This window comes from Salipiger abyssi, assembly GCF_017311415.1.
Taxonomy (GTDB): Bacteria; Pseudomonadota; Alphaproteobacteria; order Rhodobacterales; family Rhodobacteraceae; genus Salipiger; species Salipiger abyssi_A.
On sequence record NZ_JAEKIS010000003.1, the window covers coordinates 1 to 54,113 of the forward strand.

Consider the following 54,113-nt stretch of genomic DNA (forward strand, 5'->3'; position numbering starts at 1 on the left):
ACAGCGCCGGCTGCGCCTCCTGCCGCGGTCCCATCATTGCCGATCCTCCCACCCAGTGAGGGAATTGAATCAGCCAGAGGCACCGCGATCAAGCACGAGTTTTTCAACGGAATACGCCCAATCTGTTTGTGTCTGGTCGCATCTGCCCGGGAGGCGAATGCCGATGTAGGGCGACCTGCAGATAGGCGCTGCGCGCGGTGCGATTGCGGACCGATGACCAAGGGTCCCAGGCCACGGGGGCGTCATCGTACCCTCGGCTCAACATCGGCCCAATGCTTGTGAGCTGACATCTTGCGTGCTCTGTGTACTGCCTCTTGCGCCGTGACGGGAAAGAAATCCCAAACGTCGACGCCGACATTTACGCTGTTCGAGCTTCCGGGCCAGCCATGGTGAACGTGGCCGAACAGGTGCAGAGCTCCTTTGCGCGCATGGTGCCACGTCATCATGGGATAGTGGCAGAGCGTGATCGGCAAAGACGCAGCGGGATCTTCGACCTCGCACATCAAGTCGACGCTATCCCACGGCAGGCTCTGGGTTAGCGGCCCATCATGGTTGCCGACGACCAGGTGGCGGCGTGCACCGGGGAGCTGGCCGAAGATCATCGTAAGCCAATCTTCGTCCTTGGCCTTGGGGCCGAAGGCGAAGTCACCGATGATCCAAAGGTCATCATCGTGCCCGACCTTCTCCCACAGATTGGCGATCAGGACGGCATCCATGTGACCAGCGTGACGGAACGGTCGCCCGGAGAAGGGGATGATGTTCTCATGCCCGAGGTGAAGGTCGGCGGTGTACCAATGGGTCACTTTATCGCTTCCTCGATTGTCGCCTCGATCTGCGCGCGCAGGGTCGCGGTCCGCTCGTTGGCATAGGTCCGTGCCTTTTCGGGACCCCAGCAACCCACAGCAACGGCGATCAAGTAGCAAGAGGTACGGCCGATGTCTTCCCAGACGCTGTCTCGCACAGACGGCTCGCCTAACAAGATCATCGTGATGAACCAGGTCATGCAAGCCAGTGAAAAGCAGGTGAAGATGATCGTGAACACATGAGCTCCGTTCACCGGCAGAGTGCTGACGCTGGGTGAGAACCAAGTTTCGGTGGTCGAGAGATTGCGCATTGCAAGAACGCGGTCCGCTGCGCGATCGCCGATGATCACGATCTCATGCCCCGCCCTGCAGTGGTCGAGGGTTTCATCGCGGAAAGGCAGCTCGCGACCGCTGGCATCGGCGATCCATACTTCGGGTAGCGAGCTGATGGTGGAGTGAGAATGCCGCCCCGTGCTCCGGTGATGAGTGATGCGATCCGCGACCGAGATGACTCGCCCGCGAAAGCTGACCAGGGGGCGACCTTTGGCGGTCAAGGAGTGTTGCTTACTACCGGTCATGAAAGGCCACCTCGGGCAATCAGCAGCACAGCTGCAAAACCCAGGAATGATAGTAACGTGGTGCTGATGAGGATCGCGACTCCCCAGACCCTCAAGGCGCGCACGCGTCTGTCGGCTTCTCGAAGCAGATCATGAATGTCATCCTGATGCTGGAGGAGCTCGTCATGAGCGCGCTCCACTGCTTCCAAGCGACCGAGAAGTGGCAGATTTTGCGTGTAAAGCTGGGCTCGCAAAGCTTCCGCGTGCCCATTCAGTTCATCCTTGATTGCGACTACGTCGACTGCGGACGACGCCTCCTTTGAACCGCCTCGGCGGCTTATCTCATTGATCCTGGCTTCAAGTTCATTCATGGCCGATAGCCTCTCGATTTGCGGCGATTTATCTCGTCTTCGCCGCTGCTAAGGGCGGCGCGGACAGCCTCGGCTTCTTGGGCACGCTCACGATTTGTCAGTCGGTTTGACAGCCGTTCCCAGACATTGGCGAAGGCGAGAGCCAACGGGGTGATCGCCTCACGGATGCCAAGCCGAGCTACGTCCTGTTCCAAGGCTGCATCGGTGATCTTTAGGCCCGATTTCTCGCGGTTGGGGCGCACCGAACCGTCAAGCACACCGGCGAGCACGCGCATCGCAGTCCTGACGGTCGTTCGAGCGGCGCCGGTTGCCTGGCGGGTCGTCTCGGCCTGGAATTCCCTCCGCTCGCGGGTCAGGGCCTCCTTGTCCGCTTGCATGGCGGCCTCGGCCGTCTTCACTCGGGCGAGGCGGTGGTCGGCCTCGCGCTCCTTTTCAGCCGCTTGGGACAGTTGCGTTTCCGCTGCCCTCAGCTCCGACTCCACCTGGTCGACAAGGCCGACGAGGCGCGTTTCCATCTCGTCATGCGACCGGGCTTGGTCGGCTTCGGCGTCGATCAAACCGGCGATGCGGTCATCCAACTGTCTTTGAAGACGCGCGTTGCGCCGAGCCTCGGCCTTACGAGCTTGCCATTGCGCTCGGGAGAGGCGCTCGCGCGCCGGACCGATCCTGGTCAAACCGCAGGGTACACCGACTCTCTGGTGGTAATCGTCCTGAACCTCACGAGCTTTGGACCGGTAGGCAGCGTTGCCCTGCTTGACCGCTTCGCGGTCGCTATGACCGCCTTCCCGGGCAGCAGCTTCGGCCTTTGTCTTCGCCTGCCATGCCGGGTTCAGGTCTCTCGCAGAGCAGGCAGGATCGTGAAGGGGCAAGATGAAGGCGTGGACATGCGGATGCGCTTCGTCGGTGTGTTCGACAGCGCTGACCAATCGGTCGCCGTACATCGCGGACAGCCAGTCAATCGTACGCCTGACCCAATCGTCGTAGCGTTCCTTCGCCTCGCTGTCTGAGGCAACCTGCTCGCACAATAGCGGATAGGATGCGACGCAGGTCAGCATCGTATGCCGGTCCTTTCGGACGGCCCTCTGCGCGGTCCGACCGTCCTTCAGGCGAACCTCGACGCCGCCCGAATTCAGCATTTCATCGTGCTGCTGCCGGACTGCCGCCGGTGCTACTCCGAAGATGATCCTTGGATCCTTCGGAGCTTGAACGTGAAGGGAAAACTCCGGTGCGCGCGCGGCTTCGGCCAGCACCTGTCCGACTGACTGGCCTGCCGGATTCGGCTTGCGGGCGAACGATTGGAACCGAACAAATTGAGGCCCGCTCATCACTGGCCCCTCGCGGTTGGGGAATGCAATATCGACCGACTACTATGTTGCGAGCAACATGTCGGCGAAGGCGCTGCGCCCCTCGACCCCGCGTGCGGCTTCGCCGCCGATCCGTTCCGGATCGCAGCCACTTTCAGTGGCTGCCAAACCCACCCTCCGCCAGCCGTCTGATGGGCGCTACGGGTGTGTTTGGCGAAGGGGCGACACGGCAGCGCTTGTGTCGTTTCGGCGCCGTTGGTTCGCTTCCGGGAGCGTTGGTCGCGTGTCCAGGTCATTTCAGAACCCCGGCAGCCCTGGCTTCGTCACGCGTGATCAGGCCCCGCTGCAAGGCGGCTGTGACCTGGCCGCTTGTCACGTGCCGGCACATCCCGTGGCGGGTCTTCACCCAGCCAGCGACCTGTCTCAGGATCTTCTCGGCACTCTCCGATGATGTGGCCTTCTGCTGCCGCAGCGCATCCACGTGCCGCCGCCATTTTCCGAGCCGCAGCCAGTTGTCGAGGAAGCACACCTTCGAGCGCGTGTAGCCATCGGATTCGGCGGCGTACGCAGCGGCAGCGGCAGCCAGCTCTTCGAACGACGCGTCGCCTAGCGCCTCTGCGAGGTGGCGGCGACAGCCCGGGCGGTCCCGGCGACGGTCGGAGGGGTAAGCCGCCCAGATCTTCTCCAGATCCACCTCCTCCGCCTCGCGCGCCTCTGCGCGCGTAGGAGGTTTCATAGGATTGTTCCCAGGGTTGTTAGGGGGTCGTGGTGAACCCCGACGAGGGGTCACCGTGACCCCCCTTGGGGTATCATCGTGAACCGGGTTCACCGTGACCCCGGTCTCCTTGGGCCCCCTTGTGGGCAGCAGGGAGTCCAGTTCGGAAACCGCTTCGAGGACGAGGCGATAGACGACGGTATGGCCGTGATCGCAGGCCCGCCGTTCGCCGGTTTTGACCAGCAAGCCCTCGTCGAGGAAATCACGGATCGTCCGTTTGACGGTGGCGAGGCTCAGCTCCGTGTGCCGCGCGATTGTGTGTTTCGAACACCAGATCCCGGCCCCGTCGTCGCTCGCCTTGTTCGCGAGGTACATGGCGATCTGCTTGCGGGCGGCGCTGCCGAATCTGCGGCGGTCGCAGAGCGCTTCGACGTGATAGCTCATCGCGCTGCCCTCTTCTCAGAGGCGCCACTGGGATGAAATCCATCCCGGGCAGTGGTCCTGTGGGCCCGAAAATCGGCAAGGCGCAGGGAGGTGTCGCAGCGCGTGCCAATAGGCGGGAAACCTGCCGTCAGACCTTGCCAAACGGCTTGATTTCCTGCCCCGGTCCGAAAGATCGCTGTGTCAGATTTGTGCCAATCCGGGGATGATGTTCCCTCAACGTTCCGGAGTTTCCCGCAGCCAGCTTCAAGGCAAACCACTTTGGATCTTGCTTGTTTTAAAGGGCAGGCGTATGTCCGGCGGTGGGACACCCCTCCCCAACGAGGGGCATCTATCTGGAAGGTTAGGCAGATATGACTACCAAGCACCCGGCTACGCGGCCGGAAAACCCGCGTTTTTCTTCTGGGCCCTGTGCCAAGATTCCCCATTTTTCCGTGGACATGCTCGCCGATGCGGCGCTCGGTCGGTCGCACCGCGCCAAGATCGGCAAGGAAAAGCTCGCCGCCGCCATCGAGGGCACGCGCGAGATCCTGGGCATTCCCGCCGACTACAAGATCGGCATCGTTCCCGCCTCCGATACCGGCGCCGTCGAAATGGCGCTCTGGTCGCTGCTCGGCGCCCGCAAGGCCGAGATGCTGGCCTGGGAAAGCTTTGGCGCAGGCTGGGTGACCGATGTCGTCAAGCAGCTCAAGATCGACGCCGAGGTGAAGACCGCCGGGTATGGCGAGATCGTCGATTTCGCCACGGTCGATTTCAACAATGACGTCGTTTTCACCTGGAACGGCACCACCTCCGGCGTGCGCGTGCCCAATGGCGATGCGATCCCCGCCGACCGCGAGGGCCTGACGATCTGCGACGCGACCAGCGCTGCCTTTGCGCAGGATCTGCCCTGGGACAAGCTCGATGTAACCACCTTCTCCTGGCAGAAGGTGATGGGCGGTGAAGCCGCCCACGGCATGCTGATCCTGAGCCCGCGCGCCGTCGAGCGTCTGGAAAGCTACACCCCCGCCTGGCCGCTGCCGAAGATCTTCCGCCTGACCAAGGGCGGCAAGCTGATCGACGGCGTGTTCAAGGGCGAGACGATCAACACGCCCTCCATGCTGGCGGTCGAGGATTACCTCGTGGCGCTGGACTGGGCGCGCAAGATCGGCGGCCTGCCCGCGCTGATGAAGCGCGCGGATACCAACGCCAAGGTGCTGTGGGATTTCTGCGACCGCAACGACTGGCTGGCCAACCTCGCGGTGGATCCGGCGACGCGTTCGAACACCTCCGTTTGCCTGAAGTTCACCGACGACCGGATCAAGGACGGCGCGGCCTTTGCCAAGGCAGTGGCCAAGAAGCTCGACGATTACAACGCCGCCTACGACATCGGCGCCTATCGCGATGCCCCGGCGGGCCTGCGCGTCTGGTGCGGTGCCACAATCGAGGCCGCGGATGTCGAGAAGCTGACGCTCTGGATCAGATGGGCCTTCGAGGAAGTGCTCGAAGAGCAGACCGCGACCGCGTGATACCTCCCGTCCCGGCCTCCGTGCCGGGATCTCTTGCCCGGACCGGTGGGTCGCAGACCCACCCTACCTCCGTTCCAAATGCTCCGTAGGGTGGGTTTTCAACCCACCGACGCTCCCCTTATATTCAAAGGACCAGACCCATGGCTCCCAAAGTTCTCGTCTCCGACAAGCTCTCGGAAACCGCCGTCCAGATCTTCCGCGATCGCGGCATTGACGTGGATTTCCTGCCCGATGTGGGCAAGGACAAGGAAAAGCTCGCCGAGATCATCGGCGAGTATGACGGCCTTGCCATCCGCTCGGCCACCAAGGTGACGCCGACCATCCTTGAGCACGCCACCAAGCTCAAGGTCGTGGGTCGCGCCGGCATCGGAACCGACAATGTCGACAAGGAAGCGGCCTCCAAGAAAGGCGTGATCGTCATGAACACGCCCTTCGGCAACATGATCACCACCGCCGAACATGCCATCGCGCTGATGTTCGCCGTGGCGCGCCAGATCCCCGCCGCCGATGCCTCGACCCAGGCCGGCAAGTGGGAGAAATCCAAGTTCATGGGCACCGAGCTGACCGCCAAGACCCTCGGCGTGATCGGTGCCGGCAATATCGGCGGCATCGTCTGCGACCGCGCCCGTGGCCTGAAGATGAAGGTCGTGGCCTACGATCCCTTCCTGTCGGAAGAGAAGGCGCAGCAGATGCAGGTGGAAAAGGTCGAGCTCGACGAGCTGCTCAAGCGCGCCGATTTCATCACCCTGCATGTGCCGCTGACCGACGGCACCCGCAATATCCTCTCGGCGGAGAACCTCGCCAAGACCAAGAAGGGCGTGCGCATCATCAACTGTGCCCGCGGTGGCCTGGTCGACGAGGCGGCGCTGGCCGAGCTGATCAAGTCGGGCCATGTGGCCGGCGCGGCTTTTGACGTGTTCAAGGAGGAGCCCGCCACGGAGAACCCGCTCTTCGGCCTGCCCAACGTGGTCTGCACCCCGCATCTTGGTGCCTCGACCACCGAGGCGCAGGAGAACGTGGCGCTTCAGGTGGCCGAGCAGATGTCGGATTACCTGCTGACCGGCGCCGTGCAGAACGCGCTCAACATGCCCTCGGTGACCGCCGAGGAAGCCAAGGTCATGGGGCCGTGGATTAAGGTCGCCGGCCATCTCGGCGGTTTCATCGGCCAGATGACCGACGAGCCGATCAAGGCGATCAACATCCTTTATGACGGCGAGGCCGCAACGATGAACCTGGAGGCGCTGAACTGCGCCACCATCGCCGGCATCATGAAGTCGATCTCGCCCGAGGTGAACATGGTCTCCGCCCCGGTGATCGCGAAGGAGCGCGGCATCCAGATCTCGACCACCCGTCAGGAACAGTCGGGCGTGTTCGAGGGCTATATCAAGGTGACCATGGTGACCGCGAAGCGCGAGCGCTCGATTGCCGGCACGGTGTTCTCGGACGGCAAGCCGCGCTTCATCCAGATCAAGGGCATCAATATCGACGCCGAGGTGGGCGAGCACATGCTCTACACCACCAACGAGGACATGCCGGGGATCATCGGTACGCTGGGTACGATGCTGGGCGAGCACAAGGTGAACCTCGCAAACTTCACCCTTGGCCGGTCCAAGCAGGGTGGCCAGGCCATCGCCATCTCCTATCTCGACGAGGCGCTGGATCCGAGCGTCGTCGATGCGCTGAAGGCGACCGGTCTCTTCAAGCAGGTCAAGCCGCTGCAATTCGACGTGGCCTGAGGCCGCACCGGTCGGACATGCAAAGGGGCGCCGGTTTCGGCGCCCCTTTTTCGTGTCGTGGCTGGGGTCAGCGCGGCATGCGCCAGTAGATACCCCTCTGCCCGGCGATCTCCTCCAGCGTCGGCATGCGCAGCCGGGGCGGGCGCTGCCCGGTCAGGAACAGCGCGCCGAGATCGTCGAGCACGCCGCGATCCTGCGCATAGACATTGTGGTTGAGCGAAAACAGATCGGTGCCCACCGCGCTGACGTCGATGGAATCGACGCCCGGCACCACCATCGGCCCCTCCGGCCCCACATCGCCGAGCCTTATGTAATCGCCACGGATCTTCTGCGCCGCCAGCAGCGCACGGTCCGAGGCGCAGGCATAGAGTGTGACGCCCCTGGCGGCGGCGGTGAAGTGGCTGTGGATATTGCCGAACTCGCCGGCATCCAGATCCGGCGCGGCGAGCACAAGCTGCTCGATGGCGCGGCCCCGCTGGCTGAGCTTCGTGCCTGCATGCGTGAGTAGCTGTGCCAGCGCGGCGTTGCCCATGGAATGCGCGACGAGGTGGACTTTTTCGACGCCGGGCACGTTGAAGACGATCTCCAGGAACTGGTCGATAAAGGTGACCGCGTTGTCGGCGCTGTCCATGTCAGTCACATAATCCAGCGTCTCGCCCACCGAAGGCCAGCTATAGGCAAAGGCCGGCCCGTCGAAGCCGAGATCATGGGCAAGCTGCGCGGCGCGGAACATCGCCTCGGCAAAGGTGGTGTTGAAACCGTGGATGAAGACAAAGGCGGTATTGGCATAGGTCTCGGCGCTGTGAGCGGCCTCTGCGGCCATGCCGGTAAAGGCGGTCTCGCTCAGGATCTCGGTCTTGTGCACGGTGAAGTGCTTGGCGGGATCCTCGGTCTGCTTCCACAGGGTGACCTTGAAGAGCGTGATCTCCTTGGGGCGTTCCACATTGCCCAGCCGGTGCGCCTCGCGCGGAATGGTGATGTCGGTATGGCCGAGCGTCAGCGCATTGGCGCGCCTGTGCCCAAAGACGGGGCCGGTCTCCTCCTGGGTCTCGACATTGCGGTCGGTGCCGAAGAACAGCCGCTGTACCCAGTAACGGTTGTCCACCGGAGCTGCCATTTCTGGCATCGGCGCCGGCATGGGAGGCGCGAATTCGGGCTCGGGCGCGGCGGTTTCCCGCTCCCAGCTGGGGGCGTCTTCGGGCGGCGTTTCCTCGCGTTCCCACTCTGGTTCGAAGGGGGGCGGGGCCATCTCCTCCGCGTCATCCCCTGTCTCGGACGGTTTCGGCGCCTGGGCCTCCGGGGGCTTGGGCGGCTTGTCGGTTTTCGGGCGGGGCGGCTTACGCCGGATCAGCGCCACGGCGACCACCGCCGCCAGCAGCACGAGGATCAGAATGGAAATGCCATCGGTCATGTCGGAAATCCTGTCGGGACAATATCGCGGCCACCGCAAAATCATGCGGCAGTCCGGCGCGAGCCTATCACGGATTTCTGCAACCTATAGGGGCTTTGCGGGGTCTTTCCCCTGAAATGGGATCCCCAGGAAATGACAAACCCCCGAAAGGCGGCAGCCCCGGGGGTCGTCTTCTGTGTCGGAAGGTCAGCTGCGTGACCTCAGGCGGCGAGATCTCAGAGGAGACCTTCGCGCTGGGCTTTCTTGCGTGCCAGCTTGCGGGCACGGCGGATCGCCTCGGCCTTTTCGCGTGCTTTTTTCTCGGACGGTTTCTCGAAATGCTGCCGAAGCTTCATTTCACGGAACACGCCTTCGCGCTGCAGCTTCTTCTTCAGGGCGCGGAGCGCCTGATCGACGTTGTTGTCGCGAACACTAACCTGCATGTGGTTTTCACCACCTTTCTAAGTTTGAGTTGCAAGGAATTGCAGGAAGCGCCCGTATAGCGCGCCTTGGCAGAATTGTCTAGACTCCTATGTATTGAGTCGAAGGAGAGGCCCCATGACAGATGACATAGCTGGGCGCCTGCTGGATGCGGCGCTGAACCATGTCGCCTTCGATGGCTGGTCGGAAACGACCTTCCGCGCGGCGGTGACGGATGCGGAGATTGACCCGGTGGTAGCCCGGGGGCTCTATCCGCGGGGCGCGGTGGACATGGCGGTTGCGTTTCACAAGCGCGGCGACGACGCCATGATCACGCGGCTTCGGGAACTTGACGATGACGGGCTCCGATATCGTGACAAGGTCACGCGCGCGGTGCGCACGCGGATCGAGGTGGTCAAGGACCGCGAGGCGGTTCGGCGCGGCACGACGCTCTTTGCGTTGCCGATCTATGCGCCCGACGGCGCCAAGCTGATCTGGTGCACGGCAGACCGGATCTGGGGCGCGCTCGGCGACACCGCCCGCGATTTCAACTGGTACACCAAGCGCGCGACGTTGAGCGGGGTCTATTCCTCGACGGTGCTCTATTGGCTGGGCGACGATTCGCCCGATCACCACGCGACCTGGGAGTTTCTCGACCGCCGTATCGAGGATGTGATGCGAATCGAGCAGACAAAGGCCCGGATGCGCGACAACCGGCTGCTGAAACGGGTTTTCGCAGGCCCCGAACGGGTGCTAAGCAGCATCCGCGCGCCGCGATCGACGCGCGAGAACGATTTGCCGGGCGGCTGGACCGCCCCGAGATAAGAGCATTTGGGAAAACTACATGACTGACAGCATGCGCGCCGTCGAGATTTCGGAACCCGGCGGCCCTGATGTGCTGCGCCTGACGGACCGGCCCGTGCCCGGCGCCGGGCATGGCGAGGTGGTGATCCGTGTCGCCTGGGCCGGGGTGAACCGGCCCGACGCGCTCCAGCGCGCGGGCAGCTATGCGCCGCCCAAGGGCGCCAGCGATCTGCCGGGGCTCGAAGCCTCGGGCGAGGTGGTGTCGGTGGGGCCGGGGGTGAGCTGGCCCGCCATTGGCGACAGCGTCTGCGCGCTGCTGCCGGGGGGCGGTTATGCGGACTACGTCGCGACGCCTGCCGCCCATTGCCTGCCGGTGCCCGAAGGTATGGCGCTGCGCGAGGCGGCCTGCCTGCCCGAGACCTTCTTTACCGTCTGGTCCAACGTCTTCCAGCGCGGCGGCTTGCAGGCCGGCGAGCGCTTTCTGGTGCATGGCGGCTCCTCCGGCATCGGCACCACGGCGATCCAGCTCGCCTCGGCCTTCGGGGCGCGGGTCTTTGCCACTGCCGGCTCGGCGGAGAAATGCGCCGCCTGCACCGCGCTTGGCGCCGAGCGGGCGATCAACTACCGCGATGAGGATTTCGTCGATATCCTGCGCGGCGAGGGCGGGGCGAACCTGATCCTCGACATGGTGGGCGGCGATTACCTGCCGCGCAACGTCAAGGCGCTGGCGGATGAGGGGCGGCTGGTGCAGATCGCCTTCCTTCAGGGGCCGAAGATCGAGCTGAACTTTGCCCATGTCATGATGCGGCGGCTGACGATCACCGGCTCGACACTGCGCCCGCAGAGCGATCTGGCCAAGGCGCGCATCGCGGCGGCGCTGCGCGAGGAGGTCTGGCCGCTGCTCGACGCGGGCAAGGTGGCGCCGGTGATGGATTCGGAGTTTGCGCTGGAGGATGCCGCGCAGGCACATGCGCGTATGGAAAGCTCCGCGCATGTGGGTAAGATCGTGTTGAAGGTCGCCTGAGGCGGCAGGCGAAAGGGGGGGTGAAACCCGCCCTACGCCACGGCGCGGCGGTAGAAATGCCAGCTCGCATGGCCGAGCACCGGCAGCACCACGATGAAGCCCAAAAGCAGCGGGATCGCGGCGAGCACCATCAGCACGGCGATCAGCGCGCCCCAGCTCAGCACCACGCGCGGGTTCTGCTTCAGCACGCGGATCGAGGTGGCCACCGCCACCGGCGCGCCGACCGGGCGGTCGAGCACCAGCGGGAAGGACACCACCGAAGTGGCCAGCGCCGCCAGTGCGAAGAGAAAGCCCACCGCGCAACCGATTACGATCAGCGCCCAGCCGCCCGGTGTGGAAGTGACCTGCGCCGCGAAGGCACTCAGGCTGTCGGGCGTGGCGGTGCCCATGGTGGCGCGATGGATCTCGGCGGCGGTAAGCATCCAGGCTGTGAAGAGCGCCGCGAGATAGATCCCCATCACGAGAACGGCACCGAAACCGGGCGCACGCAGCACGGCAAAGGCATGGCCCCAGCGGGGGTGTTCGCCCATCTCGCGCTGACGGCTCATCTCGTAGAGTCCCACCGCCGCGACCGGGCCGAGGATGGCAAAGCCCGAGATCAGCGGGAAGAGCAGCGGCAGCAGCTCCATCCGGAAGCCGAGGGCGATCAGCAACAGGCCGACCACCGGGTAGACGAGGACGAGGAACATCACGTCGCTGCGACAGGCCTGGAAATCCTCCCATCCGGCGCGCAGCGATGCGCCGATATCCGACATCTGCATCTGCCGGACCTGCGGTTCGGCGGCGTCCTGGCTGCCCAGCTCGCGCGAGGCGGCGGCGAGGTGGCCGCCGGCGCCGCTCAGGCGCTGCGCAGTCCAGGATAGCGGGTTTCCGATCGTTTGGGCCATGGGTCTCCTCCCTCTGGCGTTGCGGGAGACGCCAGGCCGGCCCGGCCGGCACGCGGGCGGGCCGGACCGACCGGCGCCGCGTGCCGATCAGGGTAGCACGGATCGGGCGCTGCCGCGTTCACGAGGTCTTGTGCCCCCTTGTACCCCTGCGCAGGGCAGCGCAGGGTTCGCGGTAACAGATGCCTGAGACAGAGGAGAGGATCATGGCCGGAACGGCGAGAACGGTGATCATTGAGGAACATGGCGGGCCGGAAAAGCTCAAGCTCGCAGATCTGCCGGTGGGCGAGCCGGGGCCGGGCGAGATCCGCATCCGCCACGCCGCCTGCGGGCTGAACTTCATCGACTGCTACCAGCGCTCGGGGCTCTATCCGATGACGCTGCCGCATGCGCTGGGCATGGAGGGGGCGGGCATTGTCGAGGCGGTGGGCGAGGGGGTGAGCCATCTCGCTGCGGGCGACCGCGCCGCCTATGCTGCCATGCCGCCCGGTGCCTATACCGAGGCGCGGGTGATGCCGGCGGCGCAGGTCTGCAAGCTGCCCGACGGGATCCCCTTCGAGGAGGGCGCGGCGATGATGCTGAAGGGCATGACCGTGCAGTATCTCTTTCACCGCACCACGCCCTTGAAAGCCGGGGATACGGTGCTGTTTCACGCCGCCGCCGGGGGCGTCGGGCTGATCGCCTGCCAATGGGCGAAATCCGAGGGCATCCGGCTGATCGGCACCGCTGGCTCGGACGAGAAATGCGCGCTGGCGCTGGAGCACGGGGCGGATGCCTGTATCAACTATGCCACCGAGGACTGGGTGGCGCAGGTGCGCGACCTGACCGGCGGCAAGGGCGTGGACGCGGTGATGGATTCGGTGGGCAAGGCGACCTTCGAGGGCTCGCTCGATTGTCTGAAGCCGCTGGGGATGATGATGTCCTTCGGCAATGCCTCGGGTGCGGTGGAGGCGTTCAATCTCGGTCTGCTGGCACAGAAGGGCTCGCTCAAGGTGACGCGGCCGACGCTCTTTACCCATATCGCCGATCACGACGCCTGCCAGGAGATGGCGGCGATGCTGTTTTCCAAGGTGCTGGCGGAGGAGGTGAAGATCCGCATCGACCAGCGTTTCCCGCTGGAGGACGTGGCGGAGGCGCATCGGGTGCTGGAGGCGCGGCGCACCACCGGCCAGACGATCCTGACGCTGAGCTGAGCGCGATGTGCGCCCGTGCCGGGCGCGCTTGTCTGAGCCCGGCGCCGCCTGTGGCGGCCCCGGGCGGAGTGGGGGCGCTGCCCCCTCGCGCGCCGGGGCGCGCTTTCCCCCGGGATATTTCAGGCCAATGGAAACGCCATGGTCTGGCCCGGCGGGATCAGTCGCGCCAGGCGAAGAAGCCCGGGCCGGCTTGCGTCAGCAGATCGCGGGCGAGCTGGCGACCGAGATCGGCGCCGTCGGTCGCGGGGCCTGTGAGCTCGCCCGAATAGGCGGCGCTGCCGTCCGGTGAGAGGATCTCGCCGCGCAGCCGCAGGCTGGTGCCGTCGAGCTCGGCGAGCCCGGCGATCGGGGTTTCGCAGGAGCCGTCGAGCTCGGCCAGGAAGGCGCGTTCGGCGGCGAGGCGGGTGGCGGTCTCGCTGTCATGGATCCGGGCCAGCATGTCGCGGGCGCGGGGATCGTTTTCGCGGCGCTCGATGCCGATGGCGCCCTGCGCCACCGCCGGCAGCATCTCTTCGGGGGACATCGCCGTCATCGGCACCTCGCCTGACATGCCCATGCGGTTCAGACCGGCCATGGCGAGGAAGGTGGCGGCGGCGGTGCCGTTTTCGAGCTTTTTCAGCCGGGTTTGCAGATTGCCGCGGAACTCGACCACCGTGAGATCGGGGCGGCGGCTCAGCAGCTGGGCGCGGCGGCGCAGCGAGGAGGTGCCGACAACGGTGCCCGGGGGCAGTGCCGCAAGCCCGGCATGACCGGGAGAGATGAAGGCGTCGCGCACATCCTCGCGCGGCAGGTAGCAGTCGAGCACCAGCCCGGCGGGCTGTTCGACCGGCATGTCCTTCATCGAATGTACCGCGATGTCGATGCCGCCGGCCAGAAGCTGCTCTTCGATCTCCTTGGTGAAGAGCCCCTTGTTGCCGATCTCCTTCAGCGGCCGGTCGGCGGCGATCATGCTGCGGTCGTCGCCGGTGGTCCTGATCACCACGATCTCGAAGGCCTCCGCCGCCAGCCCGAAGGCGGCGGCGAGGCGGTCGCGGGTCTCATGGGCCTGGGCCAGCGCCAGCGGCGAACCGCGGGTGCCGATCTTCAGCGGCTGGGCGGGGGTGGGCAGGGTCATCGTCATGGGGCGAAGCTTTATGTCGCGGGAATGGCTGTGGCAATGGGGCGCGAATTGACATATTGCCGCCTGCGACGCGATTGGGAGGCTGCGAGATGACCAAGACGATCCTGCGGGCGCTGGCCGGAGAAACCCTGCCCACGCCGCCGATCTGGATGATGCGGCAGGCCGGGCGCTATCTGCCGGAATACCGCGCCACACGGGCGCAGGCCGGCGATTTCCTGTCGCTGTGCTACAATCCGGAACTGGCCGCCGAGGTGACGCTTCAGCCGATCCGGCGCTATGGGTTCGATGCGGCGATCCTCTTTGCCGATATCCTGCTGCTGCCGCAGGCGCTGGGCGCCGATCTGTGGTTCGTGACCGGCGAGGGGCCGCGGCTCTCGACCATCACCAGCGACGCGGAGTTCGACAGGCTCGGGCGCGGCGAGATGATCCACGACACGCTGAACCCGATCTACGAGACGGTGCGGATCCTGAGCCGGGAGCTGCCGGAGGAGACCACGCTTATCGGTTTCGCCGGGGCGCCCTGGACGGTGGCCACCTATATGATCGCCGGGCGCGGCACCCCCGATCAGGGGCCGGCGCATGCGCTGAAGGCGGAGAGCCGGGCGCTCTTCGAGAAGATCATCGAGCGGCTGACAGAGTCGACGATCGACTATCTGTCTGCGCAGGTCGAGGCCGGGGCCGAGGTGGTGAAGCTCTTCGACAGCTGGGCGGGCTCGCTGGAAGGCGAGGATTTTACCCGCTACGCGCTGGAGCCCGCGCGGATCATCACGCAGGAGCTGAAGGCGCGGCATCCCGGCCTGCCGGTCATCGTCTTTCCGCGTCAGGCGGGGCAGGGCTATGTCGGCTTCCATCAGGCCACCGGCGCCGATTGCGTAGCCGTGGATGACAGCGTGACGCCGGAATGGGCGGCGGAGCATGTGCAGGTGGATGGCTGCGTGCAGGGCAATCTCGCCTCCTCGCATATGGTGACCGGCGGGCAGGCGCTGGTCGACGAGACAAGGCGTGTGGTGAAGGCGTTCTCGAACGGGCCGCATATCTTCAATCTCGGCCACGGGATCACGCCGGATGCCGACCCCGAAAACGTGCAGCTGATGATCGACACGGTGCGCGCGGGCGCCTGACGCCCCTGGGCGGTGCGCGGCGTCTGGGGCGGCTGGTGTGCCCGGGATCACGCAATGCTGAGCCCGGTCTGCCGCCGTTCGCACCGGAGTGGGTTGCGCCGTAGCGTGGCGCGCGGCATCTAGTCGGCACCAGAAAGGATGCGTCCATGCCCCCCATCTTTGCCGTGGGCGATATTCACGGCCAGCTTTCGCAGCTTCAGCAGGCGCTCGATTATATCGTCGAGGATCCGGAGGCGGGCGCACCGGTGGTGTTTCTGGGCGATTTCGTGGATCGCGGCCCTGAAAGCAGCGCGGTGATCGAGACGCTGATGCGGGGCCAGTCGCTCGGGTTGAGCTGGATCTGCCTCATGGGCAATCACGACCGGTTTTTCCTGCGCTATCTGGAGAACCCGTTCTATCAGGATCCGCAGACGCGCAATCCGCATTTCTATACCGACCCGCCCATCGGGGGCGACAAGACGCTGGCCTCCTACGGGGTCGATGCTGATCCGCGCCGCGATCCCAAGGAGATCCATGCCGATGCCGTCGCCGCCGTGCCGCAGGCGCATCGCGACTGGCTGGCGGCGCTGCCCCGGGTCTACGAGACGGAGCAGCAGATCTTTGTGCATGCGGGGCTCCGCCCGGGGGTTCCGATTGCCGAGCAAAGCGAGGACGATCTGCTTTGGATCCGTCGCGCCTTTCTGAACGATACGCGCGACTATGGCAGGCTGGTGGTGCATGGGCACACTGCCATCGACGTGCCGCATCTCTATGCGAACCGGCTCAATATGGACGGCGGAGCGGGCTATGGAAACCCGCTCTACCCGGCGCTGCTATTGGGCGGCGAGGTTTTTCTGCTGGGATCCCATGGGCGCGTCCGGCTTTAGCGCGCACCACGCGTCATATTGCGACAGAAAGACCTGGCCCGAGAGATCGTGCAGGAAATGCGAGCGTTTCAGGCGGTCCATCACCGGGCCCTTGATCTCTGTCAGGTGCATCCTGATGCCCTGTTCCGAGAGCCGGCGGTTGAGCTCTTCGAGCGTCTCCAGTGCGCTCATGTCGACCTCGTTCACGGCGGGGAACATCAGCACCACATGGTTGAGGTTCTCGCATTCCGCGACCCGTTCCAGCACGTAATCCTCCAGGAAGCGCGCGTTGACGAAATAGAGGCTCTCGTCCACCCGCAGGGTCAGCACGCCGGGCAGGGTCTCGACCGTGTGGCGTTTTACATTGCGGAAGTGATGGGTGCCAGGCACCAGCCCGACCTCTGCCACATGCGGTTTCGAGGTCTTGTAGAGATGCAGGAAGATCGACAGCAGCACGCCTGCCGAAACGCCCATCTCGACGCCGACCAGCAGGGTCAGCACGATGGTGGCGGAGACGGCGGTGAAATCCACCTTGGAGTAGCGCCAGGTTTTTTTCAGGATCGAGAAATCCACAAGGCTCAGCACTGCCACGATGATCGTCGCGGCCAGCGTCGCCTTGGGCAGGAAATAGAGCAGCGGCGTCAGCACCAGCGTGGCGATGCCGATGCCGACGGCGGTATAGGCGCCGGCCGCAGGCGTTTCGGCGCCGGCGTCGAAATTCACCACCGAGCGGGAAAAGCCCCCCGTCACCGGAAAACCGCCGGTGACCGCCGAGGCGATATTGGAGGTGCCGAGGCCGATCAGCTCCTGGTCGGGGTCGATGCGCTGGCGGCGCTTGGCGGCGAGGGTCTGCGCCACCGAGACCGACTCGACGAAGCCGATGATCGAGATCAGCACGGCGGGCAGCAGCAGCGTCTGCCACATGCCCGGATCGAAGGAGGGGGCGGAGAGCGGCGGCAGCCCCATGGGCACCTCGCCCACCAGCCGGACGCCCTTGTCGCCCAGGCCAAAGATCCACGCGACCAGCGTCGTCACGACGACGGCGGCGACCGGGCCGGCCTTGGCAAAGATATCGGCCATGCGTTTCGACAGGCCGGCCTTGATCAGCAGCGGCTTGAGCCCCTTGCGGACCCAGAACAGGAAGGCGGTGGCCGCCACGCCGATGACCAGCGTGATGAGATTGGTCTCGCCCAGATGTTCGAAGATCGACCGGACCAGCTCGACCAGCGTGTGACCGCCCGCTTCGATGCCGAAAATATGCTTGAGCTGGGAGGCGGCGATCAGGATGCCCGAGGCGGTGATGAAGCCGGCGATGACCGGGTGGGAGAGGAAATTGGCCAGAAAACCCAGTTTCAGCACCCCGAGCAGCGTCAGGAACACGCCGGAGATGAAGGCCAGCGTGATCGCGGCCAGAGCGATCTCCGCCGGTGAGGTCAGCCCGAGCTGGCCGATGGCTGCCGCCGTCATCAGCGACACCACCGCCACCGGCCCGACCGCCAGCGCCCGCGAGGTGCCGAAGATCGCATAGGCCACCAGCGGCAGGATCGAGGCGTAAAGCCCCATCTCGGCGGGCAGGCCGGCGAGCAGGGCGTAGGCCAGAGATTGCGGGATCAGCATGATCGTCACGATCACCGCCGCCACGAGGTCCGAGGTCGCGGTGTCGCGGTTGTAGGTTTTGGCCCAGGTCAGGATCGGCAGGTAGCGTGTCAGCAGATCGCGGGAGGGGCGGGGCACATTCATGAGGGCTGTCCTGCAATTCGGTCAGAGACGGGCAACGGGGGAGTCGCCCTTTGCGGCGTAGATATATTCAAAACACAGAATTTTTGAAGGGGGGAATGTGCGATGCTCCAGAATGTCGCGGGATTGAGGTGGAGGCCCCGGGTCGAGCCCGGGGCGGGGAGCTCTGAACAACCCACCCCGTACCTGTTCCGGGGCCTCGTGGCCGGGCAACCGCGTCAGCGCGCCGAGACCTTCTCCGGCTTGGCCATCCATTCCTTGCCGCGCAGCATCGCCTTCCAGTAGATCGGCGGCAGGATTTGCTCCTTCAGCAGCCAGGCGGCGCGGGTGGGCTTGGTGCCGTCGATGACCCATTTCGGGAAGCTGGGCAGCAGCGTGCCGCCATAGCCGAACTCCGCCAGCACGATCTTGCCGCGCTCCACCGTCAGCGGGCAGGAGCCATAGCCGTTATACATCGCGCGCGGGCTGGCGCCCTCGATATCGGCGGCGACGTTCTCGGCGACGATGGGCGCCTGCATCCGCGCGGCGGCGGCGGTCTTGGCGTTGGGCGCGTTCATCACGTCGCCGAGGCTCCAGATATTGTCATAGCTCTTGTGGCGCAGGGTGTTCTGGTCGACATCGACCCAGCCGGCGGCATCGGCGAGCGGCGAGACGCGGATGAAATCCGGCGCGGTCTGCGGCGGGCAGACATGCATCATGTCGAACTCCAGCTCGACCGTTTCCGGCTCTGTCTCGGGCTTGTTCACCGCGAAGGTGGCTTTCTTTGCCGGCCCGTCCACCGCGATGAGGTTGTGGAAGAAATTCAGCGTGGCGCCGTATTTCTTCACGTATTGCTCCAGCGCCGGGACGTAATCCTTTACGCCGAAGAGCACGCCGCCCGCGTTCATGAACTGGATGTCGATATCGGGCAGCACGCCCTGGCGGAACCAGTGATCGCCCGAGAGATACAAAGCTTTCTGCGGCGCGCCCGCGCATTTGATCGGCATCGGCGGCTGGGTGAAGAGCGCGCGCCCGGTCTTCAGCCCCTTCACCAGCTCCCAGGTATAAGGCGCGAGGTCATAGCGGTAATTCGAGGTCACGCCGTTCTTGCCCAGCGTCTCCACCAGCCCGTCGACCTTGCCCCAGTCGAGCTTCAGCCCCGGACAGACGATGAGACGGTCGTATTTCACCACCCGGCAGCCGTCGAGGATGACGGCGTTGTTGTTGGGCTCAAAGGCGGCGACCGCGGATTTGATCCAGTGCACGCCCTTGGGGATCAGGCTGCCCATGGTCTTGGCGGTGGTTTCCGGCTCGAAGATGCCGCCGCCCACCATGGTCCAGCCGGGCTGGTAGTAATGCACATCCGCCGGGTCGAGCAGCGCGATCTCCAGACTGGGCAGGCGCGCCTTGAGGCTGGCCGCAACGGCGATCCCCGCCGCGCCGCCGCCCACCACGACCACGTCAAAGCTGGCATCGCCGGTATCGGTGGGGGTCTTGCCGCCATTGACGATGCGGCGCACCACGCCGGCCATGTCGTAACCGGCATTCTTGGCGGCCATCAGGATTTCGGCGGTGGACATGGTTTTGGCCTGCGCCAGCGACCACAGCGTGGTCGAGCGCGTGCCGGTGCGGCAATAGGCAAAGACCGGGCCGGGCAGCTCGCGCAGGGCGCGACCGAAATCCTCGGCATCGCCATCCTGCACCTTGCCCGAGACCACTGGAAGATAGCGCGCCTCCAGCCCGTGTTGCCTGGCGGCGGCTTCGATCTCTTCAAAGCTCTGCTGGTCCGAGCCCTCGCCATCGGGCCGGTTGCAGATGATCGAGCGGTAGCCGGCAGCGGCAATCTCGGCCATGTCGTTTGTGGCGATCTGCGGTGAGACCGTGAGGTCGTCGTTGATTTTTCTGAATTCCACGGCGCGTCTCCTCCAGGGCGGGAATCGGGGTTGGGGCTTTATACATTCATGATGCAGAATTTGTCACGCGCCAGAGGGTCACAGCGGAATCGCTCGGAGCGGAGAGGATGGCCGAGGGTGCGGTCTGGACCCATCGTTCGACGCGGGCTTATCAACGTCCGACGGGAGCCCGTCCTTGCGAGGCTGCGCGAGCAACGAATGTCGGCTCCGGCGGTTGCAGCGTTTTTTCCCGTGTTGTCCTACGCCTGTGCGGAGGAGCCCCCTGAGAACCAACACGCACTCTTCGAAAACGCCGAACGATTTCACATGATCGTTCGCTGCGGGGCTCTAAAGCGCGACCGCCCCGATCTTGTCCGCAACCGCCTGTGCCGCCCCTGTCGCCCCCACGGCGACGTCGAGCCAGAGGCTTCTTTGCAGTGGTGGGTCGAGCGGTCGAGAGACGAGGCCGTCCGCGCCGTCCAGAACGACTACGGAAGGCAGGATACTGATTCCGAGACTGGCGCGCACGGCTGCGAGCAAAGCGCGCGTGTCGCGGATTCTCAGCACGACGTCCAATGCCGCGCCGGCCGCAGACATATGACACGAGATCGCATCTTCGCAGCCCGATGCCGACATCACGAACGAAAAGCGGGATAGATCAGAGGGCCCCAGCGCTCGGAGATGCGCGAGAGGATGATGTTCGGGCATCACGCCAACCAGTTCGACCTTCGTTAGAAGGCGCGCATTGGCGGACAGGTCTGCCATAGAGACGGCCACGTCGATGATTCCCTCGGAGAACCAGTTGGCGATCTCCGTATCGGTCCCTTCGATCACCTCCACCGTCACGGCCGGATGTTGACGGCGCAGGACTTCCAGGGCCCTCGGCACGACGGCGATCGCGGCGCTCGCGACCGAGCCCAAGCGAACATGCCCCGTCATTGCGAGATCGGGCCGCATGTGTCCGATGGCATGGATATGCTCGAGAGCGCTTCGTGCCTCGCTCAGCACCGCCGCGCCGAGCGGCGTCATGACGACGCCACGTCCCCGGCGGATGGTGAGTGGACCGCCCATGAGGTCTTCCCAAGCCCGCATCGCATGGCTCACGCCCGACTGCGTCATCCCGAGCTTGTCTGCGGCGCGCGTGTGCCCCCCTTCATCGGCAAGGGCGTCCAATACACGCAGCATCGTCAGATTGAGATGAAATCGGCTCATGGAAAAAGATCATAACAATCATTTCTCGCATGTGATAGCGGTTGGTAGTATCGTGGTATGACCACACCGCCCATCCGCCCCGCCCCCATCGCCTCCTCCCTGCCGGCCACAACGTCGCTCCGCTACCTACGGGGGGCCGCTTACGGCGTCGCCGCCGTGTCGATCTGGGCAGGCTGGATGGCAATTACACGTATCGGTGTGACGACAACGCTCGATGCATGGGATATCGCGGCACTGCGCTTTGGGTTCGCGGGCCTCGTCCTGCTACCGGTCGTCTGGCACCGGGGCTGGGCGCTGGAACGTCTCGGCTGGCGGCGCCTCCTGCTATTGGTCGCGGGTGCGGGCGCGCCCTATGCGCTGATCGCTGCCCAGGGCCTACGCTTCGCACCCGCTGCGCATGCGGGTGCGCTGATTCCCGGTGTCATGCCGCTCTTCGTAGCTGCGCTCGCCGCAGTGTTCCTGGGCGAGCAGTTTACTGTAGCACGCAGGTTTGGGCTCACTTTCATCTTTGCGGGGCTCCTCACCATCGTAGGCGCGTCCCTCATCGAAGGGCTGACGGCAGGCGGTCTCGCTCGTTCGGGCGGTCATGCGCTCTTCCTCGCTGCCGCATTTCTCTGGGCTTGTTTCACGGCAACAATGCGATGGGGCGGGATCGCGCCCCTCCACGCGACCGCCCTCGTTTCAGTTGGCTCGATGATCGGCTATGTACCATTCTATCTCTTGATCGCAGGCGATCGCCTCATCGAAGCGCCGCTCGCTGACATCGCCACGCAAGCGATTTACCAAGGCCTTCTCGCTACGGTGGTGTCCCTGACCCTATTCGGGCGCGCTGTCGCGATCTTGGGTGCGTCGAGCGGCGCGGCGTTTGGTGCGCTCGTGCCCGCAATGGCTGCGCTGCTGGCGATCCCCATGCTGGGCGAATTGCCGTCAGCATCCGACTGGGCGGGTATTGCGGCGATTACACTTGGCGTCTATCTCGCCAGCGGAGGACCGATACCCCGCCGGCAGCGATAGGACGGGTGGGGTGAGCGGCAGCGGACGGAACGGCTTTGCGAGCAGGCCCGACCAAATCGGGCCTGCTCGCCATCGCGGCGAAAACCTGCTGCGTCCCGATCTCCCCGCGCGCGCCTGACGACGCTCTTGTCGCGACCTCTGTCTTCAAAACGAAAAACGCCGCCCCGAGGGGCGGCGCCGGTCTGCGAACGCAGGCGTCGGGATCAGAAGCCCAGGCCTTCGTATTTCTTCTTGAACTTCGACACGCGGCCGCCGGTATCCATCAGGCGCGAGGAGCCGCCGGTCCAGGCCGGGTGCACCGAGGGGTCGATGTCGAGGGTCAGCGTGTCGCCCTCTTTGCCCCAGGTGGTGCGGGTCTGATACACGGTGCCGTCGGTCATCTTGACGTCGACGACGTGGTAATCGGGGTGGATGCCCTTTTTCATGACGTCGCTCCTTATGCGTCGGCGCCGGCGAGCGGCTTGTAGTTGGTGTCCTCCGCGATCCGGGCCGATTTGCCGCGACGCGAGCGGAGATAGTAGAGCTTGGCGCGGCGGACGCGGCCGCGGCGCACGACGGTGATCGACTCGATATTGGTCGAGTAGAGCGGGAACACACGTTCCACGCCTTCACCGAAGGAAATCTTGCGGACGGTGAACGAGCCGGCGATGCCCTTGCCGTTCTTGCGGCTGATGCAGACGCCTTCGTAGTTCTGCACACGCGAGCGCGTGCCTTCTGTCACCTTGTAGCCGACGCGAATGGTGTCGCCGGGCTTGAAATCGGGGATCTCTTTCCCCAGGGCGGCAATCTGTTCCGCCTCGAGCTGTGCGATCAGATCCATCTGACCTTCTCCTTGGCTGCTCACGGTTGGACCCGTGAATATGTCTCGCGCCCCAGAGCTCCGCGTCTTCGGTCGGGTCCGCGCCGGCTGTTGCCGGGGCGCCCGCGGGAGGCTATCGACGTCTTTTCCGTATCTGTTATCCGGTCCGTCTGTGCCCCGTCGAAGATGCGGGGCAGACAATACCGGAAAGCCCGCTCGACTCAGGAGAGTCTGCGGACGGGCTGCGTATAGGCGCAGGTGGCCTGCCGATCAAGGAAAAAAGGGTGTGGAAGCGACGGGTGGCTGTGCTCGGCGGGACATTGCGGCTACTAGGTGTTCTGCTAGAATTCCGAGTTCGCCCTGCCATGTGGAGATCGGCGAAAGATCGGGTGAGTTTTTGCGGATGACGAACGCCGCCCCTCGGAAGGCAGCAAGAAGGAAACCATTTCATGACGTTCATGCGTGTCATCGTGACGATTGCTCTTGCCGTTCTGGCGGGTTGCGGCGTCAGTGGAGATTTTGAGACGGTAGGGCCCAAGGAGTTGCAGGCGGCCGTCGAAAGCGGGCGGATCAACCCCGCGACCCCGACACCGGGCAATCTGGCCCTTGCCGGTCATCGTATTGACCCGCAGGCACCGCGTCCGGGCTATACCGTCGCGACCGACAGCGTCGGCAATGGCATCCAGATCGAGTATTTTGCGCCCGATGGACGCAGCTATCTTTGGTACCCTGGGAATAGATCGGTCGTTCAGGCGCAGTACCGCTATGGTCTGGTTATTCCGCGTGATGGCAGCGCTGGCCGGATCGGGACGATTGAGTTCCTCTACCCCTCGAATTCCATCGACAGGACTGGCAGGAGAGGCGGCAAGTGGGAAGCGCGCGGGATTTCGGATTATCGCGTTTATGTCATGGCCTCGCGGAAAGGCGATATTTTCAACCTCTCTTCGGGCGAGGTGCCTTATGTTCGGCGCGGCTGCGACCTGCCGAAGCCGATGATTGCTACCCCCCCAAACCGTGGTGTCTGTCGCCGCTGACCCCTGGATGCCCTTCATGGAATAGGATCCTCCAAAGTGGCGGACGGTATTCTAGACCGGCGGCGCAGCTTGCCGTTGACGAGCGCGGACGTCTCTCGCCGTGATCCCGAACACGTCCGATAGCGAACCGTGCCGTCAGCTCAGAGCGCCCGTTTGAACCCCACATGGCTCGCGGTAAAGCCGAGCCCCTCATAGAACCGGTGCGCATCCTTGCGCGAGGCGTCCGAGGTGAGCTGGACCATGACGCAGCCGCGCCGGCGGCATTCCTCGACGGCCCAGCGGATCATCTGCCCGCCGAGCCCCAGCCCGCGTGCGGGGGCGGCGACGCGCACGGCTTCGATGGTGCCGCGCAGGGCGCCCTTGCGGGAGAGGCCGGGGGTGAAGGTCAATTGCAGCGTGCCGATCACCGCGCCGTCGCGTTCGGCCACCGCGAGGAGCTGGTTCGGGTCGGTGTCGATGGCGCGGAAGGCGGCGACATAGCTCTCGGCGAGCGGTTCGCTCAGGTCTTCGCGCGTGGCGCCGAGCGGATCGTCGGCCAGCATTGCCACGATGGCGGCCACATCGGCCTCGGTGGCGCGGCGCAGGACGATATCGCTCATGTCTTGCCCCCCTTCGTCGCCTCATGCGCCGCCCATAGGTCCGGGCGGCGGGCGCGGGTGATCTCTTCAGCCTGGGCACGGCGCCATTTGGCGATCTCGCCATGGTGGCCCGACAGCAGCACCGGCGGGATCTCCAGCCCCTGCCACTCGGCGGGGCGAGTGTATTGCGGATGCTCCAGCAGCCCCTGGGAAAAGCTCTCCTCCTCGATGGACTCGGCATTGCCCAGCACGCCGGGCAGCAGCCGCACCGTGGCATCGAGCATCGCCTGCGCGGCGAGCTCGCCGCCGGTCAGCACGAAATCCCCGAGCGAGATCTCGGCGATTCCGTAGTGATCCAGCACCCGCTGGTCGAGCCCCTCGAAACGCCCGCAGATCAGCGTGACCCCGGGGGTGCGCGCAAGATCGCGCGCGACCGACTGGTCGAAGCGCCGCCCGCGCGGCGACAGGTAGAGAATTGGCGCGGCAGAAGAGATGCGGCGGCGGGCAAACTCCAGCGCGCGGCCCATCACGTCGGGGCGCAGCACCATGCCGGCGCCACCGCCGGCCGGCGTGTCGTCGACATTGCGGTGCTTGCCCTCGCCGAACTCGCGCAGCGGCACCGTGTCGAGCTGCCAGAGCCCGTCCTGCAACGCCTTGCCGGTGAGCGACAAGCCCAGAACGCCGGGGAAGGCCTCGGGAAAGAGGGTGACGATCTGCGCGGTCCAGGCGCGCGCCAGCTCGGGCCGCTCGGTCATCAGCTCGCGCGGCTTCAGGCTGGGGCGGATGGCCTTGCGGCCATGGGATTTCGGTGCGTCGCTCATGGCCTTCCTCTAGCCGCAAGGGCCGGGCGGCTCAAGCGGCGTAGAGATCGACGGGCTCGATGTAATCGGCGATTTGCGGCGGTGCGCTCAGCCCGCCATCGGCCAGGCTCCAGTGGTCGCGGGGGCGCGGCGCGCGGCCATGGTACTCGGCAAAGACGCCGCGCGGTTCGGGCCAGCGCGGCGCGCCGGTGATCTCGGCGAGCCGGTCGAGCTGTGCGGCCAGTATCGGAGCCGCGGCGGCCACGGAGTCAGGAGGGGTCAGGCCCATATCGCGGGCGCCGTAGCGCTTGCCGTTCCAGTTCTCGATCACCTCGTGCATGCCGTCGAGCCAGCGCGTGTCGCCGTTCCTTGCAGCGGCCTCGAACTGCAGGTTGGCGGCGGCATTGGCCAGAAACAGCGCTACCGATGCGCGCTGGCAACCCGGCTGCCGGGCGCACCAGAGCGCGGCGGCGCGCTGGTCGGGATCGCCCGCGTCATGCGCGGCGATCACCTTGTGCCAAAGATCCGGGTCGGGACGGTCGAGCCGCTTCAGCGCCACAAGCAGCGACGAACGCGCCTTTGTCCTTTCCGCCTGTTCCCAGGCGCGGCAGGTGGCGCGAAACGCAGAAAGCTGCGCGTCGTAGTCTCTGCGGCGGCGGTCGATCTCGACGATCCGGTCGCGGATATCGAGCAGCACATCGGGATTGACGAAATGCTGCGCCAGTTCGCCGGCCCGATCAGGCGCAGCGCGGACAAGCTCCTGAAGCTGCCACACTTCGTGCAGCCGGTCGGTGTCCAGCTCTGCCACACCGCGCACGCCCCAGGAGGCGAAGATTCGCTCTATGATGCGGCGCAGAGCGTAGTCCGGGGTCTCGGGCTCGGCGCCGCCGTACTCCGTCGTGAGCGGAGGTGCACTGCGCAGAATCTGAAACAGGCGGGCGCGGATTTCCGGTGCGCCGGGCAGATCCTCCGGGGGGCTGCGGAGTGTCGGCAAATCGAGCAGGGGGGCCGGGCGTTCGCGACGATTGTCGATCGCCTGGCGGGCAAAATGCGCCGCACCGAATGCCACCATCCATGCAATGGCGAGAATGACCGAAGGCCCGACTTCCGCAATTGCGGCATTTACCACGCCTTGCGGCAGGGCCAGCAAAATCAGGGCCGGGCTCAGCGCAAACCCAGACCAGAGAACTCGTTGATAGGTGGTGAGCACGGATCGCCCCCTTTTCGACAACATGGGGGCGAAAATTCTGTCCAATTGTGGCAATTTCTGGGAAGCCAGTTGGCCTTTTAACGAATGGTTTCCCTGGCGGAAACAGTGCGCCCGGCTCCGGGGAGCTGTCTGCAATCGGGGTGGTAATGTCTTGAGAGTTCGGGCGAAAATCCGCCATTTTGTGGCCGGTTTTCGAGGCGGTCGGTGCTCGCGCTCCCGCCCCTATGCGCCCCCGGACGCGTGACCTGCAAGTGAGTCGTTCCCCAGGTTCGCGGACGACATGCGTTTCTCGCCTTTGTCAGTCGAAAAGCCCTTCGGGCGGGTCGGCCACGATGCGCCCGGAGGCGAGATCGACCGTGGGCACCGCCGCATGTGTGAACGGCAGCAGCACGGTCTTGGAACTTCCGGGCAGGAGCAGCTCCAGCAGATCCGCGGCACCGTGATTGAGCACCGCCTTGACCCGGCCCAGCTCGGCGCCGCCGGTGTCGTATACCGCAAGCCCGATCAGATCCGCGTGGTAGAACTCGTCATCGGGCAGGGTGGGCAGCCGGTCGCGCGGGGCAAAGAGCCGGGTGCCGCGCAGCGCGTCGGCATCTTCCTTGCTTCGCACGCCGGAAAGCCGCGCCGCAAAGCCGCCCTTGATCGCGCTTGTGATCTGCACATCGAAGCTGCGGCTGCCATCCTCGGTGGTCAGCGGGGCATAATCGGCCAGTGCCTCGGGATCGGCGGTGAAGCTCTTCAGCCGCACCTCGCCATGCACCCCGAAGGCGCCTGAAATCGCTCCGACGCAGATCTTATCGCTCACTCCGGCCTCGCTTTCGCCTCGCATACCGGAGATCTGGATAGACCAGTCCGCCGGGCATTGGCAATCGCGACGGGATCAGAAGCGCAGGCGGAACACCCGGGTGACGCCGAAACGGATCGTCCATTGATCGTCGCTGCCGTTCTCGACAATCGGGCTGTCTGCGGCATCGTTGCGGTATTGCTCCCAGGTGAGCGCGCCTTCGAGGCCCCAGTCGTCGTTGAGCTGATAGCGCGCACCCATCTCGACCCCGGCGGAGAGCAGTCCGCCATCGGCGTCATAGGCGGGGCGCGAGGCGGTGGCCTCGTTGCCGTCGACGCCGAAATAGGTGTCGGCGTAATCGTTGCTGCCCCAGAAAAGCCGCGGGCCCACAGTCAGCTTCCAGCGGTCGCCGGGCCGCGCGATCACGTCCATACCGGCCTCGCCGACCCAGGATTCATGCCCGCCGAAGCCACGGCGGAAATCGGTGAAGGCAGAGAAGTTCTCGGCGGTGTAGCCAAAGCCAAAGCCAAGTTCGACCGCCGCGTCGATATCGTCCATGCCGCGCAGGTCGTCGTAATCAGAGGCGTCGCGCTCGCCGATATATCGGAAAGAGCCGTGGATGTCCCAGCCCAGCGGATCGGTCCAGGGATCGCCGTCGCCGAACTGCCGCCCGTTGCGCAGGGTCAGCCCGTGGAACTTGAAGCCGAGATCCGGACCGGTCGCGTAATCGTCGCTGCCGAAATATTCCGGCGCCACCGCAGCGCCGCCGCGCAGGGAGAACACGAATTCGGGCTGCGCCGAGCCGTAGCCAGTTCCGGCGCTTTGTGCGAGCGCGGCACCGGGGAGGGCGGCAAGGGCGAGAAACAGAACAGGACGGAGCGGGGACATGCGGGTCTCCAGAAACAACGGTTGATTCTCATACTAGCGATTTTGCGACGGTTTCCCAGTCACATGCATGAGAAAGGCGCGCGGGTGTCACCCGCGCGCCCTTCCGCCAGCCGAATGGCCGGAACTTATTCCGCGGCAGCCTCTTCCTCGGCCGGAGCGGCGGCGGCTTCTGCCGCAGCAGCGGCCTTGGCGGCCTTGGCTTCGGCGCGCTCGGCGGCGGCTTTGCCCGGAACGGCTTTCTTGGGGTTGCTGCGCTCTTTCTTCTCGATCACGCCGGCGGCTTCGAGGAAGCGTGACACGCGGTCGGTGGTCTGTGCGCCCTGGCCAACCCAGTACTGGATGCGCTCGACATCCATGTTCACGCGGCGCTCGTCATCCTTGGCTAGCAGCGGGTTGTAGGTGCCGACCTTCTCGATGAAGCGGCCGTCGCGCGGCATGCGCGAGTCGGCGACGACGATGGCGTAGTGGGGGCGCTTCTTGGAACCGCCGCGGGCGAGACGAATCTTGAGGGCCATTTCAGTTTCTCCTTTAGCAAATGGCGTTGGTTTCGGTTGGCTGCGCCAACCTCACGATTGGTGTCGTTCGTGGTGCTTGATGACTTCCTGAATGACGAAATTCAGGAACTTCTTGGCGAATTCCGGATCGAGATCCGCTTTCTCCGCCAGATCCTGGAGCCGCGCGATCTGTTTCTCTTCGCGCGCGGGGTCGGAGGGGGGCAGGTCGTGGTCCGCCTTGAGCAGTCCCACGGCCTGGGTATGCTTGAACCGTTCGGCCAGCGTGAAGACGAGGATCGCGTCGAGCCGGTCGATGCTCTCGCGGTGTTCCTTGAGCAGCGCGGCGGCACGCGCGACAGGGTCTTGCGCCTCTGGCGCAACGGGATCGTGCGTCTCAGTCAATGGCCCAGCCTTTCGGTTTGAACAGGGGGTTCTGGAAATTTGCGATTTCCATGTCGATGCCGTGCGCCAGCTGCGTGCCGCGCAACGCCTGCGGTTCGGGGTGGCGATAGACCGCGTCGGAGCCGTCGATGGAGGCCGCCTGCGGGTCTTTCGTCGCGCCCAGCCGCTCGGCCAGCCGGATGGAATCGAGGTTCTTGGGGTCGATATACGACACCGCCCCGTCCCAGCCCTGGCTGTCGTAGAAATGCGCCCGCACCCGGTGCGTCGCCTCCAGCGCAAAGCCCATGCCGGCCTTGTCGGGCCAGATGATCCAGGCGATCTCGCGCTCGGGCCATTTCGCCGGGAACCAGCCGCCCGCCATGCCGACGGTTTCGTCGGTGTCGCGCAGATGCACCATCCACATGCCGAAGCCGCGAATCTCCCAATGGCCGATCTCGGCGGCGTAGAGCATCCAGGTCTCATAGGGGTTCAGCGGACCGCCCATGAAGCGCGAGCGGTAGGAGGCGAAGGTGGCCTTGAAATCCGGGTAATCCTGCGGCTCGGGGCCGCGCAGCACCAGGCGTTTCGTTTCCAGAACGGGGATCTCTGTCATGCCACGCCTCCGGTGATTTCCGGGTGGCGGTAGACATGGGCAAGATGGCCCATGATCTCTTCTTCGCGTTCGAAATGCGCACCGAGCCGCAGCGCCAGCGCCTTGGAGCGGTCGTTGGCCGGGTCGATCAGGCTGACAAGCCGCGTGAGGCCGAAATATTGCGCCGCGGCGGCGCGGGCGGCCTCGGCGGCCTCATGGGCGAGGCCCTTGCCCTCAAAACCCGCAAAAATGCCATAGCCCAGCTCGGGTTCGGGCCATTCGATATGGTTGAGGATGCCGGCATGGCCGATCATTTCGCCGGTCTCGCGCAGGGTGATGTGCCAGATGCCGTAGCCGCGGATCTGCCAGTGCCCCGCCGTGCGCAGCAGCAGGCGCCATACGTCGCCGCGCGCCAGCGGGCCGCCGTTGAAATGCGACCGCTGCTCGGCATAGAAACCGCAGAGCGGATCGAGATCCTCCAGGCGCGGGGCGCGCAGGATCAGGCGATCGGTTTCGATGACGGGGATCGCGACGCTCATCCCAGCACCTCGTCGGGGCCGGGGTGACGATAGAGCAGGTCCTCGCCCATATTGTAGTTCTGATAGGTCCGCTCATAGCTGGCGCCCAGCCGTTCGGCCAGCGCGATGGAGCGGGTGTTGCCCGGCACGATATTCGAGGTCAGCGTCTTCAGGCCGAGATCCTCATAGGCGTAGCGGCGCACCCGCCGGGCGGCCTCGCTGGCAATACCCTTGCCTTCGAATTCCGCGAAGACCACCCAGCCGAGCTCCGGCTCGGGCCAGCCCTCGGGGTTCCAGATGCCGGAGATCCCGGCGGGGGTGCCAGCCTCTTTCAGCTCGATGGTGAAATAGCCGTAGCCGCGCAGGTGCCAGTGGCCCACGTTCAGCGCGAACCAGCGCCAGGCGTCGCCGCGATGGTCGTAGCCGCCGAACCCGTCCGAGCGTGCGCGGTCGAGCAGGAATTCCGTCAGCGGCTCGGCATCCTCGGGCTCGGGGCCGCGCAGGATCAACCGCTCGGTTTCCAGATAGGGGGCCTGAGTCAGGCTCATGCCCGGCCTCCCGCCCGGCGACACCGGAGCTGTGAGTATTTGGAGAAAGATGAGAGGCGGGGGCTCATGCGCGCGCCTCCGGGCTTCTGCCGGGGGCGAAATGGCGGAAGCTCTCGCACCCGGGCAGCGGGCAGGGGGCGCCGGTTTCGTCGAGACGGGCGCCGAGGCGCAGGGCCAACGCGCGCGATGCGGCGTTGGCGGTGTCGATATAGCTGACGACGCTGTCCCAGCCGCGGGTCTCGAAAAGATCGCGCAGCACCGCTTCGCAGGCTTCGCGGGCATAGCCCTTGCCCTCATAGGCTGCGTCGGTCAGCAGCCAGGACATTTCCGGTTCGGCAAAGCCTTCGGGATGATGCGGGCCCGCCATGCCGATGGTTTCGCCGCTGTCCTTCAGGCGGATCGCGTAGAAGCCGTAGCCGCGCAGCACCCACTGACCGACATAGGCGGAGAACTTGTGCCAGGCGGCGACAGGCTCCATCGGCCCGCCATAGAACTCGGCCCGGTCCGAGCCCAGGAACGACAGCATCGCAGGCTGGTCGGCGGCGCCGGGCGCACTCAGGATCAGGCGGTCTGTTTCCAGATGGGGGAGCTGGCTCATGTATAAGCCTCCGGGCTGCCGTCGCTGTCCGGGCGGTGGCGGTAGACGAGGGTTTCTTCCGGGGCCTCATCCGGGGGGAGGGCGGCGTCGGGATCGAGGACCGCGCCCAGACGTTCGGCCAGCGCGATGGAGCGGCTGTTTTCGCGGTCGATATAGGAGACCAGCGTCTCGATCCCCTGGCCCCAGGCCCAGAGCAGCACAGCGGCGGCGGCCTCGGCGGCATAGCCCTTGCCCTCGGCCTGCTCCAGCAGCGTCCAGCCAATCTCGGTTTCCGGGTAGTGCGGCGGGTGCAGCAGGCCGATCTGGCCGAGGAAGCTGCCGTCTTTGTCTTCGATGCCCCAGGAGCCGAGCCCGATGAGATCCCACATGCCGACCTCGGAGGCGAGCCAGCGCCAGGCCTCCTTGCGCGGCAGCTTGCCGCCCATGTAGCGCGCGCGATCCGTTTCGAACAGGTCGCAGAGCTGTTCGAAATCGGCCATCACATGGCCGCGAAGCGTGAGGCGCGGGGTATGGAGCAGGGGAGCGGGCAAGGGGCTTACTTCTTCTTGCCGAGCCCGCTGAGACCCGGCGGCAGACCGCCGCCGCCCATGCCGGGAAGGCCGCCCATGCCACCGGGCATCTTGCCGCCCATCGCCTTGGCCGCCGCCTCGATGGCCTTGGGGTCCATCTGCGAGGGATCCATGCCCTCGGGCATGCCGCCCTTGCCGAACATGCCCTTCATGGCCTGTTTCAGCATGCCGCCTTTGCCCATCTTGCCCATCTTCTTCATCATGTCGGACATCTGCCGCTGCATCTTGAGCAGCTTGTTGAGATCCGACACCTCCATGCCGGCGCCCGCCGCGATGCGTTTCTTGCGGCTGGCCTGAAGGATCTGCGGGTTGGCGCGTTCCTTCTTGGTCATGGAGTTGATGAGGGCGATCTGCTGGCGCAGGATCTTGTCGTCGATACCGGCGCCGTCCATCTGCTTGGCCATTTTGGCGGCGCCGGGCAGCATCGACATCATGCCTTCCATGCCGCCCATCTTGATCATCTGTTCGAGCTGCATCTTGAGGTCATTCATATTGAACTGACCTTTGGAGAAGCGCTTCATCATGCGCTCGGCCTGCTCGGCCTCGAGAGTCTGCTGCGCCTTCTCCACCAGCGCGACGATGTCGCCCATGCCGAGGATGCGGCCGGCGACGCGGTCGGGCTCGAAGGTTTCGAGCGCCTCCATCTTTTCGCCGAGGCCGACGAACTTGATCGGCTTGCCGGTGACCGCGCGCATCGACAGCGCCGCGCCGCCACGACCGTCGCCGTCCATCCGGGTCAGCACCACGCCGGTGATGCCGATGCGGGTGTCGAAATTCTCGGCAGTGTGCACCGCGTCCTGACCGGTGAGACCGTCGACCACCAGCAGCGTCTCGCGCGGGTTGGCGACGTCGCGCACCGCCTCGACCTGCGCCATCAGCTCTTCGTCGATGGAGAGGCGACCGGCGGTGTCGAGCATGTAGACATCGTAGCCGCCGAGGCTGGCCTGGGTCTTGGCGCGTTTGGCGATGGCCACCGGATCCTCGCCCTTGACGATGGGCAGGGTGTCGACGCCGATCTGCTTGCCGAGAATCTCCAGCTGTTCCATGGCCGCCGGACGGTTTACGTCGAGCGAGGCCATGAGCACCTTCTTGTGGTCGCGCTCTTTCAGCCGTTTGGCGAGCTTGGCGGTGGTGGTGGTCTTGCCGCCGCCCTGAAGGCCGACCATCAGGATCGGCGCCGGCGGACTGTCGATGCGCAGGGCGCCGGGCTCGCCTTCGCCGGCCAGCACCGCGATCAGCTCGTCATGGACGATCTTGACCACCTGCTGGCCCGGCGTCACCGATTTGGTGACCGCCGCGCCGGTGGCCTTTTTCTCCACGGCCTTGATGAATTGCCGCGCCACGGGCAGCGACACGTCGGCCTCGAGCAGCGCCACGCGCACTTCGCGCAGGGCGGTGCGCACGTCATCCTCGGAGAGCGCGCCCTGTTTCGTCAGCCGGTCGAAGACGCCGCCTAGGCGCTCGGAAAGATTCTCGAACATGGGGCCTCGGGCCTCCCGTCATTGCTCCTGATGCCACCCGAGATAAGGGCGGCGGCGTTGCGACACCATGGGGCAATGCGAAACGGCCCCCGTGGGCGCAACGCGCTGACGGAGGGCGATCCCGGGCATACCCCAAGGGACCGGAGGCACGATGATGCTTCCGGAGTTGCGCAGGATTTACGGTTCGCGCGCATATGAGTCAAGACAATATGGGGCTGCGTCCCTGCGAGGCATTGTTCGGGACCGGTAAACGGGGTATTGGTGGGGACGACGGGTTCAAGGCCGTCTTCGGGCGAGTGCTCAATCACTGGGCATGTGACCGGCGCGAAACTGAGCATAAAAGGCACAGTTAGCCGGGATCTCCGCGAAAAAGCGCTGGTGCCGAGATTCGGACTGGCAGATTCGGCGTACTGCCGTTAAGACAAAATCTGACACGCTCATTTTAAAGGTGACGCATGAAACTGAAATCGCTTATGACCTCGGCCGCCATCGTCAGCATGCTGGCCACCTCCGCAGCTTACGCTTCCGACCCGAGCGGTGCCGTCGAAGACGACGACCCCTATGCTCTGGCCGCAGCGACCTCTTCGGTCGACGAGGGCCTGCTGGCCGCGGGCGGCGCCGTGCTGCTGCTGGCCATCCTGGCATCGGGCGACTCGTCCAGCTCTTCCTCGAGCTCGTCGTCGGGTTCCAACTGATCGCTTTAATGGCGCATTCGATGTTTTGAGGCTGCGCCAAGCGTCGAAATTTCTGAAAGCACCCGGTTTGCCGGGTGCTTTCTTTTTTGGCCGTTCCCATGCCGCGCAGGCAGCAGCGGAATAAGTTGCGACATGGCCAAGGCGCTTATTGCATTTCCAAACCAAAATCCGCCATATCGAGGTGCGATGTGATTTCTCGCACAGGGGGCCCTATGACCAATTGGGATGAGATCCGGACCGCCTATCAGGTGGCGCGGCTTGGTACGGTTAGCGGTGCGGCGGAGGTGCTGGGTGTGCACCATGCCACGGTGATCCGGCATATCGATGCGCTCGAGGCGCGGATGGGTGTGAAGCTGTTCCAGCGGCACGCGCGCGGCTACACCCCGACTGAGGCCGGGCAGGATCTGGCACGGGTGGCGCAGACCACGGACGATCAATTTCAGCAGCTGGCCGGCCGGATCAAGGGGCAGGGCGAAGGTGTGTCGGGCGAGCTTCTGGTGACGTCGCTGATCAACTTCTCGCCGCTGATGGTGGGGGCGCTTGCGACGTTCCGCATGGCTTATCCGGATGTGATCGTGCGCTTTCTGACGGGGGCGCGGCTGTTCCGGCTGGAATATGGCGAGGCGCATGTGGCGCTGCGGGCGGGCTCTGTCCCGCAGGAGCCGGACAATGTGGTGCAGCCGTTTTCGCGGCAGGCGGTGGCGCTCTACGGCGCCAAATCCTACGTCGCGGCGCGCGGCGCACCGAAATCGGAAGAGGATCTGGCGTCTTTCGAGTTCGTTGGCTACGACGATCCGGAGTCGCGGGCACCCTTCAATCTCTGGATGAAGCCGCGCGTGCCCTTCGACCGCGTCGTCTTCCGCACCGAGGACAACCGTGTGCAGCAGGAGGCGGTGCGCGCTGGCGTCGGGCTGGGCTTCCTGTCGGTACATGAGGCGCAGGGCGATCCCGACCTGGTGCAGATTCTGCCGCCACGCGAGGAGTGGTCCTCGCCGCTCTGGCTGGTCACCCATGTGGATCTGCACCGCACGCCAAAGGTACAGGCTTTCCTGCGGCATCTGAAGGAATACGCAACCGACAAGAGTGCGCAGTGACCCCCTCGGCACTGGGTCACCTGGCGATGCTGAGCTTTTCCGCGCTGGTCGCGGGGTCCTTCGCGCTGGGCAGTATGGCCGCGCCGCATATCGCGCCGACGGCGCTGAATGCGGTGCGGTTCCTGCTGGCGGCGGCGCTGCTTTCGGCCGTGGCGGCGGCGAGCGGCAAGGTCACGCGGGCCTCGATGGCGGCGCCCTGGCGCTACGGCGTGCTGGGCGGGCTGTTGGTCGGGTATTTCGTGCTGATGTTCGAAGGGCTCAAGACCGCGGCGCCGGTGAGCCTGTCGACGGTCTTTACCCTGACGCCGCTGATGGCGGCGGGGTTCGGCTGGTTCCTGGTGCGCCAGCGCATGACCCGCCGGATGGCGCTGGCTCTGGCGATCGGCGCCTCGGGCGCGCTCTGGGTGATCTTTCGCGCCGATCTCGGCGCGCTTATGCGGCTGGAGATCGGGCGCGGCGAGATGGTCTATTTCTGGGGCTGCGTGGCCCATGCGCTTTACGCGCCGATGGTGCGCAAGCTGAACAGGGGCGAGCCGGCGCTGGTCTTCACGCTCTGGACCAATCTCGCGGGCACCGTGCTGCTGCTGATCTGGGGCGGGCGCGACCTGCTGGCCACCGACTGGCTGGCGCTGCCGGCTATCGTCTGGATCACCATTGTCTACACGGCCGTGGCGGCGACGGCGGCGACCTTTGTGCTGTTGCAGTTCGCGGCGCTGCGTCTGCCCTCGGCCAAGGTCATGGCCTATACCTATCTCACACCCTCCTGGGTGATCCTGTGGCAGATCGTGCTCGGGCAGGGTGTGCCGCCTGCGTTGATCCTGGGCGGGGTGGCGCTGACGGTGCTGGCGCTGGTGCTGCTTCTCAAGGAGGAGTGAGGGCAAATTCCTTCGAAGGAATTTGCAAAAGTCTTCGAAGACTTTTGCGGCTCAGCCCTCGGAGGGCAGGTTCAGCTCCTGGGTCAGGAAACGCTCGAACGCGTCGAGATTGACCGGTTCGACCAGCCCGAAGCTCACCATCCAGACCGAAGCCTCGCGCAGCGCGTCCGGCTCCAGCTTGCACCATTTCACCCGCCCGCGCTTTTCCTGGCTGATGAGCCCGGCGGCGGCGAGGATCGCGAGGTGCTTCGAGATCGCCGCGAGCGAGGTTTCGAAGGGCTCGGCCACATCGGTCACCGCCATGTCGTCCTCGAGCAGCATCGCGAGGATGCGGCGGCGCGTCGGGTCGGCCAGCGCGGCGAAGACGGAGGAAAGCGTGTCGGTCATTCGGCCATAAGCCGTGCCGTGCCGCCGTCCGTCAAGCGCCATCGGGCAAACTCAACCGCGGGGTTGAATATGGAAATGCGGCATCGTTGGCGCTAACCGGTCCGGGCAGACCATGCCGCGTCGCGCCGCCTTCCCTGAAAGTCATTTTTTATCAGCATGTTGGGTTGGGCTAACATAGCGTTCACCGCTTCTTGACTCAGGCGCCCCCGCCGCATAGCAACATCGCGGAACTCCTCTTGGGGGCAGAATGGTGGGCGATCCCGATCCAAAGCGGCAACTCGACGCGCTGGAGGCCAAGATCGCGGCGGTGAAAGCCGCCCGGGACAGCGACCGGACGCATCAGGAGGAGCATTATTCCCAGGCGCAGCTCGCCTGGCGGATGGTGACGGAAATGGTGGCCGGTCTCGGGATCGGCTTCGGCATCGGATACGGGCTCGATATGGTCTTTGGCACCACCCCGTTCCTCATGGTGCTGTTCACAGTGCTGGGTCTGGTCGCGGGCGTGCGGGTGATGCTGCGCAGCGCCGCCGAGATCCAGAAGGCGCAAACGGCCGAGGCGGCCGGAGAAGACGAGAAGAGGGATCGCGATGGCGACTGAAGCGACGCACGGTGCAGAGATGGCGGAACACGGCGCTGACGCGGGCGGCCTTGTCTTCCACCCGATGGATCAGTTCATCGTTAAGCCGCTCTTTGGCGACGGCGCGGTTGGCATGTTCACCATCACCAACGTGACGCTGTGGATGGCGATCGCCATTCTGGTCATCACCGGGCTGATGGTGCTGGGCACCTCGCGCCGCGCGGTCATTCCCTCGCGCAGCCAGTCGGTCGCCGAGATGGCCTATGGCTTCATCTACAAGATGGTCGAGGACGTCGCCGGCAAGGACGGCCTGACCTACTTCCCCTATATCATGACGCTGTTCATGTTCATCGTGGTCTCGAACTTCCTCGGGCTGATCCCGATGAGCTTCACCACCACCTCGCATTTCGCGGTCACCGTGGTGCTGGCGCTCTGCGTGTTCCTCACCGTGACGATCATCGGCTTCGTCAAGAACGGCGCGTCCTTCCTGAGCCTCTTCTGGGTGTCGAGCGCGCCGCTGGCGCTGCGCCCGGTCCTGGCGATCATCGAGATCATCTCGTATTTCGTCCGCCCGGTCAGCCACTCCATCCGTCTTGCCGGCAACGTCATGGCAGGTCACGCGGTGATCAAGGTCTTCGCCGGCTTTGCTGGCCTCGCGCTGATCTCGCCGCTCTCGGTGGTCGCGATCACCGCGATCTACGGGCTCGAGGTGATGGTGGCCTTCGTTCAGGCCTATGTCTTCACGATCCTCACCTGCGTCTATCTGAAAGACGCGCTGCATCCGCATCACTGAATGAACGGCGGGCGCTCTGCCCGCCGGACAACCGCACACCCCTATCGACCAACTTCCACACGTAAGGAGATTTCACCATGGAAGGTCAACTCGCACATATCGGCGCAGGTCTCGCAGGTCTCGGCACGGGTCTCGCCGCTCTCGGTGTGGGCAACGTCGCCGCCAACTTCCTGTCGGGCGCTCTGCGCAACCCGTCGGCTGCCGCGTCGCAAACCGCGACCCTCTTCATCGGCATCGCATTTGCCGAAGCTCTGGGCATCTTCTCCTTCCTCGTTGCTCTGCTGCTGATGTTCGCCGTCTGATCGACGGAACGACTATCCTTACGCGCGGGCGGCGCCGTTACTGACGGGCCGCCCGATGTAGAGACAACGTTCCGACGGAGGACGACATGGCGACAGAACCTATCGCCGAAGAACTGGCCGGCACCTGCGTCGACTCCCATGGTTCCGCCATCGGGATGCCGCAGCTCTGCGCCGACTGGATCCCGAACCAGGTCTTTTGGCTGGTCATCGCGCTGGTGGTGGTCTTCCTCGTGCTGTCGCGCATCGCTCTGCCGCGGATCGCATCGGTCCTGGCCGAGCGCCGGGGCACCATCACGAACGACATCGCCGCCGCCGAAGAGCTGAAACGCCAGGCGGCCGAGGCGGAAAAAGCCTATGACAAGGCGCTGGCCGATGCCCGTGCCGAGGCACAGGCCATCAGTCAGAAAACCCGCGACGAGATCAAGGCGCAGCTCGACGAAGCGACCGCCGCAGCCGACGCGCAGATCGCCGCCAAGACGGCGGAATCCGAAAAGGCGATTGCCGAGATCCGGGCTTCGGCCATGGAGAATGTCGAGCTCGTCGCCAAGGACACCGCCGGGGCCATCGTGGCCGCGCTGGGTGGGTCCGCCGATGCGGCGACCGTCTCGGCAGCCGTCGGCAACCGGATGAAAGGGTGAGCCCATGCGCAAGCTGATCGTCACCAGCGCCCTGAGCGCCAGCCTCGCCAGCCCCGCGCTGGCGGCAACGGGCCCGTTCTTCTCGTTGCGCAACACCGATTTCGTGGTGCTGCTCGGCTTCCTGCTCTTCGTTGCGGTGCTCGTCTACTTCAAGGTGCCCGGGCTGCTGGGCAAGCAGCTCGACAAGCGCGCCGAGGGCATCCGCGACGAGCTCGACGAGGCCCGCGCGCTGCGCGAAGAGGCCCAGACGCTGCTCGCCTCCTACGAGCGCAAGCAGCAGGAGGTCTCCGAGCAGGCGGCGCAGATCGTTGCGAACGCCAAGCAGGAGGCGGAGAACGCCGCCGCGCAGGCGCATGAGGAGCTCAAGGTCTCCATCGCCCGCCGGCTCGCCACCGCCGAGGACCAGATCGCCGCGGCGCAGGCCTCTGCCGTGAAAGAGGTGCGCGACCGTGCCGCCGCCGTGGCCGTGGCCGCCGCGCGCGACGTGATTGCGCAGCAGACCAGCGCCTCCGACAAGGATCGCCTGATCGACGAGTCTATCGCGGAAGTGGGCGCCAAGCTGCACTGATCCCGGCACAAAGCGATTGCGAAAAGCCCGGCCCCTGCGGCCGGGCTTTTTGGTTGCCGGGGGAACACGATTTGCCTGCGCATTGGCCGAACTTGGGGGCGTAAGCCTTTTCTTGCCGACGGCCCCCAGATACGGTAGCGGCAACGATACCACAGCGGAACATGTGGGTTTCAATTCAAGAGGACAGCGTGGCACATATCATCGTCGTCGGGAACGAGAAGGGCGGGGCGGGCAAATCCACCGTCTCGATGCATGTGGCAACCGCTCTGGCGCGCATGGGCCACCGGGTCGGTGCGCTGGATCTTGACCTGCGGCAGCGCACCATGGGGCGCTACTGCGACAATCGCCGCCGCTTTCTGGACGCCGAGGGCCTGTCGCTTCCCAGCCCGGTCTATATGGATCTGCCCGAGATCCAGCAGGACGCACTGGCGCCGGGCGAGAACGCCTATGATCACCGGCTGAGCAAGGCGGTCTCGGCGCTGGAGGCGAACTCGGATTTCATCCTGATCGACTGCCCGGGCTCTCATACCCGGTTGAGCCAAGTGGCGCATTCGCTCGCCGATACGCTGATCACGCCGCTGAACGACAGTTTCATCGATTTCGACCTGCTGGCGCGCATCGACAACGATGGCGAAAAGATCCTCGGACCCTCGGTCTATTCCGAAATGGTCTGGAGCGCGCGGCAGCTCCGTGCGCAGGCGGGGCTGAAACCCATCGACTGGATCGTGCTGCGCAACCGCCTCGGCGCGCAGCAGATGATCAACAAGATGAAGATGGAAAAGGCGCTGGAGCGGCTCTCCAAGCGCATCGGCTTCCGCATCGCGCCGGGCTTTTCCGAGCGGGTGATCTTCCGGGAGCTGTTCCCGCGTGGGCTGACCCTGCTCGATCTCAAGGATATCGGGGTCAAGCAGCTCAATATCTCCAACGTCGCCGCGCGGCAGGAGCTGCGCGATCTCATGGTTGCGCTGGATCTGCCCGGGGTGACCGTTCGCTTCTGAATATGACAAAGGCGGGCCCCGGGGCCCGCCGCTACGCCGCGCCTGTCAGGGCGCTCAGGCGACCATCTTCTCCGCTTTCTTGAGATCGACCGAAACCAGCTGGGACACGCCCTGTTCCTGCATGGTCACGCCGAACAGGCGGTCCATCCGCGCCATGGTCACCGCGTGGTGGGTGATGATCAGGAAGCGCGTCTCGGTGCGGCGGCACATCTCGTCGAGCAGATCGCAGAACCGCGTCACGTTGGCGTCGTCGAGCGGCGCGTCCACCTCGTCCAGCACACAGATCGGCGCCGGGTTCGCCAGGAACACCGCAAAGATCAGCGCCAGCGCGGTCAGCGTCTGTTCGCCGCCGGAGAGCAGCGACAGGGTCGAGAGCTTCTTGCCCGGCGGCTGGCACATGATCTCCAGCCCGGCCTCCAGCGGGTCGTCGCTTTCGACCATCACCAGATTGGCCTCGCCGCCATTGAAGAGATGGGTGAAGAGCATCGAGAAATTGCTGTTCACCTGCTCGAACGCGGTCAGCAGCCGCTCGCGCCCCTCGCGGTTGAGCGAGGCGATGCCGGAGCGCAGCGTCTTGATCGCCTCCTCCAGATCCTGCTTTTCCGAGATCAGCGTATCGTGCTCTTCCTGCACCTCGCGGGCGTCCTCCTCGGCGCGCAGGTTCACCGCGCCCAGCGAATCGCGCTGGCGTTTCAGCCGGTTGACCTCTGCCTCGATCTGCTCGGCGCCCTGCATCTCCTGAGCATTGGCGCCCAGCCGGTCGAGCAGCTTGGCCGGGGTGGTCTCCTGCTCTTCGAGAATGCGCTCGGCGGCGTAATCCACCGTCTCGCGCGCCGCCTCGACCCGGGCCTCGGCACGGGCACGCGCCTCGCGCGCCTCCGAGGCCGCGCGTTCCGCGTCACGCTCGGCGCCGATGGCCTCGCGCAGCGCACTCTCGGCCGTGGACAGCGCATCGGTGGCGCTGGCCTTGCGCGCCTCGGCCTGCGCGATGGCCTGGCTCAGCTCGTCGCGCTTCGCCGCCAGTTCGGCGGGGGCGGAAGACGCCTCCTTCAGCTCGGCCTCGGCGGCGCCCTTGCGCTCGGCCAGCTCGGCGCTGCGTTTCTCGGCGGTCTCCAGCCGGTGGCGCCAGCCCGACAGCTCCTTGGTGACCTGCTGCGCGCGCGACTTGCGGGCATCGCCCTCGCGGCGCAGCTCGTCATGGGCGGAGCGCTTGGCAATCATCGTCATCCGCGCCGCCTCGACGGTCAGCTTGATGTCCTCGACCTCGGCGCGGGCGCTTTCCAGATCGCCGAGCTCCGCCACCGCGCGCTCGGCCTCTGTGAGCTGCTTGCGCGCGCCGGTGGCCTCGTCCTCGTGGCGTTTCACCGCCATGGCGAGGCTCTCCAGCTTGCCCTCGGCCATGTTGCGGTCGGCCTCGGCGCGGTTCATTGCGCGGGTCGCCTCGTTCAGCCGCTGATCGGCCTCGCGCCGGGCCTCGCGCGCGGATTTGTCGGCCTGGGTCAGCTCCGCCAGCCGCGTCACAAGCGCCTCATGCGCGGCGCGCATGCCATCGACCTTGGCGGTGGCGGCGGCCATTTCCTGTTTCAGCGTTTCCAGCTTGTTGAGCTGTTCCAGACGCAGCGCGGCGGCGGAGGGCGCATCTTCGGCCCAGGCGCGATAGCCGTCCCAGCGCCAGAGATCGCCCTCGACACTCACCAGCCGCTGGCCCGGTTTCAGCTGCGGCTGGAGCCGCGGACCCTCATCCGCCTCCACCAGCCCGATCTGACCCATGCGCCGGACCAGAACGTCCGGCACCGAGACGTGATGGGTGAGCGCGGTGACGCCGGCGGGCAGCGGCTGATCGCTGGGGTAGGGGGGCAGCACCGCCCAGCCGGTGGGGCCGTCGGCCTCCACCTCGGGCGCGCGCAGGTCGTCGGCGAGCGCCGCGCCGAGCGCCTTTTCAAAGCCCTGCTCGACCTGAAGCCGGTCGAGGATCTGGCCGCCCTCCGCCGTGTCGCGGTCGAGCAGCCGGGCGAGTGCGGTGACCTCGGCGCGCAGCGCGTTGAACTCGCCTTCGGCCTCCGAGCGCTCCGCCCGCGCCTCGGCCTCGCGCGACTGCGCATCGGCGCGCGCGGCATCGGCATCGGTCAGCAGCTTGTCGGCACGCTCGGCCATCGCCTGCGCCTGATCGGTGCGGGTGCGTGCGGTCTCCATCGCCTCGGCGGCGCCGGAAAGGGTCTGCTTGGCCGCCGAGACGGCCTCGCGCGCCCGCGCTGCCTCGCCCTCGTGGCGGTCGAGCGTCTTGCGCGCATCGGCGAGGAAGCGGTGGGCCGACTGGTGGCGGGCGGCGAGCCGCGCCACATCCTCGGTGCGCTGCGACAGATCCGCCTCGCGCGCCTGAAGCATCGCCGCCGCCTCGCGTGCGGACTCGGAGGCCTCGGTCAGCCGGTCGTCATGGCCCTCGCCGGCCTTTGCCAGCTCGCGCGCTTCCCAGTCGAGCCGCTCGATGGTCTCGCCCGCGTCGCGGTTGAGCCCGGCCTCGCGCTCCATGTCCTTGGACATCTGCTCGATGCGGCGGGTCAGGGCGGCGATGGTCTCCGCCGCGCGCGTTTCTTGATCGGTGAGCGTGTCGCGCTGCACCGAGAGCCGTTGCAGGATCGCCGTGGCGATGCTCTCCTCCTCGCGCAGCGGCGGCAGCGCCTCTTCTCTCTGCGCACGTAGGGTCGCGGCGGCGCGCGCCGCACCCTCGGCCTGGGCGGCGGCGGTGACCTTTTCGCGGTGCCCGGCCTCGGCCTGCACGCGCGCCTCGTCTGCCTCCTTCCAGCGGCGGAACAGCAGCAGCCCCTCGGCGCGGCGCAGATCCTCGCCGATCGCCTTGTAGCGCGCCGCCTGCTTCGCCTGCCGTTCGAGCTGCGCGAGCTGGGCCGCGAGCTGCTCGATCACGTCGTCGACGCGCAGCAGGTTGGCGTCGGTCGCGTTCAGCTTCAGCTCGGCCTCGTGGCGGCGCTGGTAGAGCCCCGAGATGCCGGCGGCCTCTTCGAGAATGCGGCGGCGGTTCTTGGGCTTGGCGTTGATCAGCTCCGAGATCTGCCCCTGCCGCACCAGTGCCGGCGAATGCGCCCCGGTCGAGGCGTCGGCAAAGAGCATCTGAATGTCGCGCGCGCGCACATCCTTACTGTTGGCCTTGTAGGCCGAGCCCACGTCGCGGGTGATGCGCCGCACGATGTCGAGCTGGTCGCTGTCGTTGAACCCGGCGGGGGCCAGCCGGTCGGAATTGTCGATGCTGAGGCTGACCTCGGCGAAATTCCGGGCCGGACGCGAGGCAGCGCCGGCGAAGATCACGTCTTCCATGCCCGAGCCGCGCATCGCCTTGGCGCGGTTCTCGCCCATCACCCAGCGCAGCGCTTCCAGCAGGTTGGACTTGCCGCAGCCATTCGGCCCCACGACACCGGTCAGACCCTCGGCGATGACGAGGTCCGTCGGGTCGACGAAGCTCTTGAAGCCCGTCAGTCTGAGACGTGAAAAACGCAAATCTGCCTGCCCTGATTCCGGTTTGCCCACCACTGTGCCGGTCGGCGCCCGGGTGAGTCAAACGCTTTGCTCTGGATATCGCGGTGAAGCGGCTATTATCCACAAGATATTGCGGAATTTCGCGCAACGTGCTGACTTGACGGAACGTCTGTTAGCGCGTTTCATCTCAAGGCTAGCCAGGAGCTGCCCATGCCGCTTGCCATTCACCCCGTCTCGCCCCGCGATCCGCGCGCCGTGGCGCTTTTGTCCGAAAGCCATGCGCTGATGAACGCGCTCTTTCCGGCGGAGGAGAACCATTATCTCGATGTCGATGAGCTTTGCGCCGAGGGCATCACCTTCTTCGGGGCCGAGGAGGGGGGCGAGCTTTTGGGGTGTGCGGCGCTGGCGCGGCGCGAGGGCTATGGCGAGGTGAAATCCATGTTCGTGGCGCCCGAGGCGCGGGGCATCGGCGTGGCGCGCCGGCTGCTGGCGCATCTGGAGCGCACCGCTCAGGAAGAGGCGCTGCCGCTGCTGCGGCTGGAGACCGGCGACAGGCTCGCCGCCGCAGTGTCGCTCTACGAAGGGCAGGGCTATCGCCGTTGCGGGCCGTTCGGCGGCTATGTCGCCAACGGGTCGAGCGTGTTCTACGAAAAGCCGGTTCAGGCATAGCCGCCCCCGCTCAGTATTCCGTACATTCCATCGAGGCGCTGCCGCCCAGTCGGTCGGTATAATAGGCGTCGAAGATCTCGCAGGAGATCGTGCGGCGGCGCGGCTGTCTCGGTGCCGGCGCCCCGTCGCAGGACAGCCCCATCACCATCATCGCCGGATCGCCGGTGACCCAGGCCGGCACGCAGCCGGTTTCCTGTGCGACGGCCAGTTGCGCGCGTTCGGATATCGGGCCGAAGCGGGCGGGGAATTCCGGGCTGGTGCGGATCACCTCGGCCACGCGGTCCTTTACCCGGATGGTGAAGCGCGAGCCCTCGACCTCGCGCGTCACGGCTGGCACGCCGCGAAAGCCCGGGCCTGCCATGTCGCAGCCCACCAGAAGAAGAACACCCAAGATCGCCCCGCGTCGCATCGCCTCAGAAAGCCCGATGAGGGTTAAGACGCAGTTAACCGCGACGCGGGACAGGCTGTCGCAGGGAATTTACATTCTGATTTTAGAATGTAATTTGGTCTCTGAAATCAGACTGTCACGGAGGCTGTCATGACCCAGACGCACGCCCGTCCCGCGGATACCTACACGCCGACCTATTTCCTCGCCTCGCTGGGCGCGGGCGGCACGGCGGTATCCTTCTTCATGTATCTCTTCTTCTGGGTGCCGCATCCCGGCCAGCCCGTCCCGGTCTTCGAGGATATCGCGGCGGCCTGGGCAAACGGCGTGTTGCCGCAGCAGATCGCCATCGTGGTGGCGATGCTGGGGATCGCGGGGTTCGCCTTTCTCAACATCAAGTCGCTGATCTGGAACCTCCGGGCCTTCGCCGCCTTCCGCAAGACCGGAGCCTGGGAGGAGATGCGCCAGTCCAACAACGAAAGCTCGGTCCTCGCCATGCCGCTGGCGCTCGCGATGAGCGTGAATGTCGCCTTCGTGCTGGGCATGGTCTTTGTGCCCGGGCTCTGGCGCGTGGTGGAGTATCTCTTTCCCATGGCGATGGTCGCCTTCGCGCTGATCGGCGTTCTGGCCTTTCGCCAGCTCGGCGGTTTTCTGGGCCGGGTGCTGTCGAAGGGCGGCATCTTCGACGTGACCGCGCACAACTCCTTTGCGCAGCTTCTGCCGGCCTTTGCCATCTCTATGGTTGCCGTGGGCTTTGCCGCCCCCGCCGCGATGAGCACCAACCCGGTGACCGTCGGCACGGCGCTGGTGCTGTCGACCTTCCTCGGGGTGACCGCGATCCTCTACACGGTGCTGGCCGCCGCGACAGCGCTGAATTCCATGCTGCATTACGGCACCGCGCGCGAGGCCGGGCCGACGCTGCTGATCATCGTGCCGATCGTGACGGTGCTGGGCATCATGTTCATGCGTCAGGATCACGGGCTGCACGCCACCTTCGGCGTGCACAGCGACCCGGCGGAGATGATGATCTTCCTCGCAAGGCTGCTCTCGGTGCAGGTGGTGTTCCTGTTGCTCGGGCTAACGGTGCTGCGCGCGCAGGGGTATTTCCGCGATTTTGTGCTGGGGCCGAAGACCTCGGCGGGCTCTTATGCGCTGGTCTGCCCGGCGGTGGCACTGTCGGTGATGCTGCAATTCTTTCTCAACAAGGGTCTGGTGGCCGCCGGCCTGGTGGACAAGTTCGGCCTCTCCTACTGGCTGCTGACCGGCGTGGCGCTGGCGGCGCAGGCGGTGGCGATCTGGCTGGTGCTGCGGCTCAACAGGCAGCATTTCGCGCGTGTTCCGGCGCTCACGGTCCCCGCTGAATAACTCCTCCAGCCCGTTCGATGACAGGCGACAGGATGCCGGATTTTCGGATCCGGCATCCTGTCGCTGAATGGGCCGCTTGCGTCAGCGCGTCGCAGCGATGTGATGGAACCGTCGCCTCGGACTGCGGTTAAATTCGGCAGGAGAAAGGAGACCATCATGACCCGGCATGTTTCAAACCCCGATCCGTCGACGACGTCTCGCCACTTTACCGGCCCGGACTGGCGATGGCTGCTGGTGCTGGGGGCGGTTCTCATCGTCGGTGCGGTTCTGGCTTTCCTCAATCCCTTTGCGGCGTCGCTGACGGCCGTGGCGATCGCTGGCAGCATTTTTGTGCTGGGCGGTGTGCTTCAGCTCTGGATCGCGTTCCAATATCAGGGTCCGAGCGCGGCGCGTCTCGTTGCCGGGCTGCTGGGTCTGCTTGTCCTTGTCTTCGGCGTTGCGCTCGTCGCCAATCCGCTTGCCGGGATCGTCTCGCTGACCCTGCTGATCGCGGGCTTTTTCCTCGCCATGGGGGTGCTGCGCATCTGGCTGGGCTTTCACCTGCGCGACCGCACCGGCTGGGGCTGGCTGGTTGCCGCCGGTGCGGTGTCCGTGCTGCTGGGTCTGCTGATCGTGCTGGCCATGCCCGAAGCTGCCGCCGGGCTCCTGGGGCTGTTCCTCGGGGTGGATCTGCTGAGCTCGGGTGTCGGGATGACGGTGCTGGCGCTGCGGATGCGGTGAGAGTGGCGGTGGGCAGATTGTCCGCCCTGCCCCGGTCGCGGATCTCGGTCGCCGCGCCATCGTCGGCCCGTGGGTTGGCGATGGCGCGGCGGCTTCGCCTTGTTCCGCGCCCGGGAACCGCTCAAGCGTAGAGTGGGCAATCTGCCCTTCGTAAAGCCTACCCGTCCGCGATTTTGTGACGCCGCCGCACGCTTTCCGGCCGCCCCGGCAGCGAAAGCCGCGCGTCGTTCCGCGCCTGTCGTGACACAACCTGTCCCTTGGAGATCACGCAAAGCCTATCGGGCCGCAGTCGCAGCGCCTCGATGGCCGAGCCCGCATCCAGCACCACCAGCGAGGCCAGCTTGCCCGGGGCCAGCCCGTACTCGTCCAGATGCAGGATCTTCGCATTCTCCTCGGTCACCATGGTGAAACAGCGCTGCATCTCGTCGGGCGCGGTCATCTGCGCCACATGCAGCCCCATGAAGGCCACGTCCAGCATGTCCGCCGTGCCGAGCGAATACCACGGATCGCGCACGCAATCCTGCCCCCAGCCGACCGGGATGCCGTAGCTCTGCATCTCCTTCACCCGCGTCAGACCGCGCCGCTTGGGGTAGGTGTCGTGACGGCCCTGAAGGGTGATGTTGATCAGCGGATTGGGGATCGCCGCCACCTGCGCCTCGGCCATCAGCGGCAGCAGCTTGGAGACATAGTAATTGTCCATCGAATGCATCGAGGTCAGATGCGAGCCCGCCACCCGGCCCTGAAGGCCCAGCCGCTGCGTCTCGTAGGCCAGCGTCTCGATATGGCGCGACAGCGGGTCGTCGGTCTCGTCGCAATGCAGATCGACCAGCAACCCCCGCTCGGCGGCGATCTCGCAAAGCTCGCGGACCGAGGCGGCGCCATCGCTCATGGTGCGCTCGAAATGCGGGATGCCGCCCACCACATCGACGCCCATATCCAGCGCCCGCAGCGTGTTCGCCTTGGCCGTCGGGTCGCGGTAGAAGCCGTCCTGCGGGAAGGCCACCAGTTGCAGGTCGAGATACGGCTTCACGGCCTCCTTCACATGCAGCAGTGCCTCGACGCCTTTCAGCGCATCATCGCAGGTGTCGACATGGCTGCGCACCGCCAAGAGCCCCATGCTCACCGCCCAGTCGCAATAGGCGAGCGCGCGCTCCACCATTTCCTCGACCGTGGCGATCTGCTTCAGCTCGCCCCAGAGCGCGATGCCTTCCAGCAGCGTGCCGGAGGCGTTGATGCGCGGTGTGCCGTAGCTCAGCGTCGCGTCCATGTGGAAATGCGGATCGACGAAGGGCGGCGAGACCAGATCGCCAGTGGCGTCGATCACCGTGCCCGCTTCGGCGCCGGTCAGGTCGCCCATGGCGGCGATCCGGTCGCCGGTGATGCCGATATCCTTGACGGTGCCGTCGGGCAGGGTGCCGCCTGTCACGAGGATGTCGAAGCTGGCCATCAGCGGTCTCCGCGGTTGAAGGGGGTCATGAGCGCTGCGGGCACCTCGGCCCGGCGCGACATCAGGATAAGCGTCAGGACGGAGAGAAGATAGGGGATCATCAGGAATACCTGATAGGGCACGATCTGCCCCAGCCCGGTCTGTTGCAGCCGCACCTGAAGCGCATCGAACCCGGCGAAAAGCAGCACGCCCAGCAGCGCCTTGCCCGGCTTCCAGGCGCCGAAGACCACCAGCGCAATGCAGATCCAGCCGCGCCCGTTCACCATCTCGAAGAAGAAGCTCGAAAAGGCCGACATGGTGAGGAATGCCCCGCCCACCGCCATCAGCCCCGAGCCCACGATCACCGCCCCCATGCGCAGCGCCGCGACCGAGAGCCCCTGCGCCTCGACCGCCTGCGGGTTCTCTCCGGCGGCGCGCAGGGCAAGGCCCAGCGGCGTGCGGTAGAGCACCAGCGCGGTGAGCGCGACGCAGGCAAAGCCCGCCCAACTGAGCGCGGTCTGGGAAAACAGCGCCTCGCCCAGCCAGGGCAGATCGCTGAGGCCGGGGATGTGCAGCGGCTGAAAGGGCTCGATGCGCGGCGGGTTGGTGACCTCGGGCAGCGCCAGGCGATAGGCGTAATAGGCCGAGGCGGTGGCCAGCATGGTGATCCCCAGCCCCACCACATGCTGCGAGAGCCCGAAGGGCACCGTCAGCAGCGCGTGCACCGCGCCGAACCCCATCCCCGCCAGCATCGCCACCGCGACGCCTGCCCAGAGCCCGCCACCCGCATAGACCGTGACCCAGCCGGCGAAGGCGCCAAAGACCATGATGCCCTCGATCCCGAGGTTCAGCACGCCCGCACGCTCGCAGATCAGCTCTCCCATGGTGGCGAAGATCAGCGGCGCGGCGATGCGCAGCACGGCAGCCCAGAAACTGGCCGAGATCAGAATATCGGCAAGCTCGCTCATCCCCGCACCACCCGGAACCGCGTGAGCAGGATCGCCAGCACCATGAAGAGCAGGGCTGCGGCGAGCAGGATATCGGCGATATAGGTCGGCACCTCGGCGGCGCGCGACATGCTGTCGGCGCCGACAAAGATCCCAGCCACGAAGAGTGCCGAGACCACCACGCCCAGCGGGTGCAGCAGCGCCAGCATGGCGACGATGATGCCGGTATAGCCGAAACCGGGCGAGAGATCGGAGGTCAGGTTGCCCTTGAGCCCCGCGACTTCCGAGCATCCCGCCAGCCCGCACGAGCGGAAGCCCTTTTATCAACACGACTTAGTATTCTCTCAGAACACCTTAGCTGGAATAGACCCTTCTCCAACTACTCGAAAAATCCCGGCCTCAGCCAAGCGCGTGCCGCCAGGAGGCGGAATAGGCGCCGGTCACATGATGTTCGAGCTGCCGCTCGATATCGCCGAGCAGGCTGGAGGCGCCGAAGCGGAAGAGATCGGGCCGCAGCCAGCGATCCCCCAGCTCTTCCTTGATCAGCGCCAGATAATTCAGCGAATCCTTGGCCTTGGAGATTCCGCCGGCCGGCTTGTAGCCGACGCGATAGCCCGTCGCCTCGTAATAGTCGCGGATCGCCCGGATCATCACCAGGCTCACCGGCAGCGTGGCGTTGACGCTTTCCTTGCCGGTCGAGGTCTTGATGAAATCGGCGCCCGCCATCATGCAGACCAGCGAGGCGCGGGCGACATTCTGAAGCGTGCCCAGCTCGCCGGTGGCAAGGATCGCCTTCACATGCGCCTCGCCGCAGGCGGCGCGGAACTGCCGCATCTCGTCGTAGAGCCCCTGCCAGTCGCCGGTCAGCACCAGTCGCCGGGAAATCACGATGTCGATCTCGCGCGCGCCGGCCTTCACGCTCTCGCCGATCTCGGCGAGCCGCAGCGGGAAGGGCGACAGCCCCGCCGGAAAGCCGGTGGAGACGGCGGCCACCGGGATGCCGGAGCCGTCCAGCGCGGTGACGGCGGGGGCGATCATGTCGTGATAGACGCAGACCGCGCCCACGGTCAGATCAGGCAGCCCCAGCGCGTCGAGCAGATCGGCACGCACCGGCTGTTTCGCCTTGGCGCAGAGCCGCGCGACCCGGCCCGGCGTGTCGTCGCCCGAGAGCGTCGTCAGGTCGATGCAGGAGACCGCGCGCGCCAGCCAGGCGGCCTGGAACTCCTTCTTGACGCTGCGCCGTCCGGGCAGGGTCGCGGCGCGGCGCTCGATGGCCGAGCGGTTGGCGCGGGCGCGCAGCACCCAGTCCATGTCGAGCGCCATGCCGGGATTGCGCGGCTCCATGGCCTGCGGCAGATGGGTGACGCTGCGGGGCGCTTCGGTGGTCTCGGCCATATCGTATCCTCCGGAAAAGACGGTGGCACTTCCCTCGCCCGCAGGCAAGAGAGGCCGTCGCGGCATCAGCGGATGCGGTTGGAGATCCAGCGCAGCAGCGGGTTCTTCTGCGGGCGCAGAAGCTCCAGATGCAGAATGCGCGGGCGCGGCGCGTCCGACCAGATCAGTTCGGAGGCCTCGAAGACGCGCTTGTTGAACTGCGGCGGGAAAACGTAGAAATCCACATCCGAGCGCCACAGCACCTCGCGGAAAGACGGCTGGTCGATACCCATGCCGCTCGCCGCGAATGTTTCGGCCCAGTCGCGGAAAAACGCCTTCACGCGCTCGGTCTTGCGATAGAGCAGCACGCCGGTGTTGATCTCGGGAAAGGTCTCGGGCAGGTCGAGCGCGATCTTTTTCAGATGCCGGGGCCGGTGCCAGAGGATCACCTGCGCGCCGCACATCTCGTATTTGCGCAGCAGATCGAAGAGCGAGGCCAGATCCGCCCGCACGACGGTGTCGTTGTCGAGAAACAGCGTCTCGTCATAGGGGCTGTCGCCCAGCACGTTCACCTTGGGCCGTTTCAGCCCCTCGGGGATGTAGAACGCCTGATCGAAGCCGCTGGTATCGTCGCCCTCTTTGCACCAGATCGCGGTGCCGAGCGCCGGGTTCGATCGTTTGACGCTGGCCGCCGAGCGCCGTGCCACATCCACATGGTCGCGGCCCCAGGCCACATAGACCACCCCGCGCGATGTCTGCGCCATCTCGTCACCCTCCATTGCGGTGTTCGGCATACGCGCGCCGTCTCCGCCTGTAAATCGCGGCGGGGCATCTTCTCTTTCCAAATACGCATGCTGCGGCATCGGCCGCAGGCCAGGATTGTCCTAGGGACGCTCTTGCAGAGCACCGCCCGGGGCCGTGCCGGCGCTGCGCGCCGGAAAGAGCGTATTTTCAAAGAGAAGAAGGCAGGGGCGTGGCGCCGGTATCCAGCCATCGGGATACCGGCGAGGGGGATCAGATCCCCGATTTCACGATCGCCTCGGCGAGGATCGGCACGGAGCTCTTGTTCAGCCCGGCGATGTTCAGCCGCGAGTCGCCGACCATGTAGATGCCGTGATCGCGGCGCAGCGTCTCGACCTGCTCGGGCGAGGCGCCGAGCCGCGAGAACATGCCGCGATGCTGGGCGATGAAGCCGAAGCGGTCCGAGCCCGACAGCCGTTGCAGCTCGGTGGCGAGCTGCTCGCGCAGGCCCAGCATCGAGTTACGCACCTCTTCCAGCTCTGCCGCCCAGTCGGCGCGCAGCGCCGGGTCGGTCAGCACCATGGTCACCAGCCGCGCGCCGTGATCGGGCGGGAAGGAATAGTTCTGCCGGTTGAGATAGTTCAGCGTGCCCTGGTTGAGCTTCTGCGCCCCGGCATCGTTGCTGACCGCCATCAAGAGGCCGGTGCGTTCGCGGTAGATGCCGAAATTCTTCGAGCAGCTCGCCGCGATCAGGCATTCCGGCACCGAAGAGGCCACGAGGCGGACGCCGGCGGCATCCTCTTCCAGCCCGTCGCCAAAGCCCTGATAGGCGATGTCGATCATCGGGGTGGCGCCGGTCTTGAGCAGCAGATCGACCACCGCCTGCCATTGCGACAGGTTGAGGTTGGCGCCGGTGGGGTTGTGGCAGCAGCCATGCAGCAGCACCACGTCGCCTTTGCCCGCCTGCGCGAGATCGGCCATCATGCCGTCGAAATCCACCGCCCGCGTCTCGTTGTCGAAATAGCGGTAGGGGGTGAAGGGGATGCCCATATGCTTGAGGATCGACAGGTGGTTGGGCCAGGTCGGATCCGAGACATAGACCTTGCCCGAGGGGCTGGCCATGCGGACCAGATCGAAGGCCTGACGCACCGCGCCCGTGCCGCCCGGGGTCGCGGCGGCGGCCACGTTGCCGCGCGGCACCGCATCGCCCAGCACCAGCGCGATCATCGCGTCGGAAAAGCCCGGATCGCCGGCGAGGCCGGTATAGGCTTTCGTGGTCTCGGCTTCCCAGAGCTGCTTTTCCGCCGTCTTGACGGCGCGCATGATCGGGGTGTTGCCGCTGGCATCCTTGTAGACGCCGACGCCAAGGTCGATCTTCTGCTCGCGCGGATCCTCGCGGTAGAGCTGCATCAGGGCCAGAATTTTGTCGGCAGGTTGCTCTTTGAGGTTCTCGAACATCAGTCCTCTCCGGTGGCGACGGGCAGGGTGGGGAACTGCCCCCACTCGCTCCACGACCCGTCATACAGGGAATGGTCGGTCTTGCCCATGCGGGTCAGGGCAAGGTTGAGCACGGCGGCGGTCACGCCCGACCCGCAGGAGGTGATCGCCGGTTTCGACAGATCGACCCCCGCCGCCTCGAAGACCGCGCGCAGCCCCTCGGGGTCTTTCAGCGTGCCGTCGGCATTCATCAGCGTCTGGAAGGGCACGTTTTTGGCGCCGGGAATATGGCCCGAGCGCAGACCCGGGCGCGGCTCTGCCACTTCGCCGCGAAAGCGCTCGGCGGCGCGGGCGTCGATGATCTCGGTATCGCGCAGCTTGGCGGCGGAGGAGACCTGCGTCACGTCCTTCACCATCTGGTTCTGGCGGCGCACGGTCATGTGGCGGTCGCGGATCACCGGCGGCAGATCCTCGGTCTCGCGGCCCTCGGCCTGCCATTTCGGCAGCCCGCCGTCGAGCACGGCGATATCGTTCTGCCCCATCAGCCGGAACAGCCACCAGACCCGCGCGGCGGAATAGATGCCCTGGCTGTCATAGACCACGATCTGATGGCCGTCGCCGACGCCGAGCGCCCGCATGCGCGACATGAACTTCTCGACCGGCGGCACCATATGCGGCAGCTCGGAACGGTGGTCGCTGACATCGTCGATGTCGAAGAACCGCGCGCCGGGAATATGCGCCGCGTCGTATTCCGCCCTGGCGTCGCGGTCGGAGCCCGGCAGGAACATGCTCGCATCGAGAACGCGCAGGTCGGGGTCCTTGAGATGCCTGGCGAGCCAGTCGGTCGACACCAGAAGCTTGGGATCGTCGTGGGACATGAGGTCTTCCCCGGGCAGTCACTATCCGCCCGTCTCTAGTCCGCATGGGGCCGCAAGACAAGGGCGCGTGGGGGAAGGCGCGGGACTCAGCCGCGTTCCTTGAGCAGGCGCTGCTTCTGGCGGTTCCAGTCGCGTTTCGCCTCGGTCTCGCGCTTGTCGACGGTCTTCTTGCCCTTGGCGATGCCGACCTTCAGCTTGGCGATGCCCTTGTGGTTGAAATAGAGCACCAGCGGCACGACGGTCATGCCCTTGCGCTGGGTCTCGTTCCACAGCCGCGCCAGCTCCTTTCTGGACACCAGCAGCTTGCGGCGGCGGCGCTCCTCATGGCCGAACATGGCGCGCTCGTAGGGGGCGATATAGCTGTTGACCAGCCACAGCTCGCCATTCTCTACCGCCGCATAGCTTTCGGCG

58 protein-coding genes and 1 pseudogene (1 of these 59 running past the window's edge) are annotated in these 54,113 nt (G+C 65.8%); 21 read left to right on the forward strand and 38 right to left on the reverse strand.

What is annotated here, in order from left to right; translation table 11 throughout:
- Positions 1-242 precede the first annotated feature (242 nt).
- The 5 genes from I6N89_RS05065 to I6N89_RS05085 form a co-directional block, all read right to left on the reverse strand.
- Positions 243-803: a metallophosphoesterase gene (locus I6N89_RS05065; protein WP_207017134.1), complete on the reverse strand. Its 561-nt coding sequence runs from the start codon at positions 801-803 to the stop codon at positions 243-245.
- On the reverse strand, positions 800-1,381 hold the full coding sequence (locus I6N89_RS05070; RefSeq protein ID WP_207017135.1) for a hypothetical protein: 582 nt from the start codon (positions 1,379-1,381) through the stop codon (positions 800-802). Before I6N89_RS05070 ends, I6N89_RS05065 begins: the two co-directional genes overlap by 4 nt.
- Complete coding sequence (locus I6N89_RS05075) at positions 1,378-1,731, reverse strand: hypothetical protein (RefSeq protein ID WP_207017136.1); 354 nt, start codon at positions 1,729-1,731, stop codon at positions 1,378-1,380. The genes I6N89_RS05070 and I6N89_RS05075 overlap by 4 nt, the downstream gene beginning before the upstream one ends.
- Positions 1,728-3,056 (reverse strand): plasmid recombination protein, encoded by a 1,329-nt coding sequence (locus I6N89_RS05080; RefSeq protein ID WP_207017137.1) that lies wholly within the window; start codon positions 3,054-3,056, stop codon positions 1,728-1,730. The genes I6N89_RS05075 and I6N89_RS05080 overlap by 4 nt, the downstream gene beginning before the upstream one ends.
- 271 nt (positions 3,057-3,327) lie before the next feature.
- Positions 3,328-4,194 (reverse strand): hypothetical protein, encoded by an 867-nt coding sequence (locus I6N89_RS05085; protein WP_207017138.1) that lies wholly within the window; start codon positions 4,192-4,194, stop codon positions 3,328-3,330.
- 350 nt (positions 4,195-4,544) lie between these two features.
- Between I6N89_RS05085 and I6N89_RS05090 the strand changes: the two genes are divergently transcribed.
- Together I6N89_RS05090 and serA are read left to right on the forward strand one after the other, a co-directional pair.
- On the forward strand, positions 4,545-5,699 hold the full coding sequence (locus I6N89_RS05090; RefSeq protein ID WP_207017139.1) for a phosphoserine transaminase: 1,155 nt from the start codon (positions 4,545-4,547) through the stop codon (positions 5,697-5,699).
- A gap of 140 nt (positions 5,700-5,839) precedes the next feature.
- Complete coding sequence (serA, locus tag I6N89_RS05095; RefSeq protein ID WP_076697629.1) at positions 5,840-7,435, forward strand: phosphoglycerate dehydrogenase; 1,596 nt, start codon at positions 5,840-5,842, stop codon at positions 7,433-7,435.
- A 67-nt stretch (positions 7,436-7,502) separates the two neighbouring features.
- Here serA and I6N89_RS05100 read toward each other — a convergent pair whose 3' ends face one another.
- Positions 7,503-8,846, reverse strand: a complete 1,344-nt coding sequence (locus tag I6N89_RS05100; protein WP_207017140.1) for an alpha/beta hydrolase — start codon at positions 8,844-8,846, stop codon at positions 7,503-7,505.
- A gap of 215 nt (positions 8,847-9,061) precedes the next feature.
- Complete coding sequence (rpsU, locus tag I6N89_RS05105; RefSeq protein WP_007818122.1) at positions 9,062-9,268, reverse strand: 30S ribosomal protein S21; 207 nt, start codon at positions 9,266-9,268, stop codon at positions 9,062-9,064.
- Between the two features lie 115 nt (positions 9,269-9,383).
- Here rpsU and I6N89_RS05110 point away from each other — a divergent pair, with 115 nt between their 5' ends.
- Together I6N89_RS05110 and I6N89_RS05115 are read left to right on the forward strand one after the other, a co-directional pair.
- Positions 9,384-10,070, forward strand: coding sequence for a COQ9 family protein (locus tag I6N89_RS05110; RefSeq protein WP_207017141.1), 687 nt, complete (start codon positions 9,384-9,386; stop codon positions 10,068-10,070).
- 19 nt (positions 10,071-10,089) lie between these two features.
- Positions 10,090-11,073 (forward strand): NAD(P)H-quinone oxidoreductase, encoded by a 984-nt coding sequence (locus I6N89_RS05115; protein ID WP_207017142.1) that lies wholly within the window; start codon positions 10,090-10,092, stop codon positions 11,071-11,073.
- 32 nt (positions 11,074-11,105) lie between these two features.
- On the opposite strand, the gene I6N89_RS05120 is transcribed toward I6N89_RS05115, so the two are convergent.
- Positions 11,106-11,960: a DUF2189 domain-containing protein gene (locus I6N89_RS05120; RefSeq protein ID WP_207017143.1), complete on the reverse strand. Its 855-nt coding sequence runs from the start codon at positions 11,958-11,960 to the stop codon at positions 11,106-11,108.
- Between the two features lie 203 nt (positions 11,961-12,163).
- On the opposite strand from I6N89_RS05120, the gene I6N89_RS05125 reads away from it, so the two are divergent.
- Positions 12,164-13,150, forward strand: a complete 987-nt coding sequence (locus I6N89_RS05125; RefSeq protein WP_207017144.1) for a quinone oxidoreductase family protein — start codon at positions 12,164-12,166, stop codon at positions 13,148-13,150.
- A gap of 157 nt (positions 13,151-13,307) precedes the next feature.
- Here the strand turns inward: I6N89_RS05125 and hemC are convergent, their stop codons facing one another.
- Entirely contained in the window at positions 13,308-14,270 is a 963-nt protein-coding gene (gene hemC, locus I6N89_RS05130) for a hydroxymethylbilane synthase (RefSeq protein ID WP_207017145.1), read from the reverse strand.
- Between the two features lie 89 nt (positions 14,271-14,359).
- On the opposite strand from hemC, the gene hemE reads away from it, so the two are divergent.
- Both hemE and I6N89_RS05140 read left to right on the forward strand, forming a co-directional pair.
- Entirely contained in the window at positions 14,360-15,391 is a 1,032-nt protein-coding gene (gene hemE / locus I6N89_RS05135; RefSeq protein WP_207017146.1) for a uroporphyrinogen decarboxylase, read from the forward strand.
- A gap of 146 nt (positions 15,392-15,537) precedes the next feature.
- A complete protein-coding gene (locus I6N89_RS05140; protein WP_207017147.1) occupies positions 15,538-16,257 on the forward strand; it encodes a metallophosphoesterase in 720 nt (239 codons plus the stop codon).
- On the opposite strand, the gene I6N89_RS05145 is transcribed toward I6N89_RS05140, so the two are convergent.
- The 3 genes from I6N89_RS05145 to I6N89_RS05155 form a co-directional block, all read right to left on the reverse strand.
- Complete coding sequence (locus I6N89_RS05145; protein WP_207017148.1) at positions 16,204-17,976, reverse strand: SulP family inorganic anion transporter; 1,773 nt, start codon at positions 17,974-17,976, stop codon at positions 16,204-16,206. The two genes, I6N89_RS05140 and I6N89_RS05145, sit on opposite strands and share 54 nt — an antisense overlap.
- Before the next feature lie 215 nt (positions 17,977-18,191).
- On the reverse strand, positions 18,192-19,865 hold the full coding sequence (locus I6N89_RS05150) for a TIGR01244 family sulfur transferase (protein ID WP_207017149.1): 1,674 nt from the start codon (positions 19,863-19,865) through the stop codon (positions 18,192-18,194).
- 327 nt (positions 19,866-20,192) lie between these two features.
- The gene (locus I6N89_RS05155) at positions 20,193-21,056 is read right to left on the reverse strand and encodes a LysR family transcriptional regulator (protein WP_207017150.1); all 864 of its coding nucleotides are present in this window, start codon (positions 21,054-21,056) and stop codon (positions 20,193-20,195) included.
- 57 nt (positions 21,057-21,113) lie between these two features.
- Between I6N89_RS05155 and I6N89_RS05160 the strand changes: the two genes are divergently transcribed.
- On the forward strand, positions 21,114-22,070 hold the full coding sequence (locus I6N89_RS05160) for a DMT family transporter (protein WP_268957238.1): 957 nt from the start codon (positions 21,114-21,116) through the stop codon (positions 22,068-22,070).
- A 203-nt stretch (positions 22,071-22,273) separates the two neighbouring features.
- Here the strand turns inward: I6N89_RS05160 and rpmE are convergent, their stop codons facing one another.
- Both rpmE and rplS read right to left on the reverse strand, forming a co-directional pair.
- Positions 22,274-22,495, reverse strand: a complete 222-nt coding sequence (gene rpmE, locus I6N89_RS05165; RefSeq protein WP_076699995.1) for a 50S ribosomal protein L31 — start codon at positions 22,493-22,495, stop codon at positions 22,274-22,276.
- Positions 22,496-22,506: 11 nt separating this feature from the next.
- Complete coding sequence (rplS, locus tag I6N89_RS05170) at positions 22,507-22,890, reverse strand: 50S ribosomal protein L19 (RefSeq protein WP_207017152.1); 384 nt, start codon at positions 22,888-22,890, stop codon at positions 22,507-22,509.
- Positions 22,891-23,318: 428 nt separating this feature from the next.
- On the opposite strand from rplS, the gene I6N89_RS05175 reads away from it, so the two are divergent.
- Positions 23,319-23,903: a hypothetical protein gene (locus I6N89_RS05175; RefSeq protein ID WP_207017153.1), complete on the forward strand. Its 585-nt coding sequence runs from the start codon at positions 23,319-23,321 to the stop codon at positions 23,901-23,903.
- A 140-nt stretch (positions 23,904-24,043) separates the two neighbouring features.
- On the opposite strand, the gene I6N89_RS05180 is transcribed toward I6N89_RS05175, so the two are convergent.
- The 13 genes from I6N89_RS05180 to ffh all read right to left on the reverse strand — a co-directional run bounded on the left by I6N89_RS05180 (position 24,044) and on the right by ffh (position 33,344).
- Entirely contained in the window at positions 24,044-24,502 is a 459-nt protein-coding gene (locus I6N89_RS05180; protein WP_207017154.1) for a GNAT family N-acetyltransferase, read from the reverse strand.
- Positions 24,499-25,302 carry a tRNA (guanosine(37)-N1)-methyltransferase TrmD gene (gene trmD, locus I6N89_RS05185; RefSeq protein ID WP_207017155.1) on the reverse strand — a complete coding sequence of 268 codons (804 nt, stop codon included), beginning with the start codon at positions 25,300-25,302 and terminating at the stop codon, positions 24,499-24,501. Before trmD ends, I6N89_RS05180 begins: the two co-directional genes overlap by 4 nt.
- Positions 25,303-25,333: 31 nt before the next feature.
- The gene (locus tag I6N89_RS05190; protein ID WP_207017156.1) at positions 25,334-26,491 is read right to left on the reverse strand and encodes a hypothetical protein; all 1,158 of its coding nucleotides are present in this window, start codon (positions 26,489-26,491) and stop codon (positions 25,334-25,336) included.
- A 298-nt stretch (positions 26,492-26,789) separates the two neighbouring features.
- The gene (gene rimM, locus I6N89_RS05195) at positions 26,790-27,296 is read right to left on the reverse strand and encodes a ribosome maturation factor RimM (RefSeq protein ID WP_207017157.1); all 507 of its coding nucleotides are present in this window, start codon (positions 27,294-27,296) and stop codon (positions 26,790-26,792) included.
- 75 nt (positions 27,297-27,371) lie between these two features.
- Positions 27,372-28,163 (reverse strand): MipA/OmpV family protein, encoded by a 792-nt coding sequence (locus tag I6N89_RS05200; RefSeq protein WP_207017158.1) that lies wholly within the window; start codon positions 28,161-28,163, stop codon positions 27,372-27,374.
- Between the two features lie 125 nt (positions 28,164-28,288).
- Positions 28,289-28,678, reverse strand: a complete 390-nt coding sequence (rpsP, locus tag I6N89_RS05205) for a 30S ribosomal protein S16 (protein WP_207017159.1) — start codon at positions 28,676-28,678, stop codon at positions 28,289-28,291.
- Between the two features lie 51 nt (positions 28,679-28,729).
- On the reverse strand, positions 28,730-29,059 hold the full coding sequence (locus I6N89_RS05210) for a chorismate mutase (RefSeq protein ID WP_207017160.1): 330 nt from the start codon (positions 29,057-29,059) through the stop codon (positions 28,730-28,732).
- Positions 29,052-29,651 carry a GNAT family N-acetyltransferase gene (locus tag I6N89_RS05215; RefSeq protein ID WP_207017161.1) on the reverse strand — a complete coding sequence of 200 codons (600 nt, stop codon included), beginning with the start codon at positions 29,649-29,651 and terminating at the stop codon, positions 29,052-29,054. The genes I6N89_RS05210 and I6N89_RS05215 overlap by 8 nt, the downstream gene beginning before the upstream one ends.
- Positions 29,648-30,169 (reverse strand): GNAT family N-acetyltransferase, encoded by a 522-nt coding sequence (locus tag I6N89_RS05220; protein ID WP_207017162.1) that lies wholly within the window; start codon positions 30,167-30,169, stop codon positions 29,648-29,650. The genes I6N89_RS05215 and I6N89_RS05220 overlap by 4 nt, the downstream gene beginning before the upstream one ends.
- Complete coding sequence (locus I6N89_RS05225; protein ID WP_207017163.1) at positions 30,166-30,696, reverse strand: GNAT family N-acetyltransferase; 531 nt, start codon at positions 30,694-30,696, stop codon at positions 30,166-30,168. The genes I6N89_RS05220 and I6N89_RS05225 overlap by 4 nt, the downstream gene beginning before the upstream one ends.
- 64 nt (positions 30,697-30,760) lie before the next feature.
- Complete coding sequence (locus tag I6N89_RS05230) at positions 30,761-31,294, reverse strand: GNAT family N-acetyltransferase (RefSeq protein ID WP_207017164.1); 534 nt, start codon at positions 31,292-31,294, stop codon at positions 30,761-30,763.
- Entirely contained in the window at positions 31,291-31,824 is a 534-nt protein-coding gene (locus I6N89_RS05235; RefSeq protein ID WP_207017165.1) for a GNAT family N-acetyltransferase, read from the reverse strand. Before I6N89_RS05235 ends, I6N89_RS05230 begins: the two co-directional genes overlap by 4 nt.
- A 5-nt stretch (positions 31,825-31,829) precedes the next feature.
- Positions 31,830-33,344, reverse strand: coding sequence for a signal recognition particle protein (gene ffh, locus I6N89_RS05240; protein WP_207017166.1), 1,515 nt, complete (start codon positions 33,342-33,344; stop codon positions 31,830-31,832).
- A gap of 455 nt (positions 33,345-33,799) precedes the next feature.
- Between ffh and I6N89_RS05245 the strand changes: the two genes are divergently transcribed.
- From I6N89_RS05245 to I6N89_RS05255, 3 genes are all read left to right on the forward strand, one after another.
- Positions 33,800-34,039, forward strand: coding sequence for a hypothetical protein (locus I6N89_RS05245; protein ID WP_207017167.1), 240 nt, complete (start codon positions 33,800-33,802; stop codon positions 34,037-34,039).
- Between the two features lie 212 nt (positions 34,040-34,251).
- Positions 34,252-35,133, forward strand: coding sequence for a LysR family transcriptional regulator (locus I6N89_RS05250; protein WP_207017168.1), 882 nt, complete (start codon positions 34,252-34,254; stop codon positions 35,131-35,133).
- Positions 35,130-36,008 carry a DMT family transporter gene (locus I6N89_RS05255; RefSeq protein ID WP_328805844.1) on the forward strand — a complete coding sequence of 293 codons (879 nt, stop codon included), beginning with the start codon at positions 35,130-35,132 and terminating at the stop codon, positions 36,006-36,008. The genes I6N89_RS05250 and I6N89_RS05255 overlap by 4 nt, the downstream gene beginning before the upstream one ends.
- A gap of 51 nt (positions 36,009-36,059) precedes the next feature.
- Here I6N89_RS05255 and I6N89_RS05260 read toward each other — a convergent pair whose 3' ends face one another.
- Positions 36,060-36,395: an ArsR/SmtB family transcription factor gene (locus tag I6N89_RS05260; protein WP_076705968.1), complete on the reverse strand. Its 336-nt coding sequence runs from the start codon at positions 36,393-36,395 to the stop codon at positions 36,060-36,062.
- Positions 36,396-36,645: 250 nt separating this feature from the next.
- On the opposite strand from I6N89_RS05260, the gene I6N89_RS05265 reads away from it, so the two are divergent.
- The 6 genes from I6N89_RS05265 (at position 36,646) to I6N89_RS05290 (ending at position 40,271) form a co-directional block, all read left to right on the forward strand.
- Entirely contained in the window at positions 36,646-36,993 is a 348-nt protein-coding gene (locus I6N89_RS05265) for an AtpZ/AtpI family protein (protein ID WP_207017497.1), read from the forward strand.
- Positions 36,983-37,765, forward strand: coding sequence for a F0F1 ATP synthase subunit A (locus tag I6N89_RS05270; RefSeq protein WP_076700046.1), 783 nt, complete (start codon positions 36,983-36,985; stop codon positions 37,763-37,765). Before I6N89_RS05265 ends, I6N89_RS05270 begins: the two co-directional genes overlap by 11 nt.
- Before the next feature lie 77 nt (positions 37,766-37,842).
- A complete protein-coding gene (locus I6N89_RS05275) occupies positions 37,843-38,067 on the forward strand; it encodes a F0F1 ATP synthase subunit C (RefSeq protein WP_009505655.1) in 225 nt (74 codons plus the stop codon).
- Positions 38,068-38,153: 86 nt separating this feature from the next.
- A complete protein-coding gene (locus I6N89_RS05280) occupies positions 38,154-38,705 on the forward strand; it encodes a F0F1 ATP synthase subunit B' (protein ID WP_076700049.1) in 552 nt (183 codons plus the stop codon).
- A gap of 4 nt (positions 38,706-38,709) precedes the next feature.
- Positions 38,710-39,273, forward strand: coding sequence for a F0F1 ATP synthase subunit B (locus I6N89_RS05285; protein ID WP_207017169.1), 564 nt, complete (start codon positions 38,710-38,712; stop codon positions 39,271-39,273).
- 188 nt (positions 39,274-39,461) lie between these two features.
- A complete protein-coding gene (locus tag I6N89_RS05290; protein ID WP_207017170.1) occupies positions 39,462-40,271 on the forward strand; it encodes a division plane positioning ATPase MipZ in 810 nt (269 codons plus the stop codon).
- Between the two features lie 54 nt (positions 40,272-40,325).
- Here I6N89_RS05290 and smc read toward each other — a convergent pair whose 3' ends face one another.
- A complete protein-coding gene (smc, locus tag I6N89_RS05295; protein ID WP_207017171.1) occupies positions 40,326-43,781 on the reverse strand; it encodes a chromosome segregation protein SMC in 3,456 nt (1,151 codons plus the stop codon).
- 189 nt (positions 43,782-43,970) lie between these two features.
- Between smc and I6N89_RS05300 the strand changes: the two genes are divergently transcribed.
- Positions 43,971-44,429, forward strand: a complete 459-nt coding sequence (locus I6N89_RS05300) for a GNAT family N-acetyltransferase (RefSeq protein ID WP_207017172.1) — start codon at positions 43,971-43,973, stop codon at positions 44,427-44,429.
- Between the two features lie 10 nt (positions 44,430-44,439).
- Here I6N89_RS05300 and I6N89_RS05305 read toward each other — a convergent pair whose 3' ends face one another.
- Positions 44,440-44,820 (reverse strand): hypothetical protein, encoded by a 381-nt coding sequence (locus I6N89_RS05305; RefSeq protein WP_236016453.1) that lies wholly within the window; start codon positions 44,818-44,820, stop codon positions 44,440-44,442.
- Between the two features lie 147 nt (positions 44,821-44,967).
- Here I6N89_RS05305 and I6N89_RS05310 point away from each other — a divergent pair, with 147 nt between their 5' ends.
- Positions 44,968-46,179: a TsoY family (seleno)protein gene (locus I6N89_RS05310; RefSeq protein WP_207017173.1), complete on the forward strand. Its 1,212-nt coding sequence runs from the start codon at positions 44,968-44,970 to the stop codon at positions 46,177-46,179.
- Between the two features lie 156 nt (positions 46,180-46,335).
- Entirely contained in the window at positions 46,336-46,899 is a 564-nt protein-coding gene (locus I6N89_RS05315) for an HdeD family acid-resistance protein (protein ID WP_207017174.1), read from the forward strand.
- Positions 46,900-47,056: 157 nt separating this feature from the next.
- Here the strand turns inward: I6N89_RS05315 and I6N89_RS05320 are convergent, their stop codons facing one another.
- From I6N89_RS05320 to smpB, 8 genes and pseudogenes are all read right to left on the reverse strand, one after another.
- A complete protein-coding gene (locus I6N89_RS05320) occupies positions 47,057-48,346 on the reverse strand; it encodes an amidohydrolase family protein (protein WP_207017175.1) in 1,290 nt (429 codons plus the stop codon).
- Positions 48,346-49,293 carry an ABC transporter permease gene (locus I6N89_RS05325; RefSeq protein ID WP_207017176.1) on the reverse strand — a complete coding sequence of 316 codons (948 nt, stop codon included), beginning with the start codon at positions 49,291-49,293 and terminating at the stop codon, positions 48,346-48,348. Before I6N89_RS05325 ends, I6N89_RS05320 begins: the two co-directional genes overlap by 1 nt.
- Positions 49,290-49,571: pseudogene (locus tag I6N89_RS05330) on the reverse strand (ABC transporter permease); the annotation flags it as partial. The gene I6N89_RS05325 and the pseudogene I6N89_RS05330, both read right to left, overlap by 4 nt.
- A 100-nt stretch (positions 49,572-49,671) precedes the next feature.
- Positions 49,672-50,667, reverse strand: a complete 996-nt coding sequence (gene deoC / locus I6N89_RS05335; RefSeq protein ID WP_207017177.1) for a deoxyribose-phosphate aldolase — start codon at positions 50,665-50,667, stop codon at positions 49,672-49,674.
- A 65-nt stretch (positions 50,668-50,732) separates the two neighbouring features.
- On the reverse strand, positions 50,733-51,440 hold the full coding sequence (locus tag I6N89_RS05340) for a putative nucleotide-diphospho-sugar transferase (RefSeq protein ID WP_236016454.1): 708 nt from the start codon (positions 51,438-51,440) through the stop codon (positions 50,733-50,735).
- 220 nt (positions 51,441-51,660) lie between these two features.
- Complete coding sequence (locus I6N89_RS05345; RefSeq protein ID WP_207017178.1) at positions 51,661-52,845, reverse strand: aromatic amino acid transaminase; 1,185 nt, start codon at positions 52,843-52,845, stop codon at positions 51,661-51,663.
- Positions 52,845-53,702 (reverse strand): 3-mercaptopyruvate sulfurtransferase, encoded by an 858-nt coding sequence (gene sseA / locus I6N89_RS05350; RefSeq protein ID WP_207017179.1) that lies wholly within the window; start codon positions 53,700-53,702, stop codon positions 52,845-52,847. The genes I6N89_RS05345 and sseA overlap by 1 nt, the downstream gene beginning before the upstream one ends.
- An 86-nt stretch (positions 53,703-53,788) precedes the next feature.
- A protein-coding gene (gene smpB, locus I6N89_RS05355) for an SsrA-binding protein SmpB (protein ID WP_207017180.1) crosses the window boundary here: on the reverse strand, positions 53,789-54,113 show its 3' portion. Its footprint extends 149 nt past the window's final position; 325 of the gene's 474 nt are visible here — the last part of the coding sequence; its start codon lies beyond the right edge, outside the window — the gene reads right to left on this strand; the stop codon is at positions 53,789-53,791.

What these genes read in the sequence shown, in the direction of transcription:
- I6N89_RS05280 (WP_076700049.1), top strand. Translation starts at nt 38,154, where the DNA reads ATGGCGACAGAACCTATCGCCGAAGAACTGGCCGGCACCTGCGTCGAC.
- trmD (WP_207017155.1), bottom strand. Translation starts at nt 25,302, where the DNA reads ATGAGCGACGCACCGAAATCCCATGGCCGCAAGGCCATCCGCCCCAGC.
- I6N89_RS05300 (WP_207017172.1), top strand. Translation starts at nt 43,971, where the DNA reads ATGCCGCTTGCCATTCACCCCGTCTCGCCCCGCGATCCGCGCGCCGTG.
- I6N89_RS05320 (WP_207017175.1), bottom strand. Translation starts at nt 48,346, where the DNA reads ATGGCCAGCTTCGACATCCTCGTGACAGGCGGCACCCTGCCCGACGGC.
- I6N89_RS05220 (WP_207017162.1), bottom strand. Translation starts at nt 30,169, where the DNA reads ATGAGCGTCGCGATCCCCGTCATCGAAACCGATCGCCTGATCCTGCGC.
- I6N89_RS05180 (WP_207017154.1), bottom strand. Translation starts at nt 24,502, where the DNA reads ATGAGCGATATCGTCCTGCGCCGCGCCACCGAGGCCGATGTGGCCGCC.
- I6N89_RS05230 (WP_207017164.1), bottom strand. Translation starts at nt 31,294, where the DNA reads ATGAGCCAGCTCCCCCATCTGGAAACAGACCGCCTGATCCTGAGTGCG.
- I6N89_RS05160 (WP_268957238.1), top strand. Translation starts at nt 21,114, where the DNA reads ATGACCACACCGCCCATCCGCCCCGCCCCCATCGCCTCCTCCCTGCCG.
- I6N89_RS05075 (WP_207017136.1), bottom strand. Translation starts at nt 1,731, where the DNA reads ATGAATGAACTTGAAGCCAGGATCAATGAGATAAGCCGCCGAGGCGGT.
- rpmE (WP_076699995.1), bottom strand. Translation starts at nt 22,495, where the DNA reads ATGAAAAAGGGCATCCACCCCGATTACCACGTCGTCGACGTCAAGATG.
- ffh (WP_207017166.1), bottom strand. Translation starts at nt 33,344, where the DNA reads ATGTTCGAGAATCTTTCCGAGCGCCTAGGCGGCGTCTTCGACCGGCTG.
- I6N89_RS05100 (WP_207017140.1), bottom strand. Translation starts at nt 8,846, where the DNA reads ATGACCGATGGCATTTCCATTCTGATCCTCGTGCTGCTGGCGGCGGTG.
- I6N89_RS05200 (WP_207017158.1), bottom strand. Translation starts at nt 28,163, where the DNA reads ATGTCCCCGCTCCGTCCTGTTCTGTTTCTCGCCCTTGCCGCCCTCCCC.
- I6N89_RS05120 (WP_207017143.1), bottom strand. Translation starts at nt 11,960, where the DNA reads ATGGCCCAAACGATCGGAAACCCGCTATCCTGGACTGCGCAGCGCCTG.
- I6N89_RS05225 (WP_207017163.1), bottom strand. Translation starts at nt 30,696, where the DNA reads ATGAGCCTGACTCAGGCCCCCTATCTGGAAACCGAGCGGTTGATCCTG.
- I6N89_RS05260 (WP_076705968.1), bottom strand. Translation starts at nt 36,395, where the DNA reads ATGACCGACACGCTTTCCTCCGTCTTCGCCGCGCTGGCCGACCCGACG.
- I6N89_RS05250 (WP_207017168.1), top strand. Translation starts at nt 34,252, where the DNA reads ATGACCAATTGGGATGAGATCCGGACCGCCTATCAGGTGGCGCGGCTT.
- I6N89_RS05125 (WP_207017144.1), top strand. Translation starts at nt 12,164, where the DNA reads ATGGCCGGAACGGCGAGAACGGTGATCATTGAGGAACATGGCGGGCCG.
- I6N89_RS05340 (WP_236016454.1), bottom strand. Translation starts at nt 51,440, where the DNA reads ATGCCGAACACCGCAATGGAGGGTGACGAGATGGCGCAGACATCGCGC.
- I6N89_RS05140 (WP_207017147.1), top strand. Translation starts at nt 15,538, where the DNA reads ATGCCCCCCATCTTTGCCGTGGGCGATATTCACGGCCAGCTTTCGCAG.
- I6N89_RS05275 (WP_009505655.1), top strand. Translation starts at nt 37,843, where the DNA reads ATGGAAGGTCAACTCGCACATATCGGCGCAGGTCTCGCAGGTCTCGGC.
- I6N89_RS05115 (WP_207017142.1), top strand. Translation starts at nt 10,090, where the DNA reads ATGACTGACAGCATGCGCGCCGTCGAGATTTCGGAACCCGGCGGCCCT.
- rpsP (WP_207017159.1), bottom strand. Translation starts at nt 28,678, where the DNA reads ATGGCCCTCAAGATTCGTCTCGCCCGCGGCGGTTCCAAGAAGCGCCCC.
- I6N89_RS05345 (WP_207017178.1), bottom strand. Translation starts at nt 52,845, where the DNA reads ATGTTCGAGAACCTCAAAGAGCAACCTGCCGACAAAATTCTGGCCCTG.
- I6N89_RS05245 (WP_207017167.1), top strand. Translation starts at nt 33,800, where the DNA reads ATGAAACTGAAATCGCTTATGACCTCGGCCGCCATCGTCAGCATGCTG.
- I6N89_RS05175 (WP_207017153.1), top strand. Translation starts at nt 23,319, where the DNA reads ATGACGTTCATGCGTGTCATCGTGACGATTGCTCTTGCCGTTCTGGCG.
- I6N89_RS05315 (WP_207017174.1), top strand. Translation starts at nt 46,336, where the DNA reads ATGACCCGGCATGTTTCAAACCCCGATCCGTCGACGACGTCTCGCCAC.
- I6N89_RS05070 (WP_207017135.1), bottom strand. Translation starts at nt 1,381, where the DNA reads ATGACCGGTAGTAAGCAACACTCCTTGACCGCCAAAGGTCGCCCCCTG.
- I6N89_RS05215 (WP_207017161.1), bottom strand. Translation starts at nt 29,651, where the DNA reads ATGACAGAGATCCCCGTTCTGGAAACGAAACGCCTGGTGCTGCGCGGC.
- I6N89_RS05080 (WP_207017137.1), bottom strand. Translation starts at nt 3,056, where the DNA reads ATGAGCGGGCCTCAATTTGTTCGGTTCCAATCGTTCGCCCGCAAGCCG.
- I6N89_RS05155 (WP_207017150.1), bottom strand. Translation starts at nt 21,056, where the DNA reads ATGAGCCGATTTCATCTCAATCTGACGATGCTGCGTGTATTGGACGCC.
- hemC (WP_207017145.1), bottom strand. Translation starts at nt 14,270, where the DNA reads ATGACGATGACCCTGCCCACCCCCGCCCAGCCGCTGAAGATCGGCACC.
- I6N89_RS05325 (WP_207017176.1), bottom strand. Translation starts at nt 49,293, where the DNA reads ATGAGCGAGCTTGCCGATATTCTGATCTCGGCCAGTTTCTGGGCTGCC.
- I6N89_RS05285 (WP_207017169.1), top strand. Translation starts at nt 38,710, where the DNA reads ATGCGCAAGCTGATCGTCACCAGCGCCCTGAGCGCCAGCCTCGCCAGC.
- rplS (WP_207017152.1), bottom strand. Translation starts at nt 22,890, where the DNA reads ATGGATCTGATCGCACAGCTCGAGGCGGAACAGATTGCCGCCCTGGGG.
- rpsU (WP_007818122.1), bottom strand. Translation starts at nt 9,268, where the DNA reads ATGCAGGTTAGTGTTCGCGACAACAACGTCGATCAGGCGCTCCGCGCC.
- I6N89_RS05145 (WP_207017148.1), bottom strand. Translation starts at nt 17,976, where the DNA reads ATGAATGTGCCCCGCCCCTCCCGCGATCTGCTGACACGCTACCTGCCG.
- I6N89_RS05270 (WP_076700046.1), top strand. Translation starts at nt 36,983, where the DNA reads ATGGCGACTGAAGCGACGCACGGTGCAGAGATGGCGGAACACGGCGCT.
- deoC (WP_207017177.1), bottom strand. Translation starts at nt 50,667, where the DNA reads ATGGCCGAGACCACCGAAGCGCCCCGCAGCGTCACCCATCTGCCGCAG.
- I6N89_RS05090 (WP_207017139.1), top strand. Translation starts at nt 4,545, where the DNA reads ATGACTACCAAGCACCCGGCTACGCGGCCGGAAAACCCGCGTTTTTCT.
- I6N89_RS05085 (WP_207017138.1), bottom strand. Translation starts at nt 4,194, where the DNA reads ATGAGCTATCACGTCGAAGCGCTCTGCGACCGCCGCAGATTCGGCAGC.
- hemE (WP_207017146.1), top strand. Translation starts at nt 14,360, where the DNA reads ATGACCAAGACGATCCTGCGGGCGCTGGCCGGAGAAACCCTGCCCACG.
- I6N89_RS05110 (WP_207017141.1), top strand. Translation starts at nt 9,384, where the DNA reads ATGACAGATGACATAGCTGGGCGCCTGCTGGATGCGGCGCTGAACCAT.
- serA (WP_076697629.1), top strand. Translation starts at nt 5,840, where the DNA reads ATGGCTCCCAAAGTTCTCGTCTCCGACAAGCTCTCGGAAACCGCCGTC.
- I6N89_RS05310 (WP_207017173.1), top strand. Translation starts at nt 44,968, where the DNA reads ATGACCCAGACGCACGCCCGTCCCGCGGATACCTACACGCCGACCTAT.
- sseA (WP_207017179.1), bottom strand. Translation starts at nt 53,702, where the DNA reads ATGTCCCACGACGATCCCAAGCTTCTGGTGTCGACCGACTGGCTCGCC.